At 62.5% G+C, this 53,329-nt stretch carries 43 protein-coding genes, 2 pseudogenes and 1 riboswitch (1 of these 46 running past the window's edge); of the genes and pseudogenes, 13 read left to right on the top strand and 32 right to left on the bottom strand.

Annotation, left to right across the window (positions count from 1 at the left end):
* Positions 1-117 precede the first annotated feature (117 nt).
* Positions 118-219 (bottom strand): annotated as a pseudogene (locus tag BG83_RS29430) (SDR family oxidoreductase); the annotation flags it as partial.
* A gap of 30 nt (positions 220-249) precedes the next feature.
* Positions 250-1,611, bottom strand: coding sequence for an NAD(P)/FAD-dependent oxidoreductase (locus BG83_RS0122135; protein WP_024978784.1), 1,362 nt, complete (start codon positions 1,609-1,611; stop codon positions 250-252).
* Positions 1,612-2,329: 718 nt separating this feature from the next.
* On the opposite strand from BG83_RS0122135, the gene BG83_RS0122130 reads away from it, so the two are divergent.
* Positions 2,330-3,763, top strand: a complete 1,434-nt coding sequence (locus BG83_RS0122130) for a TetR/AcrR family transcriptional regulator (RefSeq protein ID WP_024978783.1) — start codon at positions 2,330-2,332, stop codon at positions 3,761-3,763.
* Between the two features lie 178 nt (positions 3,764-3,941).
* Here the strand turns inward: BG83_RS0122130 and BG83_RS0122125 are convergent, their stop codons facing one another.
* The 10 genes from BG83_RS0122125 to BG83_RS0122080 form a co-directional block, all read right to left on the bottom strand.
* Positions 3,942-4,754 (bottom strand): phytanoyl-CoA dioxygenase family protein, encoded by an 813-nt coding sequence (locus BG83_RS0122125; RefSeq protein WP_235193237.1) that lies wholly within the window; start codon positions 4,752-4,754, stop codon positions 3,942-3,944.
* Positions 4,755-4,859: 105 nt separating this feature from the next.
* A complete protein-coding gene (locus tag BG83_RS0122120) occupies positions 4,860-5,831 on the bottom strand; it encodes a WD40/YVTN/BNR-like repeat-containing protein (protein ID WP_024978781.1) in 972 nt (323 codons plus the stop codon).
* 13 nt (positions 5,832-5,844) lie between these two features.
* Positions 5,845-8,205 carry an efflux RND transporter permease subunit gene (locus tag BG83_RS0122115; RefSeq protein ID WP_024978780.1) on the bottom strand — a complete coding sequence of 787 codons (2,361 nt, stop codon included), beginning with the start codon at positions 8,203-8,205 and terminating at the stop codon, positions 5,845-5,847.
* Between the two features lie 63 nt (positions 8,206-8,268).
* Positions 8,269-10,104 carry a DUF1302 domain-containing protein gene (locus BG83_RS0122110; RefSeq protein ID WP_024978779.1) on the bottom strand — a complete coding sequence of 612 codons (1,836 nt, stop codon included), beginning with the start codon at positions 10,102-10,104 and terminating at the stop codon, positions 8,269-8,271.
* 74 nt (positions 10,105-10,178) lie between these two features.
* Positions 10,179-11,546 (bottom strand): DUF1329 domain-containing protein, encoded by a 1,368-nt coding sequence (locus BG83_RS0122105; RefSeq protein WP_024978778.1) that lies wholly within the window; start codon positions 11,544-11,546, stop codon positions 10,179-10,181.
* Positions 11,547-11,602: 56 nt separating this feature from the next.
* Complete coding sequence (locus BG83_RS0122100; protein WP_024978777.1) at positions 11,603-12,016, bottom strand: RidA family protein; 414 nt, start codon at positions 12,014-12,016, stop codon at positions 11,603-11,605.
* Between the two features lie 680 nt (positions 12,017-12,696).
* Positions 12,697-13,674: an alpha/beta hydrolase gene (locus tag BG83_RS0122095; protein ID WP_024978776.1), complete on the bottom strand. Its 978-nt coding sequence runs from the start codon at positions 13,672-13,674 to the stop codon at positions 12,697-12,699.
* A 12-nt stretch (positions 13,675-13,686) separates the two neighbouring features.
* The gene (locus BG83_RS0122090) at positions 13,687-15,150 is read right to left on the bottom strand and encodes a flavin-containing monooxygenase (RefSeq protein WP_024978775.1); all 1,464 of its coding nucleotides are present in this window, start codon (positions 15,148-15,150) and stop codon (positions 13,687-13,689) included.
* 108 nt (positions 15,151-15,258) lie between these two features.
* A complete protein-coding gene (locus tag BG83_RS0122085) occupies positions 15,259-16,428 on the bottom strand; it encodes an iron-containing alcohol dehydrogenase (RefSeq protein ID WP_024978774.1) in 1,170 nt (389 codons plus the stop codon).
* 35 nt (positions 16,429-16,463) lie between these two features.
* Positions 16,464-17,948, bottom strand: a complete 1,485-nt coding sequence (locus BG83_RS0122080; protein WP_037032291.1) for an NAD-dependent succinate-semialdehyde dehydrogenase — start codon at positions 17,946-17,948, stop codon at positions 16,464-16,466.
* Positions 17,949-19,077: 1,129 nt separating this feature from the next.
* Between BG83_RS0122080 and BG83_RS0122075 the strand changes: the two genes are divergently transcribed.
* From BG83_RS0122075 to BG83_RS0122065, 3 genes are all read left to right on the top strand, one after another.
* Complete coding sequence (locus BG83_RS0122075) at positions 19,078-19,659, top strand: hypothetical protein (protein ID WP_024978772.1); 582 nt, start codon at positions 19,078-19,080, stop codon at positions 19,657-19,659.
* Positions 19,656-20,342 (top strand): hypothetical protein, encoded by a 687-nt coding sequence (locus BG83_RS0122070; RefSeq protein WP_024978771.1) that lies wholly within the window; start codon positions 19,656-19,658, stop codon positions 20,340-20,342. Before BG83_RS0122075 ends, BG83_RS0122070 begins: the two co-directional genes overlap by 4 nt.
* Positions 20,343-20,862: 520 nt before the next feature.
* A complete protein-coding gene (locus tag BG83_RS0122065; protein ID WP_160169398.1) occupies positions 20,863-22,743 on the top strand; it encodes a CocE/NonD family hydrolase in 1,881 nt (626 codons plus the stop codon).
* A 174-nt stretch (positions 22,744-22,917) separates the two neighbouring features.
* Here BG83_RS0122065 and BG83_RS0122060 read toward each other — a convergent pair whose 3' ends face one another.
* The 3 genes from BG83_RS0122060 to BG83_RS0122040 form a co-directional block, all read right to left on the bottom strand.
* On the bottom strand, positions 22,918-24,657 hold the full coding sequence (locus tag BG83_RS0122060) for a DUF2334 domain-containing protein (protein WP_024978769.1): 1,740 nt from the start codon (positions 24,655-24,657) through the stop codon (positions 22,918-22,920).
* A gap of 11 nt (positions 24,658-24,668) precedes the next feature.
* Positions 24,669-24,998 (bottom strand): hypothetical protein, encoded by a 330-nt coding sequence (locus BG83_RS0122055; protein ID WP_024978768.1) that lies wholly within the window; start codon positions 24,996-24,998, stop codon positions 24,669-24,671.
* A 1,129-nt stretch (positions 24,999-26,127) separates the two neighbouring features.
* Entirely contained in the window at positions 26,128-26,712 is a 585-nt protein-coding gene (locus tag BG83_RS0122040; RefSeq protein ID WP_024978765.1) for a fasciclin domain-containing protein, read from the bottom strand.
* A gap of 355 nt (positions 26,713-27,067) precedes the next feature.
* Here BG83_RS0122040 and BG83_RS27985 point away from each other — a divergent pair.
* Positions 27,068-28,104: pseudogene (locus tag BG83_RS27985) on the top strand (PEP/pyruvate-binding domain-containing protein); the annotation flags it as partial.
* 190 nt (positions 28,105-28,294) lie between these two features.
* Here the strand turns inward: BG83_RS27985 and BG83_RS0122030 are convergent.
* From BG83_RS0122030 to BG83_RS0122005, 6 genes are all read right to left on the bottom strand, one after another.
* Positions 28,295-28,498, bottom strand: a complete 204-nt coding sequence (locus BG83_RS0122030) for a YgaP family membrane protein (protein WP_024978764.1) — start codon at positions 28,496-28,498, stop codon at positions 28,295-28,297.
* Between the two features lie 184 nt (positions 28,499-28,682).
* Complete coding sequence (locus BG83_RS0122025; RefSeq protein ID WP_024978763.1) at positions 28,683-29,501, bottom strand: c-type cytochrome; 819 nt, start codon at positions 29,499-29,501, stop codon at positions 28,683-28,685.
* A 55-nt stretch (positions 29,502-29,556) separates the two neighbouring features.
* A complete protein-coding gene (locus BG83_RS0122020) occupies positions 29,557-30,375 on the bottom strand; it encodes a sulfite exporter TauE/SafE family protein (protein WP_024978762.1) in 819 nt (272 codons plus the stop codon).
* Positions 30,376-30,393: 18 nt separating this feature from the next.
* Positions 30,394-30,825: a DUF6691 family protein gene (locus BG83_RS0122015; RefSeq protein WP_024978761.1), complete on the bottom strand. Its 432-nt coding sequence runs from the start codon at positions 30,823-30,825 to the stop codon at positions 30,394-30,396.
* 1 nt (position 30,826) lies between these two features.
* Positions 30,827-31,261, bottom strand: coding sequence for a YeeE/YedE family protein (locus tag BG83_RS0122010; protein ID WP_024978760.1), 435 nt, complete (start codon positions 31,259-31,261; stop codon positions 30,827-30,829).
* Positions 31,255-31,593: an ArsR/SmtB family transcription factor gene (locus BG83_RS0122005; protein ID WP_024978759.1), complete on the bottom strand. Its 339-nt coding sequence runs from the start codon at positions 31,591-31,593 to the stop codon at positions 31,255-31,257. The genes BG83_RS0122010 and BG83_RS0122005 overlap by 7 nt, the downstream gene beginning before the upstream one ends.
* 82 nt (positions 31,594-31,675) lie before the next feature.
* On the opposite strand from BG83_RS0122005, the gene BG83_RS0122000 reads away from it, so the two are divergent.
* The 3 genes from BG83_RS0122000 to BG83_RS27980 all read left to right on the top strand — a co-directional run bounded on the left by BG83_RS0122000 (position 31,676) and on the right by BG83_RS27980 (position 33,199).
* Positions 31,676-32,536 (top strand): MBL fold metallo-hydrolase, encoded by an 861-nt coding sequence (locus BG83_RS0122000; RefSeq protein WP_024978758.1) that lies wholly within the window; start codon positions 31,676-31,678, stop codon positions 32,534-32,536.
* 28 nt (positions 32,537-32,564) lie between these two features.
* Positions 32,565-32,783: a sulfurtransferase gene (locus BG83_RS28375; RefSeq protein ID WP_051541548.1), complete on the top strand. Its 219-nt coding sequence runs from the start codon at positions 32,565-32,567 to the stop codon at positions 32,781-32,783.
* A gap of 74 nt (positions 32,784-32,857) precedes the next feature.
* On the top strand, positions 32,858-33,199 hold the full coding sequence (locus BG83_RS27980) for a hypothetical protein (protein WP_152543738.1): 342 nt from the start codon (positions 32,858-32,860) through the stop codon (positions 33,197-33,199).
* Between the two features lie 107 nt (positions 33,200-33,306).
* On the opposite strand, the gene BG83_RS0121990 is transcribed toward BG83_RS27980, so the two are convergent.
* From BG83_RS0121990 to BG83_RS0121955, 8 genes are read right to left on the bottom strand one after another with little or no spacing between them, the layout of a single operon-like run.
* The gene (locus BG83_RS0121990; protein WP_024978756.1) at positions 33,307-34,491 is read right to left on the bottom strand and encodes an acetate/propionate family kinase; all 1,185 of its coding nucleotides are present in this window, start codon (positions 34,489-34,491) and stop codon (positions 33,307-33,309) included.
* A complete protein-coding gene (locus BG83_RS0121985) occupies positions 34,488-35,933 on the bottom strand; it encodes a bifunctional enoyl-CoA hydratase/phosphate acetyltransferase (protein WP_024978755.1) in 1,446 nt (481 codons plus the stop codon). Before BG83_RS0121985 ends, BG83_RS0121990 begins: the two co-directional genes overlap by 4 nt.
* Positions 35,934-35,942: 9 nt before the next feature.
* A complete protein-coding gene (locus tag BG83_RS0121980; protein WP_024978754.1) occupies positions 35,943-36,449 on the bottom strand; it encodes a hypothetical protein in 507 nt (168 codons plus the stop codon).
* Between the two features lie 9 nt (positions 36,450-36,458).
* A complete protein-coding gene (locus BG83_RS0121975; RefSeq protein WP_051541544.1) occupies positions 36,459-37,610 on the bottom strand; it encodes an ABC transporter permease in 1,152 nt (383 codons plus the stop codon).
* A 12-nt stretch (positions 37,611-37,622) separates the two neighbouring features.
* Positions 37,623-40,439, bottom strand: a complete 2,817-nt coding sequence (gene rbbA, locus BG83_RS0121970) for a ribosome-associated ATPase/putative transporter RbbA (RefSeq protein ID WP_024978752.1) — start codon at positions 40,437-40,439, stop codon at positions 37,623-37,625.
* Positions 40,403-41,476 (bottom strand): HlyD family secretion protein, encoded by a 1,074-nt coding sequence (locus tag BG83_RS0121965; RefSeq protein WP_024978751.1) that lies wholly within the window; start codon positions 41,474-41,476, stop codon positions 40,403-40,405. The genes rbbA and BG83_RS0121965 overlap by 37 nt, the downstream gene beginning before the upstream one ends.
* Complete coding sequence (locus BG83_RS0121960) at positions 41,473-42,987, bottom strand: efflux transporter outer membrane subunit (RefSeq protein WP_024978750.1); 1,515 nt, start codon at positions 42,985-42,987, stop codon at positions 41,473-41,475. The genes BG83_RS0121965 and BG83_RS0121960 overlap by 4 nt, the downstream gene beginning before the upstream one ends.
* Positions 42,988-44,736: a PHA/PHB synthase family protein gene (locus tag BG83_RS0121955; RefSeq protein WP_024978749.1), complete on the bottom strand. Its 1,749-nt coding sequence runs from the start codon at positions 44,734-44,736 to the stop codon at positions 42,988-42,990.
* 495 nt (positions 44,737-45,231) lie between these two features.
* Between BG83_RS0121955 and BG83_RS0121950 the strand changes: the two genes are divergently transcribed.
* Positions 45,232-45,417: a hypothetical protein gene (locus tag BG83_RS0121950; RefSeq protein WP_024978748.1), complete on the top strand. Its 186-nt coding sequence runs from the start codon at positions 45,232-45,234 to the stop codon at positions 45,415-45,417.
* Positions 45,418-45,431: 14 nt separating this feature from the next.
* Complete coding sequence (gene dbpA / locus BG83_RS0121945) at positions 45,432-46,829, top strand: ATP-dependent RNA helicase DbpA (protein ID WP_024978747.1); 1,398 nt, start codon at positions 45,432-45,434, stop codon at positions 46,827-46,829.
* A gap of 50 nt (positions 46,830-46,879) precedes the next feature.
* On the opposite strand, the gene chrA is transcribed toward dbpA, so the two are convergent.
* The gene (gene chrA / locus BG83_RS0121940) at positions 46,880-48,115 is read right to left on the bottom strand and encodes a chromate efflux transporter (protein WP_024978746.1); all 1,236 of its coding nucleotides are present in this window, start codon (positions 48,113-48,115) and stop codon (positions 46,880-46,882) included.
* Between the two features lie 125 nt (positions 48,116-48,240).
* On the opposite strand from chrA, the gene BG83_RS0121935 reads away from it, so the two are divergent.
* The 3 genes from BG83_RS0121935 to BG83_RS0121925 all read left to right on the top strand — a co-directional run bounded on the left by BG83_RS0121935 (position 48,241) and on the right by BG83_RS0121925 (position 52,004).
* Positions 48,241-49,623 (top strand): ethanolamine ammonia-lyase subunit EutB, encoded by a 1,383-nt coding sequence (locus BG83_RS0121935; RefSeq protein WP_024978745.1) that lies wholly within the window; start codon positions 48,241-48,243, stop codon positions 49,621-49,623.
* A gap of 20 nt (positions 49,624-49,643) precedes the next feature.
* Positions 49,644-50,435, top strand: a complete 792-nt coding sequence (gene eutC, locus BG83_RS0121930) for an ethanolamine ammonia-lyase subunit EutC (protein WP_024978744.1) — start codon at positions 49,644-49,646, stop codon at positions 50,433-50,435.
* 64 nt (positions 50,436-50,499) lie between these two features.
* Positions 50,500-50,605, top strand: a riboswitch (glycine riboswitch).
* Positions 50,606-50,750: 145 nt separating this feature from the next.
* Positions 50,751-52,004 (top strand): D-amino acid dehydrogenase, encoded by a 1,254-nt coding sequence (locus BG83_RS0121925; protein ID WP_024978743.1) that lies wholly within the window; start codon positions 50,751-50,753, stop codon positions 52,002-52,004.
* Positions 52,005-52,062: 58 nt separating this feature from the next.
* Here the strand turns inward: BG83_RS0121925 and BG83_RS0121920 are convergent, their stop codons facing one another.
* A complete protein-coding gene (locus BG83_RS0121920; RefSeq protein ID WP_024978742.1) occupies positions 52,063-53,127 on the bottom strand; it encodes a porin in 1,065 nt (354 codons plus the stop codon).
* 121 nt (positions 53,128-53,248) lie between these two features.
* Positions 53,249-53,329, bottom strand: partial view of a bifunctional sugar phosphate isomerase/epimerase/4-hydroxyphenylpyruvate dioxygenase family protein gene (locus BG83_RS0121915; protein ID WP_024978741.1) — the 3' end only. It continues 1,806 nt past the right edge of the window; the window shows 81 of its 1,887 coding nt (coding positions 1,807-1,887); its start codon lies beyond the right edge, outside the window; it ends in the stop codon at positions 53,249-53,251.

Below are 53,329 nucleotides of genomic sequence, written 5' to 3'. Positions count from 1 at the left end.
TCAATGACGGATGCAAGTTCAGAGGGCGTTGCTGAGTTGGGGAAACGCTTGACGGACATGGTGTTACCTCACGTTGATGTTGATGGCTGAACAACTGCGAACCCGCTCTGATCGCAACTAGGTCGAGAGTTCTCCCGACACTTCGATCGCTTCTCCGTTGATAACGCTGGCCTCATCGGAGGCGAGGAACGCATAGACGTTTGCGATTTCATTTGGCCTCCGTCGCGCGGTCGCAGAAAGCGCTCGCCTTCAGGCTGCAGCGCCCCGCACCTTGCGGTTCAACCGATCGTCCAATGTGTTTGCCGCGGCCAGAGCCCCATTGACGAGACACCAGCGGAACGGCTCCGGCGGCAGCGTGGGCGTGTCGTAACGCAGCGCTGCCAGTAGCGGCGGCTCGGTACCGCGAATCTTCTGGGCAAGCATGTTTCCGAGCATGGATTGACTGGCCAGGCCATGGCCAGAACACCCGGCGGTGTAGTAAATGTTCTGGTTTGCGCCGGTTGTGCCGACCACGGGCAGCGCGTTGCCGGCGGTGCTGATGTAGCCGCTCCAGCAATGCCGTAATGCGATGTCCTTCAAGGCGGGCAAACGCTCATGGAGGTTTGCTCGCAGCGCTCGATACTGGTCGTAGGCGGGCACGTTCGGCGTCTCCGAGCCGTACGGATAGTGGATGCGCTTGACGGTGGAGATGATTGTGTTGCGTGCCGTCAGGCGGAAGCTTTCCATGCTGTAGTGGCCCGTCACGATGCCTTCGCGCCTTGGCCAATCCAGCGAGGCCAACTGCACCGCGGACAGCGGTTCGGTCTCGATTGCCGAGATCCGCAAGGGCACCACCTTGTTTGCAAGCAAACCGAGCTGCGGCGTGTAGGCGTTGGTGGCAAGCATCAGCACCGGGGCGCTGACGCTACCGCGCGGAGTCTGCACCCGAATGACCGGGCCGTCGGTGTAAGACAGGAGCGGCGTGTTCTCGTAGAGCTTCACGCCAGCCCGCAGCGCGGCACGGCGCAGCCCCATGACGTATTTGCCTGGATGAAGCGTTCCGCCGGCCGGCGTGTATTCGCCAAATAGAAACGCCGACGGAATGCCGCGCGCGCGCATCTGCGCGTGATCCAGAAATTCCGACTTGTGGCCGTGTTCGATACCGACCTGCATATCCGCGCGGATCCTCTTCTCCTGCGACGGATGGACGCCCGCCCGGATCCACCCGGACTGCACGTATTCGCAGTCGATATCGTGTTCCTTGAGCTTGCCTTCCACGAAGCCGACAGCGTCGTCGTAGTAGCGGACGATCTGCGTCGCCCGTTCCTTGCTGAGGCCCCTGAACATGAGGTCGTATTCGAGCGCCATGGCGCCGGCCAGATAGCCTGCGTTTCGTCCGCTTGCGCCGAAGCCGGCGAAATCCCGCTCAATCACAACGACGTTCGCGCCCAGCCTGGTGAGCTCCAGCGCCGCAGAAAGACCTGCAAAACCGGCACCGGCAATCACCACATCCGCGCTGACGTTGCCCTCCAGCGCGTGCTGCATGTCGTCCGGCTTTTCCACCCAGCCACCCAGCGCCCGATACTTCCCCAGGTCGGCGCGCTCTTTACCACGCTCAAGATCCATACTCATTTCGGATTTCCTCAATCCCTGCTCAAGATGTGGGCGACCAGCGCAGCTTCTTCGCAGCTTTTCATCCCTCCATGCACGACGACGGGGTGCTTTGCCATGGTTGCCTCCTACGACTTCTTCTGGTGTGGGTTGGGTAAGGTCAAACGTGGATCAATCGCCGCGGTGCGCTCCACGTCAGTTGAAGCCGGCGCCCATGCGCCGAGCGACAGAGAAGAGCCGCCGCCCTTCTTCTGTTCCACCATCAAGTTGGGAAGCCGTTCAGCCCTTCCTGGAAGGCATTGCGCACGCAACCAGCCCTGCGATGCACGAAATCCTTCACCTGATTGCGCGGCCTACATTTGCCTTACATGAGCGTATTACTGGCCCTTTATTTGCGTTACACCGGCCTAATATTAACGGCGCACCGGCCTACACTCAAGGGCAAGCAAACTAGGGAAAACACCGACCAAGGGAGACGCAAACGCTGTCGAGCCGACTCAACTTCGCACGCTGCAAGGCGCAGGATGGCTAGGCACACCAACCAAAGTGTTTTGCAGCGCAAGGTTGGCGTGGACTGTTCCTGCCAAGTATTCGAGTTAAAGACGGAGGTGTGTGACCTGCGCACTCAAGCAGACATGACTTATGCGCAAGATCAGAGGGAAAGCAGCTACGTTTCTCCCATTCCGTCGGATAGGCCTATAATTTGCGGAAGTTTTGTATAAGCCACGGGAGAGTCAACGTGCAAAACAGCGCGGTCAAGCAAGGAACCCCTGACCATTCGGAGGGAGCCAAGTCCGCCGTGCGGTCATCAACACGGCGCAATCGGGAACAGCGCATTCGCGAGATCATCGATACCGCGCGCCAGGTCTTTCAAGAAGACGGCTATGCCGGATTCGCAATACGCCGTGTAGCGGATCGCATGGGCATCACCCATGGAAATCTGCAGTATTACTTTCGAACGACAGAAGAATTGCTTCGCACGGTGCTCCCGGCCTATATGAGCCAGGTCATGGAGGACTACACAGCGATTGCGAGTCGTCCGGGCACGGGGGCGGCACAACGTTGCTCCGCGCTGATCAATCGCATCTTCCAGAACATCAACGAAACCGATCTGCCGAAATTCATGGTGGAGATCTGGGCATTCGCTTCGCATGAAGCCTTTGTCGCAGAACTGCTCGACGATATGCAGGCGCGTTTTCGAGAGATCTTTGCGAAGTTGTTGTCGGAACTCCACCCCACGTTGAGTCACGAAGAATGTCTGGTGCGTGCTGCCGTGATCGGCGCGCAGATGGACGGCATGACGCTATTCGCATCCCACGGCGATTACCCGGGAAGAGACTATGTCGAGCTCGCTCGTGTTGCGAAGCGCGCCGTCAAGATGGTCGTGAGTGCTTCAGCCGCAACGCTGCAGAGCGAGGTACCTCTTCGTCGTCCACGCACACTGCACGACGGTAGCGATGCCCGTGTCAGCGTGTTTGGATCTGACGGGTACCTGCAGCCGGCCCTACTGGAATTGCGCACGCGTCAGTCGACTCAAGACAGCTTCCATTACCGGCCGACGGCCCAGGGCAAACGCAGAGAGCTCAAGATCAACGAGATCATCTCCACCGCCGCCAACCTGCTGGCGACGGAAGGCTATGCAAATTTCACCCTGGCACGGGTGGCAAGAGAACTTGGCACCCTGCCATCGGCGCTTCAGAACTATTTCCCGACCCATGACGATTTGCTCCGTTCGACAATGGAAGCGGTTGGGCAGGCTTATCTGGACCGTTACTCGGAGATCGGCAAACCGAGCGGCAAACCGGCGCTGGAGCGCATGCTCGAAATTGCCGCAGAAAACTTCGAGGAAACCTGTGTTCCTGCGGTGCAGCAGCTGTGGTCGGAGATGTGGGCGCTGGCCCAGCATTCGGATATCACGCGTGAAAAGGTGAGAAGCGGCTATGCCGCCTACCGGGTGGTCTGGGCCGACCTCATCCGGGAAGTCGACGCGACAGCAACCGCGCGGGAATGCCTCGCTCGCGCAACGCTCATCACAGCACTGCTGGACGGCGTCACGGTGCTGAGGTTTGACGCCCAGCATCAATCGGTGAGCGAGGACCGCGCGTTCGAACTGGTCATGGTGATGACCGCGCTCATCGCGCAAGGGCGGATCGCTCCCAACGACGTTCTGTAAAGCAAGACAAAAAAAAGATGCCGTGCTGCCACGGCATCAAAAGACCCCAGAGGAGACCAAAGCTAGGATCTAGGAGACGTCACCAGCGTACGTTTTCAATCGCATCGGATTGCTGTGTTCGCTGGTTTAAAGGGGCTTGGCGATGGCCCACGCCGCCGAGACGACGCCTTTGCTTGCCTCACCGCACCTGCGTGCAGTAAGGCGCCCGGAACGGCTCGCCCGGCGTCAGCGACGGATTGTTGAGATTGCTGATGTCGTAGCCGTAGTTGCATCCCCCGGTTGGCAGGGGCCGGTAAAACAGCTTGTCGCCGTAGAACCGGTAAACCAGCGTATGGCGATCCGGGCAATCCGGGGTCACGGGCGCACCGCCGTGCAGCGAGCCCGAGTGGAACAACAGCGCATCGCCCGGCTCCAGATCCCAGGAGACAACGTCCCACGAGGCTGGGTCTTTTGCACGGTCGGCCTCAATGTTGGGCAGTAGAGGCCAATCGGTGTTGGCCCACAGCGGCTTGGTGTGATCGTTAGGGTCGTTGTAGGAGGTACCGTTGTACTGCGCTCCAAGGTGAGAGCCTCGCACGACCTCTAGCGCATTCTTGCGGGGAATCTTCTCAAAGCACGTCCAGATGTTGAGCAACTGCGGCCCGCTGAACGGATAGTACGAAGTGTCCTGGTGCCACGGTGATCGGCCGGCCCTGCCGCCCTTCTTGATGAAGAGCTCCTCGCCGATGAACCACACATGCTCGGAATCCCAGAGCGACGCTACAAATTCATCGAGCCCCAACGCTTTGACCGTCGCGACGTGTACATCACGGTTGTCAAAGTTGCCGTAGTCGTTGAAATGCTCATCCGGCGTGCCTGCAAAGGCGTAGCCGTGCTGCGGGCTGGGGTGGGCAATCCCGTAATCGAACGCCTCGCGCATCCGCTTAAGGCGCTCGGGGGAAAACAGGCCCCGGGCGACGGTGGCACCATCGCGCGCCAGCTCCAGCTTCATCTGCTCTCTCACATGCATGTGAACCCCTGCTTACCTCGTTGAATAACGAACCCGTCTCGACGATGTCGGGAGACACGGGGAGACGTGTGTGCGCATTAACTGGCCTCAGAGGCCGGCAAGCACGCCCTCTTTCGAAAACAGAATCGGCTTGCCACCCGCACCGATCACCGCAGCGGTTAGTGCTGGGCGATCTTCACGCTGTGCCACCGCCAGCGGCGCGCCGTCTTCACGCTGCTTGAGCACGAGCCCATCCAGCCCGACCGCAACGAACCCGTTACCCGACGCTACAAGACCGGTGATCGAACTCTTCGTCTCGGCCTTCAACGGTTGCCAGGTCGCCCCACCATCGCTGCTCTGGAACAGACTGCCGAGCAGACCACCCACCACAACCCGTCCATCTGGCATGGCCACACCCGACCACAGCGAACCCTTGCCCCCCGTTGCGAGATAATCCCAAGTGGCGCCGCCATCGGCCGACTTGAGCACCGTCCCCTGCTCGGCAGAGATGTAGAACGCGCCCTTGCCATCCGCAAACACGCGGTACAGGTTGCGGTCGGCCTTGCCGCCCCCGGGGGGTTTTGGCAACGTCGTTTTCATCCACGTCTTACCGCCGTCGTGGGTCTGCAGCATCAAAGACCACAGCCCAACTGCAATGCCATCCTGGTCGTTCGTAAAAAGCACGGAGAACAGCGGCTGATCGACGGCCGTGTCCATGCGCTGCTTTTGCCACGTTTCACCGCCATCGCTCGTCGCGAGAATCACGCCCCACTGACCGACTACCCAGCCGTGCTGTTCATCGGCAAAGGAGACAGCGGATAGCGTGGCGGACACTGGAACCGAGTGTGCCTGCCGATACGTCTTGCCTTCGTCGTCGGAGAGCAGAACGATGCCGTGCTCGCCCACGGCGACGATGCGTTTGCCGGCGCGCGTGGCGTCCAGCAGCATGCAGTGCGTCGGCGCGGGCCACGTATGCGCGGGCTTGACGCTCCAGGTGGCGACCGTGCCTTCGGCGGGCGTTTGTGCAAACACTGCGGCAGCCGCGCACAGCGTGATGCTGGTAAGGATCGTTTTCATCATGGCTGTCTCTCGTTCAGTGGCTCAGCAGGCCCGGCGCACGCGCAGGCTTGCGCCGGGGGAACCAGCGCTCCAGCACCGAGGCCAGCGCCGGCAGCGCGGTCATCGCCATCACCAGGTTCACGATGAACATGAAGGCCAGCAGCTTGCCCATGTCGGCCTGGAACTTCAGGGCCGAGAAGCTCCACGTCGCCACACCAACGGCCAGCGTGATGGCAGTGAAGATCGTCGCCACGCACTCGAACTCCAGCGCGCGCTCCATCGCCCGTTCAATCGGATCGCCTTCGGCCAAGTGCCGCTGCAGGCGGTTGTAGATGTACAGCGCGTAGTCCACGCCGATGCCGACAGCCAGCACCATCACCGGCAGCGTTGCCACGGTCAGGCCGATCTTGAGTTCCTTCATGAACCAGTAGCCGATGAAGGTGGCGACCGTCAGCGGCACGCAGCAGGCCAGCATCGAGCGCCAGTCGCGGTAAGCCAGGAACACGAGGATCACGATGGCGGCGTACACGTACAGCATCATCGGCAGCTCGCTGTGCTCCACCTCGTCATTTGTGGCGGCCAGCACGCCGGCATTGCCCGCCGCGAGGCGGATCTTGATACCCGGGAACGGATGCGATGCGCGGTACTGCTTGATGTCATCCAGGATCCGGTTGATCGTCATCGCCTTGTGATCGGTCAGGTAAAGATGGACAGCCGTCATGCTGCAGTCGGCTGTCATGAAGCCCTTCAGGCGTGCCACATCGACCGACACGGCCCCGTAGTTCTCGGGGTCGATCGGCACGACGTTCATCTTTGGATAGTCTTCGTTGTAGCCCGCGTTGTAGGTGCGCAGCATCCCCGAGTACGACTGGGCGGAGACCACCCCGGGCTCGGTGCGCATGGCGGCGGTGAACTCGTCCTCATACAAACCGACGGCCGGGTTGTCGCACGCCTTGCCGTTCGACTCGATCGCCACCGACAGCCAATCGAGCCCCATGTCGTAGTTGCCGGCAATCGACGTCGCATCCCGGTTGAAGCGCGCTTCCTCGCGCAACTCAGGCGCACCCGGCTGCAGCGTGCCGATCACACGGTCGCGGCTTTGCCAGACCGCCAGCCCAAACACCACCAACGTGATCAACAGCGTGACGCCGGCGTACTTTGGCTGCGCCACCTTGGACAGCGGGCGCAGGACCGCCGAGCGCCAAGCCGCACGCTTGAGTGCGCTCTGCGCGTAGGCTTGCGTGAAGTTGAAGCAAGAGGCGGCCACCGGCAGCAGGATCAGGTTCGTCACGATCTTGTAGGCCACGCCCAGCGAGGCCGTAATGGCCAGCTCCCGCACCATCGGAATCGGGATCAGCAGCAGCGTGATGAACGAGACGAAGGCCGTCACGAGGGCCAGCACGCCCGGGATCAGCAGACCGCTGAAGCTGTGGCGTGCAGCGTCGTACGAGCTATTGCCGCGGGCAATCTCGCGCACGATGAAGTTGACCTGCTGCACGCCGTGCGACACCCCGATGGCAAAGACCAGGAACGGCACCAGCACCGCGAGCGGATCCAGCCCGAAGCCCAGCAACCGCAGCGTGCCGAACTGCCAGACGAGTGAACTCAACGAGCACACAATCAGCAGCACCGTGAAGCGCACCGAATGGCAGTACCAGTACACCGAGAGGGCCGTCAGCAGCAGCGCGATCGCGCAGAAGACGAGCACGCCCTTGGCGCCATCGGCAATGTCACCGATCTGCTTGGCGAAGCCGATGATCTGAACCTCGTAGCCGGCATCTTCAAACGGCTTGCGGATCTTGTCTTCGAGCGTGTGGTTGAACGCCACGTAGTCGAGCACCTTGCCTGCACTGTCGCGCTCATTGAGCTCCGCGGTGATCATCGCGCTGTCTTCGTTGTGCGAGACGAGCGTGCCCACGTAGCCGCCGAGCGTGGTCGCGCGACGAATGTTAGAAACGACTTCAGGCGTCAGCTGATCGGGTGTGATGTTGCCCGAGATGATCGGCTCGGCGCGGAAGCCTTCTTCGGTGATCTCGTTGACGAACGCGTTGGGCGTCCACAGCGAACGCACACCGATGCGATCCACGTTCGGCAGGTAAATGACGGCCTGGGTCACGTTGTACAACCGTGTAAGCCCCTCCGGCGTCCAGATTGAGCCCTTCTTCGCGCGCACCACCACCGTGATTCGGTTGGCCCCGAGCAGATCGTTCCGGTACTTCTGGAACGTCTGGATGTACTCATGGCCGATCGGCATCTGCTTCTCGAAGCCGGCATCCATGCGCAGTTGCACGGCAAACACGGCCATGCCTGCAGTGAATAGGCCAATCACCGCCAGCACGATCGCGCGGTGACCGAAGAAGGCTTTTTCCAGCCCCGCAACAAGACGATTCAACACGACACTACCCCTTCAAGTATTCCTGGCGGCGCACCGCGTGCGCCGCCGCCCGACACGAACGCGTTAGAAGTTGCGCGTGACGAATGCGCCGATGAAGTTGCGATCCGAATACGGATTGCCCACCGTGTTGTGCCCGCCCCAGAACGCCGTGAAGTTGATGCCCGCCTGCCAGACCGTCGGGTTCTGGTTGAACAGCACGTAGAAGTTGGCGGACTTCGCCCCCTGCATGTAGTTGGCGTTGAACGTCGGCGTGTAGCCGTACAGCGCGGCGTTGAATGTCACGCCAGGCGTCACCTGCCAGCCCGGCACCAGCGTGCCGTCATACGTCCAGTTGAAGTCGACCGTCACACCGCCCGAGGCTGCCGTACCCTGCCGCATGCCGATGGGGTAACCCGTGCCCGAGTTGTTGTTCAGCCACGTCAGATAACCAGCCTGCGGCGCCTGCATGACCTGCACGCCGTTGACGGTGCGTGTCACGCTGCCACCCAGGCCTGGGTAGTAGACCATCGTCGCTTCTGCGGTCAGCGAGGCCGAATCCGCTCCGATCATCTTGAGGAACGGATATTCGCTGCGCGTGAGCGCCAGAATGCCGTTGATGCCGAATTGCAGCTTCTTACGGTCCACCCACTGCTGGCAGTCGACACCGGCCGGGTTCACGTTCAGGTCCATCGGTCCGCCCGCGCCGTAGCAGCCCGAAAGCGCCACCGCGTCGCGCGGGCGATACGACAGTTCCGTCCCCACCGCCCAGGGTCCGACGGGGAAGTTCGCGCTGATCCCAAACAGCTGACGATTCTGCTGATACGACCACTGCGCCGTGTTGTTCGCGAACGAGGCCAACACGGGCGACTTGTCGGTGTAGTTCTCGTAGTAGAACGCGAAGTTCGCGTCGATGGAGGTCGGCACGTAGTTGAACTTCACACCGAATTGCGGCTTGTACTTCGAAGGCAGCTTGTTGGAGACCGGCAGCCCGATCGAGAACGAAGGGGGGCCAGCGAAGTCGCCATTGACCAGGCCGTTGTTGATCGCCGCAATGGTGCCCGGGTCGTGGCTGTTCAAACCGTTCTGGCCTGCGACCGTGCCTGCACTCGGGCCGTTCGCATTGAAGTTCGTCGTGTTCACGGTGAAAGGCTCAGCACCACGGCCCACAACGTTGGACGCCGACCAGAAGGAGCCAACCGGCGGCATGCGGTTGCCGTTCCAGATGAACTGGTAATAAGCCTCGGTGCTGAGGCCATGCGAGAGATTCGTGGCAAAGCTCACCATCGGCGCAGGTAGCAGCGCCTGCTTGAGCTGCGAGCCCGGAATCAGGAGCTTCTGGACATCGAGCGAGTTGGTGGCGTTGATACCGCCCATGGCAAACATGCTCTCGCCCCAGTTGATGACCTGGTTGCCGATACGGACGTGGGCGTTCTGATCCGCCACGGTAAAGTCCTTCTGCGCCCATAGATCAAGCACGTGCGCGTCATAAACCACCTGCGCCCTCGCATCACTCGACAGCGGCGTGCGCTCGGTGTTCTTGGCCATGAAGTCGTACATGCCCGTGCCGCGCGCCATGAACTTCAACCCCTCGCTGGGCATCGTCAGCAGCAGCTCGCTGGTCGCGCTCAGGTACGTGCTGTAGGGCTTCCATCGGCGATAGTTCAAATCGCCGTTGTCGCCGGCACCCCACTGGTCAGTGTTGGCCGCAGCGCCGCAGCCGTTTGCGTTCGGATCGCCCGTGAGTGCACAGCTCGGGCTCTTCGTCCGCGTTGCCACGCCGGCTGTGATGTTGCTCACCAGCGAGCCTTTCACCGCCTCGTCCGTGCCCATCGTGAAGTCGTAGGCCTGCGCTGCAGACGTTGTTGCTGCCAGCACGGCGAGCGAAATCGCTGTCCGCGTGGACATCTTCTTGGTATTCATTTTTCCTCCAACCCGTTTTGATACCGGCACGCCCCTCCTCAAGCGCGTGCCGGCCCCCGCTCATGCGGCCACGTTCAGCGCTCGCTCACCGCGCGCAGTGTTTCTGCGGTAAAGAAATCCGTCTTGAAGCGCGGATCATTGATCTGCTCGTACCAATGAATGTCCTTGCCCTGGCCGAACGTCGTTTGATCCATCACGTAGCGGCCGTTGCTGAGGTCGTACATCACGAACGGCATGTTGTCGCACGTGCCGCCCAGCTCCCACACCGGAATCGGGTAGCTTTCGCGCACCTTCCACAACTTGCCCTGGGCGTCGTAGTCTTCGCCGACGAGGGCTAGCCAGCTGTCTTCATCGAGGTAGAAGACCTTCTTGGATGCAACATGGCGCGCGCTCGGCTTGAGCGTGGCCTCGACCACCCAGACGCGGTGCATTTCGTAGCGACGATTGCTCGAAGCGACGCCGTCTGGTGTAGCAACGTCGTGCAGCTTTTCCTTGAACTTGTACATCCCGAACGCGTTGTACGGCACCAGCAGTTCCTTCTTGCCGACGAGCTTCCAGTTGAACCGGTCGATGGTGCCGTAGAACATGTTGGCCTCATCGATCAGGTACTGGTTCTCCATGCCGATGACCGGCGCATCGTGCGTATAGGCCGGCATGCGGCGCACGCGACGTTGGCCCGGGAAGTAGTAGAACGTCTCCGATGGCTTGTTGAAGAACTGCCGCTGTACAAAAGCCTGTCCTGCCAGCGCCGGTGGCGATTCCATCTTGAAGAAGGCGGCACTGCTGAGCTGATCAACATCCTGTGGCGTCGTCTTGCCCGGCTTGCCCCAGGGGACGAAGGCATGCTGCGGAGAGATCACGTCGATCCATTCGTTGCTGCCCGGGCGTGGGGAAATGGAGGTGACCATCTTCGGCCATTCCAGACCTTCACCGTGGTAGCGATACATGTAGTTCAGGATCGCTTCTGCGCCGTTCTTAGGCTGCGGGAATACAACACCCGGAAGGGTTGCGGTCTGCAGTTGCTCCCCCGTCGAATCCAGCTTCGCTCCGGTCAGATTTGCCTTGGAGTTTTGCGCAACAAAGTCGGGCACCTGGCATTCGCGATGCGACGCATACACGTCCATGCGATAGCCCTTCTTCTGCTTGAGGAGCTGGATCTGGCCGGGCGTCAGCTTGTCCGCGTACTTGTCGATGTTTGACGCATCGATCGAGTACAGAGGCTTCTCGCTCTTGTGCTTCCAGAAATCACCGCGAACCTTGCCCCACTCCCATCCGGCTTCGGGGGATTGCTTGCCGGCATAAACGGGGACGCTACCGTCCTTGCTGGCAGATCGATCAGCGCCCTCAGGAGTGAGGTCTTCCGCCATGGCGGCGGTACCGATCGCAAAACATACTGCGGCCGCGATTGCGGATACGACTTCAATGCGTTGCTTCTTCATCATGGGCTCCTTCCAATATCTCTCGCCTTGCAGCCAGCATGTCCGGCCGCCTCAAGCGCTCATTCCTCTCCGGATCCGGCTACGGCCGTTGCGCGAATCTCGATCAGCAATCCAGGCAAGGCCAACTGCGTCACCCCCACCGCTGACCACGACGGATAGCGGCTCGGGAAGTACTGGTCCTTGACGGCGATAAACGCATCGATGTCGCCATGCAGGTCCGTGTGAAACGTTGTGAGCTCAACGACATCGGCCAGGCTCGCGCCCGCCTCTTCGAGAACCAGCTTCAGGCATTCGAAAGCGATCTGCGCCTGCGCTTGCATCCCTTCGGCAGGCTTCATGTCCGTGTTCACGCCAACCTGGCCGGATACCCAAACCATGTCGCCCACACGCGTTGCCGGCGAGAAGTGATACGCGTCGTAGTGCCCTTGGAAAGGGGCCGGGACGATCGATTGACGTTTATTGCTCGCAGCCATGGCCTGAGCCTCCCTGCTAGATGCGTTGATGGAAACAGGAGTGCAGAGCAGAAGAAGACGCCCACAGCGCTGTAGCCCCGGCAGCTGTTTTCTGGCTGCCATTTGCAGATCACCTCGCCGCCAAGGAAGCCAGCACGGGCCTGTGACGCTCGGTGCGGCACCGACCTGGGCGCCCCTAACCTGAGCATCGCCTTGCGAGTACGTATTTACGGCCTAAAAACAACGTTAGTACGGCCAAATATTAGCGTTGCACCGGCCTATCATCAAGGTGACAAAAGCTAGGGAAAACACCAACCAAACAAGACGCAAACGATGTCCAATCGATTTACTTACGCGTGCGGGTGGGGATTCGGCCGTTCGAGCGCAGCGGCGCGAGGCTCCCAGCACGCGCGCGTGCCGCGTTGGCATCAGACGGAGAGCTGGGAAAGGAACAACTGAGAGAGGCGCCACTCACGACGAGGCTAGTTCCATCGCCAGGCGCGTCGGGATTTCCGTGTTCAAGCGCGGGGGGCCGCGAATCACGCGGGCGGTCCTTGCAGGCCTAGCAAATTGCCGAAGTGCGAGTCAAGACCGGCAGGATGGGCGCGGCATTCCTGCCGCAGCGATCAGCACACGCGCTAGCTCGCATGCCTACACATCAGAAGAAGGCGGCCTCATCGTCGCCCATCAGAAGCAACGCTTCACGAATGCGAAGACAGTCGGCGAATGAATAAGCCTGCGCGCTCTAGCAGATTCTGCGCAGTGCTGATGCGCCCTGCCGCCGTGAAAATGCCGTGCATGTGACGAGGTAGGTGGTGATGCTCCAGCAAGCCACCTGCTCGCGCCGCCATTGCCGCGTATTCAATGCCTTCGTCACAGAGCGGGTCCAGGCCGACGGTAGCGATAAACATCGGTGGCTGGCGGCGGCCCTCTGCGTGTAGCAGCGGTGACAAGGCAGGCTGGTCAAGCGGCGTGCCCGCTGGCACGTACAGATCGCGGAACCATCGCATCGATTCTGCGACGAGCGGCAGTCCGACTCGGAAGCGGCCGTAGGAGGGCCGGCTTGCTGTCAGGTCCGTCACCGGATAGAGCAGCACCTGGCCTACGACCTGGTACGCCCCTGTAGCCGGCGCGTTGCTGATGATGGTCGCCATATTGCCGCCCGCGCTATCTCCAGCCAGCACCACGCGGCTGGCGTCAATGGACAACGCTGCCGCATTGGCGACCAAATAGCCGAGTGCCTCCTCGCAGTCCCGAAGCGGCACTGGCCATTGATGTTCCGGGGCCAGACGATATTCCACCGACGCGACGATGCAGCCGCTTTGCCGGGCCAGCAGCCGGCAAATGCCGTCATGCGTGTCGATGCTGCCGATCACCCAGCCACCGCCGTGCAGGAACACGACCAAGGGCCCCTTGCCGCCCGCGCACTCCGCCTCGTTTGGTTGGTACAGGCGCACCCGAATCTCACCGTCGGTCACAGGCACCATGATGTCGCGGTGGTCAACGCCGTCGATGTCGTTCAAGCCATTCAGGCTGCAGGCCCGGGCAAAGTTCGCGCGCGAAGGCTCCGGCGCCAGGCTGCCGTAGTGCAGGCCGCCCGCTTCGCGAAACGCCTGCACCAGGGGCTGTGCATCTTCCGCCACCTCGCTTAGCGGCTGCCAGGAGAGTTCCGAAGACACGTCCCTGCCCCGTCAAACCTGCTCGAATGCGCCGAGGTCCCAGCGCACCGCCGCGCGGTACTCGTCCACCGTGCCAGACCAGTTGTTGATGACCTTGCCCTGGGCGTTCTTGTACCAGCTTGAGCAGTCGGCGGAAAATGCCGAGCCGCCCATCGCCGTCTGCAGCGCACGGTTGTAGTCGTCGGATCGCGCCTTGCTGATCTGGCACGCACCAACGCCCGAGGCCTCGATGCCGCGAATCGCATCGATGATGTAGCGCTGCTGGATCTCCAGCATCGAGAGGATGGAGTTGTGGTTCAGGTTCGTGTTCGGGCCATAGATCATGAAGAGATTTGGGAAGCCCGGTACCGCCATGCCGAGATACGCTTGCGGTCCGTCGGCCCAGGCATCGGCCAGCGAACCGTCGAGGCCGCTGACCTGCAGGTCACCCTGGAATGCCTGGCTCTCAAAACCGGTGCCGAATACCACGACGTCGAAAGCGTGCACGCGGCCATCCTTGGTCAGGATGCCCTCTTCCACAAACGCCTCAATTCCGGCCGTCTCGAGCGTGACGTTGTCGCGCGTCAGAGCGGGATAGTAGTCGTCGGAGCGCAGAATGCGCTTGCAGGCAAATTCATAGCCTGGCGTGAGCTTGGCACGCAGGGCCGGGTCGGCCACGCTACGCTCCAAATGCTCCAGCGCCAGGCGCTTGCCTTCGCGCTGCGCATCGGTGCCGACGCGGGTGCGCTCGAAGCCTGACTCTCGGAATGCATGCAGCCGCTCGCGGCTCTTTTCGAACAGTGCCGGATCGCGCTGAAATTCATCGAGCTGTTCCGTGGTGAAGACAATCTGATTGCGCGGCATGATCCAGTTGGCGCTGCGTTGGAACACGGTCAGATGGTTCACCACCGGGGCAATCTCGGGAACGTACTGCACCGCGCTGGCCGCGTTACCAATGCTGGCGACGCGCTTGCCGCGCAGGTCCACATCATGGCGCCAGTCGGCGGAATGAAAGTATTCCCCCTTGAAGGTGTTCAGTCCCGGCACCTTGGGAATCAACGGTCGGTTGAGCTGGCCCCAGGCCGGCACGAAGAAGCGCGAGGTCAGGCGCGAGCCGTCGGCCAGTTCGAAGCGCCAGAGGCGATCAGCCTTGTCCCAAACCGCGCTGCGGATTTCGCTGTTGAAGCGCAAGTGGGCATCGAGTCCGAAGCGGTCTGCGAGCGATTCCATGTAGCCGAGCAGCTCGTCGCGGCCCGCGTACATGGCGCTCACGCGCAAATGCGGGTGGAAACTGTAGCAATAGAGGTGCGATTCGGTGTCACACGCCGCGCCAGGGTAGGAGTTGTCGCGCCAAACACCGCCCAGCGCCGGGCGCTTTTCGAGCACGACGAAATCATCGATGCCCGCCTGCTTCAACTGCGCCGCCATGCCCAACCCGCCGAATCCGGCGCCGAGGACGACAACCTTGTAGTGACCGTTGGTTTCCACGTTACTCATGATGCTTCACTTCCTGTGCTGCGGGCCCCGCCAGACGGCGGGCCCCTTTATTGCAATGGATTGGTGGATGCCGGTCTGCACCGGTCCAGCGAGCGCCCCACTCTCTCTTCAGTACGCCTGTTCGTAGAGCTGCAGGGCGTCGGCTTGCCGCACCTCCACCGGGTTGTTCTGCAATAGGCGCTGCTGTTGCATGGCGTCCGCAGCAAGCATCGCCAGGCTTTCGCGCGTGACACCTGCATCGCGCAGCCGCCGCGGCGCACCGGACCGATCCATCAGATCCTCCATGAATCCAATAAAGGCCTCGGTGCGGGCTTCGTCATCGGCATCGGCATGACCGACGCCTAGCGCACCGGCCAGCTCTGCGTACTGCGCGGCCGCTGCTGCTGCGTTGAAGCGCAACACGGGCCCAAGCATCAGCGCGTTCGACAGACCGTGCGGGATATGGAAATGCCCACCCAGCGGATACGCCAACGCATGGACGGCCGCAACCGGCGCATTGGCGAAGGCCTGGCCGGCGAGCGTCGCGCCAAGCAGCATCGCCTCGCGCGCGCTCCGGTCGTTACCGTTCTCGCATGCAGCCAGCAAATTGGCCGACAGCAGGCGTAGCGCCTCACGCGCCAGCGCGTCGGAGATGACGTTCTTCTTGTGCTTGCTGGTGTAAGCCTCGATGGCGTGAACCATGGCGTCGATCCCCGTGGCCGCAGTGTGCTGACGCGGCAGGCCGACCGTCAGCTCGGCGTCCAGGATCACCCGGTCCGCGAAAAGCTGGGGCGCGACGATTCCCATCTTGGTCGTCTCGCCGACCGACACGATGGAGATGTTGGTGACCTCCGAACCGGTACCGGCCGTGGTCGGCATCTGCACCAGCGGCACGCGTGTGCCCTTGACGTTTCCGATGCCATACATCTCGGCCAGCGGCTGTTCGGAAACAAGCAGCACGGCCGCCAGCTTCGCAACGTCCATCGACGAGCCGCCACCCAGACCAATCACGAGATCGACACCAGCCGCGCGCGCATGCTCGACGCAGCGCAGCAGCACCGCCTCAGGCGGATCGGCTACCACCTCGTCGAAAACGGTCACGCGGAAGCCGGCTGTCGCCAGCGATGCCTTGGCGTTCTCCAGCACCCCGGCTTCGTGCAGGCCACCATCAGTGACGACCAGCACACTGCGGCGCTCTGTCCATGTGGCCAGGATTTCTCCGAGGCGGCGGGCGGCGCCCCATTCCTGGAGGATGGACGGGACCGTGTCGAAGCGTACCGGCTGTTGGAATTGAGCCATTCTTTTGCTCTTTGATGCTGTCGGTTACGCCGTGCTCAGACCTGCGCGCACAGGTACTTGATTTCCAGGTATTCGTCGATGCCGTATCGCGAGCCCTCGCGGCCGAGGCCGGACTGCTTCACGCCGCCGAACGGGGCCACCTCGTTGGAAATCAGACCGGTGTTCAGGCCCACCATGCCGTACTCCAGTGCTTCACCAACGCGCCAGATGCGTGCGTTGTCGCGGGTGTAGAGATAGGCGGCCAGGCCGTACTCGGTGTCATTGGCCAGCGCAATCGCCTCGGCTTCATCGCGAAAGCGGAACACGGGAGCGACCGGACCGAACAGTTCCTCGCGCGCCACGCGCATGTCTGGCGTGGCGCCGGCAATCACGGTCGGCTCGAAGAACGTGCCGCCCAATGCATGGCCCTTGCCGCCGATGACGACCTTCGCGCCCTTGTCGACGGCATCGTCGATCATGGCTTGCAGGTGTTCGCACGCGGACTTCTGAATCAGCGGCCCCTGTTGCACGCCTGGCTCGACGCCATTGCCGACCTTGAGCTCCGCCACGCGGCGCACCAGCGCCTCGACGAAGCGGTCGTAGATGCCGTCCTGCACCAGGAAGCGGTTGGCGCATACGCAGGTCTGGCCGCTGTTGCGGTATTTCGACGCCATCGCGCCTTCGATGGCGGCATCGAGATCCGCATCGTCGAACACGATGAACGGGGCGTTGCCACCCAGCTCGAGCGACAGCCGCTTGATCGTCGGCGACGACTGGCTCATCAGCACGCGACCAACCTCGGTCGAGCCTGTAAAGGACAGTTTGCGTACGACCGGGCTGGCCGTCAGGACTGCACCGATCTCGCGCGAAGGGCCGCACACTATTTGAAGCACGCCGGCAGGAATGCCCGCACGCTCAGCCAGCACTGCCAGCGCAAGCGCGGTCAGCGGCGTCAGGTCGGCCGGCCGCACGATAATCGAGCAGCCCGCGGCAAGGGCTGGTGCCACCTTGCGGGTGATCATCGCCGCCGGGAAATTCCACGGCGTGATGGCCGCGCAAACACCGACCGGCTGGCGAATGACGAGGATCCGCTTGTCGGTCTGCGGATGCGATGCGACGTCACCGTAGATGCGCTTCGCCTCTTCCGCGAACCACTCGACAAACGACGCCGCGTAAAGGATCTCGCCGCGCGCTTCGGCCAGCGGTTTGCCCTGCTCCGAGGTCATGATCAGAGCCAGGTCGTCGGCGTTGGCAATCATCAGATCGAACCAGGCACGCAGCAGCTTGGCCCGCTCGTGGCTGCTGCGGCGCTGCCACACGGCCTGCGCTTCTGCGGAGGCCGTGATTGCCGATTCAACCTCGGCACCGCTCAGGCTGGCCACGCGGGCCAGGATCTCGCCCGTGGCAGGATTGGTCACTGCAAACGAGCGTCCGCTGGATGCCTCTTGCCATCCCGAGGCCAACCAGGCGCGCGTTTCGAGCAGTGAAGAGTCGCGCAGGCTGTCTTGGAGCACTGCAGTAGCTTGGGTGTCGAGGTTCATTACGTTGAACTGCATATGGAATGGATGACGCTTCGCAGAAAGCATTCGGGCAAGCCATGCCGAGGCTGGCGAACCAGATATCGGTACGCCATAACGACGCGCTGGTACAGGCGCAAAGGATGACAGTCAGTTGCAGCGCCACATGCAAGGAGCCAGCCCCAACGTCTCGGTCCCGACAAACCTCCTATTATTACGTTTTGTCGGCCTATAAAGCACGTTGAATCGGCCAAATATTAGCGGCTTAACGGCCTAAACTCAACGCAATAAAGGTTAGGGAAAACACCGACGGAATCAGGCGCAGATGATGTCGAATCGAGTGAGTTGGGCGTGTTGCGGGACATGCAGGCGTGACTGTTCGGGCGCGGGCCTTTGCACGTGCTTGCGCTCCGACAATCGAGGTGGACACCTCGTTGCCGTCTATGTGGGTTTGAACGACTGAAGGAGACGAGAGGCGTTGTTGACGCCCACCAAGGTGGACAGCAGTACGGAATTCGCTAGTAACGTCCCAGGTGTGCAGCGTACGAAGCGGGGGCCTCAAGTCAATCGAGGCCATCACCAGCGAGCGCGTACCTGCCGTGGCATCAGACTTGCCCAGCGCCACGCCCGGTGAAGCCCCGGTAGGTGCTTTTCACACCCCGGTGTCAAAGCGGCTTCGTGACGCCGCCAATGGGCCTACCCCTAGACTGACCGATTCCATGGTGGAACTGGGGGAGCGGCTCGTCCATCCTATTTGCGCTGATCTTCGCTTGGCCGCCCCGCCCTTATTCCTTTTGCTCACCGCTTTACTTGTTGCGCTGGCCTTAACGGGAAGAAGACGGCAATTTCCGGACAAGTAAAAGTGCGCGCTATTTCTTGCGAATGGCGCGGCATAGCCATTCCGGACTGGGACATTGCACCTAGATTTACATCGCCGCACTGCTCCAACGAAATTCCGTGCATTGATACGGTCCAGTGCGGTTCGATGCAGTCTGCGTGAGCGTGGACCATGTCCGCACATCAAAACTCTGCAGTGGCTCGATCCATCCTGCATCCGATCTCGCATGGCAGACGTATATGACATCAGCGCTGCGCCGGGCTTGAGACAAGCTGCGCAGCGCCCGATCCATACCCTGCCAAAGGAGATTGACCCATGAAGCGAGCACTGCTACTGGTTTTGACGTTGACCACCGCGACGCTGAGCGCATGCGGAGGCGGCGACGATGCGCCCATGTCGATGGCATCGACGGCGTCGACAGCACAGTTTCCGCAAAACGCCGACATGTGGGCCGGACTTGGCGGAGATGCAAGTGCACCGGCCGCCGTTTCGAAGGTGGTCGACGACGCGGTGTCCGGTCTGCTCGCAGACCCCAAAGAAGCACCGTACTTTGCCAACATCGGTCAGCCCGGACACGACACGGTGGGGCGTCTCAAGGCTTGCCTGAACCTCCAGTTCAAAGCGTTGTTTGGTGGCCCCTTCAGCTATCCAGGACAAGTCGCGGCGGACGGCACCACCGTCATGTGTGACGACATGGCCACAGCACATTCCGACGTCGGTATCCCTGGCTGTGTGTTCGATCAGTTCATCACCGATGCCGCTGCTGTCATGAAGACCGATGGCGTTCCGGATGCCTACATCTCCCGTGTAGCACCCGTGCTCACTGGCCTCAAGTCGACCATCGTGTCGTCCATGCCTCAGTATCTGGGCCCCAACACCGCCCAGAACTGCCAATGAGCCCGCGCCGCTGGCTGCAGCGCTACACAATGCCCAGTGTTGCAGCGCTGGCGGTTGCGATTGGTCTGGTCGGGGCATTGCACTCGAAGGCGGCTCGCCCTCTGCTCGCGATGCTTGGCGTCCCCTGCCCCGTCGACACCACCACGGCGGAGCAAGTCAGCGCACTGCGTGCCAGCGGCCTGGCGCACCTTCGAACAGACCAGATCGCACCGGCTCGCCCCGTCCCGGGCGGATTCGTACTGGATCGCACGACCGCCGAGGAGGCCGCTCGCTGGGCATACAAAAATGACATAGCCTGTGATGATGTCAAACACGGCTACCGCTATCTTCGCTGCCGAGGTGTGGACGCCAATAAGCTCGGTCTTTCCGGCCCGCCTGTCAGCGAGTTGTGGCTCAGCTTCGGGCCCAGTGGCCATCTCGTCGGCATAGACATCTACCGACGCGGTATGAGCGCCGGCGACACAACGGCCGCCTGGGATGGCGCGAGATATGCGCTGCGCAATGCGCTCGGTATGCCGACGTCGACAATGGGTGATCCATCACCAGAGGTATTGAGCGGATCGCCACTGCAGACGGCACGGTTGCAGTACCGATTTTCCGACTACGTGGCGATCGTCACCGCGAGCAACTTGCCTTACGCCGGGCTGGCGGTGCGCGAACAGTACCTGTCGTCCGGTTTTTGATTTCACGTGCTAAACCTTCGGCCTGATGGTCGAAGGTTTTTTTGACCGCGACGGATAACGTGTGGGCCAGTAGATTCGCCGGCCTCCATTAAAGTTACTGCTTCAACACGAACGGCTGATCAGCATCAGCCTGTCACCTGCAATCTCTGCATCGCCCCCGGGCGAATCCACAGCGCCTCACCGGCCTCCCGCAGTCGGGGTTTCCCCGCGCTTGGATGAAAGTTCTTGCTTTCGCTAATCGGGAGAACAGCCACTGTCGCTCGGGTTAACCTGCATCGCGCGCCCCTTTCGATGACAGGCTCTAAAAAACAGCGTGTCTCAAACAGAACGGCGTCAATAGAATCCTCGCAGCCTCGGCATACGTACATAGAAGACACCGATCGAGGCAGGAGGAGACCCCATGCTGCACATCCGCAACGGCTGCCTGGCAGCCAGTCTTTGTTTGCTCGTTGCCGCCTGCGGTGGCGGCGCATCTGATTCATCAACGGCGGGCGCCTCAGGATCCGCGACCTCCTCGGTCGTGGCAACGTCCCCTGTCGCGCAGTCGGCTGCCTGCGATACACCACTGGCACCGAGTGTGGTCAACAACTCGATCGTCGTGCCGGTGCCGTCGGACTTCGACCCGAGCGCGAATCCAACGCCAACCACCCGCGTTTACTTTTCGGTCATGCTGCCCTCGCGCTGTCCTGGCGATCGCTTTCCGGTGGTCCTGCACAGCCATGGCTACGGCGGCAATCGACTGAAAACCCTGGCAGCCAATGGCGATCTGCATCCGGGCGATCCGCATTTCACGTCGATCGACGAACTGGTGCAGGCGCTGCCGTATCACGGCTACGTTGTCATCAGCTACGACGAACGCGGACACGGCGACAGCGTGCCCGCCAATGGCGGCGGCAATGCCCGCATCATCGATCCGCGCGCCGAAGTTCAGGACGCTCGCGCGATCCTGGATTGGGCCTACGACAACGCCGACAGTCTGTACGTGCAGACCGAGCCGCAGACCGGGATCCCAAAAGACATCAAAGTCGGCACGATCGGTTACAGCTACGGGGGCGGTTTTCAGATGCCGCTGGCCGCGCTCGACCCACGCATCGACACCATCGTGCCCAACGGCACCTGGTATGACCTGCTGTACAGCCTGCTGCCGGGCCAAGGCATGAAGCTCTCCTACGGCGGGCTGCTTTGCCTGCTGGCCAGCACCGCCACGACCGCAAGCCCGGGCGGGCACGGCGTATCGAATACGCCGCTGGTAGCAACGCTGTGCAACACCATCGGCGTGCAGGGGCCGCTAGCCAGCACCGTCCGCACGGAGACAGACCTGTTCAACCTGGCGAGTCTGCCGACGGCGTACCCGCGCCCCGTCTCCGGCACGGAGCTGACCCAGTTCTTCTTCGATCATGGCATGGGCTATTTCGAGGCCCAGCAGCGTGCGGGCCTTCCCTGGAACTTTGGCGAAACCCAGGCAGTACTGCGCAAGGTGCCAGCGCTGTTCCTGCAGGGCAACCGCGATGTTCTGTTCAACGTGACAGAGGCCTACATGAACGCGCGGTATTTCGCGTCGACCGGCGCGGATGTGCGCGTGCTGACGACCGAAGGCGGCCATATGAATCCGCTGGCGGGCCAGTCGCAGGGCACCGCCAATTGCGGCGGCGTCGTGGGTGTCGCGTCGATCCTCAGCTGGTTCGACAGACAGTTGAAGGGCATCGACTCCGACACGTTCAACGCGATCCCCAAGGTTTGCCTCTCGGTGGCGGATACGGTTGGCGCCCCCAATACCCAGCCGGTCGGTTTGGAGATGGACCGCATCCCCGTGGGCTCGCTGTCGGGGCCGGGGGCGATTCCCACGAGTGCATCCACGCTGACCGCGTCGGTGCCGCTGGGTGCGGCCGGGCCGGTCTTCGTGCCGATCACGACCATCAGCGGTACCGGGCAGGTGCTGGCCGGCGTGCCCCGTATCACCGACCTGTCGGTAACACGCGGAGCGGGTGCGGTCCAGGCTGCGGTGGCTTACGTCGGTGTCGGCATTCAGCGTGCCGGCAAGCTGATCCTGGTGGACGACCAGGTGACGGCGTTTGCAGAAGGCGACCATCAGGATGATCCGGGGCTGAACGCAGGCGCAGTCCTGCTGCCCGCCATTGGAGAGCAGCTTCAGGACGGCGACCAGGTCGGGCTGCTGTTCTATCCGCAGCACGTTCAGTACGCGGCAATCGTCAGCGCGAGCTCGCTGCCCAATGCGACCAACGTCGTCAACTTTGCGCTCGGCACGCAGATCCCTCCGGTGACATCGGCTCTCGACCTGTCGACGGCGGCAGTGCCAAACGTCTATAACGTGTCTGCGACCGACGTGGAGCTGCCGATCCTGGTGCCGGGTGCGTACCCCGGAAGCCGGCTCAGCCAGTGACGGAGCGGCCGGTGATCGCCTGAGTGCCACTGAGCGGGCGCCGCGGGTGGGGCAGCCGGCCCAGCCCTGCCCTCACCGCTTTGACCTGATGCGGGGTGAGACAGCCGGCCGCCCACCCGAGGGACAGGCAAGGCGGTGACGTGGTGCCCACCGCCCTGCCAAATGCGTTTGGGGCTATTTGAGTGTGCTTGCATCCACCCACTGGTATCCGAGGCCAGAGATGCCTTTCACCAGGCTCTGGAAATCCTGGAATGCGTTGGACGCAGCCGTACCCGACATGTCGGAGTCCAACCAGAACGGATGGAAGAAGAACGACGCGAAACCATCGCGCACGACCCACGCATATTGGGCATTCAGGTAGATGTCCTGCCAGGTGTACGTCAGGCACGAGAACGGATCGATATTGCAGATGTTGTATTCGATGTTGCCGAGGTTCTCCGGAATGATGCGCTGGCCGTAGTAGTCGGAATAGATCGCGTACGGGAAGAACTGCCCGACCGCGAACGCGTGACTGTTGGCGGTTGAGTTGAGCGTGTACAGATCGCTATTGCTGCAGATGGTATTGGTGTTAGTGACGCTGCTCGTGGTGTTGTTGGTGCACGCGAAGTACACCACGCGCTGGTAGGTCGAGTTGAAGCGCGGCGGTACTGCGGCAATCGACAGCGGCGACGATTCGTAATGAGGGGCCTCCCAGGCGAACGGTGTGTAACCGTTGCTGGTGAACTGCTGGAGGCCCGCGTCCAGTCGCCCGCCCGCCCACTGGAGCGAGTCGTCGTCGGTCGGGGTATTGGCCGTCGCATACCAGAACTCGAAATCATTGCCGCTCACCGCATTGTCGATATTGGGCACGTTCTCGTATTGATGCGTGTAGCCATGCATCATCACCCTGCCCCCGCGCTTGAGCGCATAGTTGATCGCCGATTTCAACCCAGTCGCGTTGGCCAGCGTGATCGTCTCCGGCACGCCGTTGTTGTAATACCCGTTCGGATCGGTGTAGACCGGAATCGTCGCCATCGAGAACGGAATGTGCTTGTTGTACAGATAATCCGTCAGCTTCTTCATCGAGCTTGTACTGGTGTACGCATTCATGTCTTCGAAGCGCACCATGGCCCGGTGGGTGTAGACCGTTGACGGGCTGTCGCCAAGGATGTCGTGCAGCAGATCGCAGAACGCCAGGTAGCGGTCGCGCGGGCCGATGTACGAAAACGGCTGATCGGCGAAGTACCAGAAGTTGCCCGAGCGGACCACGTAGGGCGCCACGGCTCCGGTCTGGCTGTCCGTGATGTTGACCAGCACCTTCGCCTTCGTTGCGTCAGTGACCTGCGTGACGCCGATGTCCGGATCGGCGCTGACCACGCCCGTCGTCGCGTTGAAGTTGTAGTACTTCACCATCGACATGCCCTTGTAAGCCACGGTATCGAAGAACCCCGGGTTCGGATTGCTCGACGACGGATAGACGTTGCCGTTGAAGCCATAGACCTCGTTGAAGGCGATGCCGAATTTCTGGGTGAAGGTTGGATTGGCGTAATCGACCGTGTCCCAGGCCAGCTCCCACAGGTTGTACTTGAACCAGACCACGGTGGAGGTGGTCGACATCACGTCACTCAGGAACGCAGGGGGAATGGTGTTGTTGTAGTAGTCGCCCAGATAGAAGGTGGCCTGGCTGGCCTGCACGGAGCCCGCCGTGTAATTCTGGATCGGGACCAGACTGACTGAGGTATTCCAATGCCCCAGCAGGTTGCGCAGCATGATTGCGTAGGCAAGACCCAGGTTGGTGTAAGGGTCGTTAGGCGGCGCGTCGTACAGTACAAGCACCTTCATCGGCGCCGCAGCCTGGGCAGATGGTATGGATATGGGCCGGAATGCCAGCAGGAGACTGACTGCGAGCATGCATGCCAGGATGAGTTTTTTCATGATCGCCTCCGTCAGTCGACCCAGACAGTGCCGTTCTGGCGATGCACCGACGCCGGAGAGACGATCGTGCCGCCGGTGCTATGGCCGTGCTCTGCTTCGCGCATGAGCGAACGCGGCATGCCTGGAACGATCACGGTCGGCACAGTGGGACGAGGCGGCGGAACCACCTTGCCATTCAGCATATGCGGCGACGCGCTGATGCCGGCATTCTTGGCTGGGCCGGTCGATCCGGTTGTACCGGTCGGCGCAGCAAGGCCTGTAGCCCCCAGCAATCCGATCGTGGCGGTCAGCAGGCCCTTGCGTGCCCATGTCCACGATGGTGTGCAATGTTTGGATGTCATGATTCGTCCCCTTGACGCAACGCGCCGCCCTCACCTTGAAGAAGCGCTCGTCCCGGTTTGCCAAACACTGCTCTGACAACGAGATTCGACGGCCCCCGTGCCATTCCCTCCCGACGCCAGTTGTTGAACAGGTCTCTACCGTCACGTAAATGGCGAACGGCGTTGCGGCCTTACGCAGGCAGCACCACCGCTGGCGCCACCACATCCGTTGAAGGCACAGGATCGTTCCAGGATTGCAGCGGCGTATCGGCCATGATCGCGTGCGGCGGAACGCTGCATCACGACGCTGCGTCGATGGCACCGCCTACCTTGTCGGCCGTCGCTCGCGCGCGCATCGAAGGCGCCACCGTAATGGCGGTCGTGACGGACTGGCGGGCATTCTGGATGGTTCCGCGGCATGGCGGACGTCTCCGCAACAATGTACTTTGCACGGATGGTGAATCCGCGCAAGAACCACGCCAACGCGGCTAAAGGCGCGAACCACGGCGCATGAGCGCGTCGGGCATGACGCGTCGTCGGGAAACACGCCAGAACTGATTCACGCATGAAACAGGTGGACGTCGTGTTCGTGTCCGGCACTACTGTATCAACGCCAAGCAGACTGCCGGAGGCCACCCGCCCGAAGCGCGCCAATGCCCCCTGTTTCTGATGGCTTTGTCCTTGGCATTGCCCTGCTCCAAGACGGACTGCATCGACGCCACATGCTCCATCGGTACAACGGAATCGTGCCCTGCGTACAGACCCAGTTCTGCAGCACGTCTTCTGCTTCGCCTGAACTGCGGAGGATTGTGTAAGCCGACGAATAGAGTTTGGGAGAAGTCAGCGTACAGGGTTCTGCGAACGCCGATTTGCTTCCTTCGCCAGTCTGCTTGAGCGGCTCAATAAGCCGTTCCCGGGCGGCTTCCTGCGGCGCTGATATCGTGCCCGCGGGGCCGGGCGAAGATGCTCCGACAACGTGCATATGATTTTGCGTGCCCGGGTTACCCATGACGGGATGCGGCAAAAGCATATCTCCCGCGTCCTTCCGGCAATGAACATCTTGCGCGTAGCGAAATTGAGATGACATTGCCTTCCTCCCGTCATAGTTCGAGCGCGCAAGGGCACGCGCCCTTGCGCTGCACGGGAAGGATTACGGCATCAATACCTTGTCCACGACGTGAATCACGCCGTTCGACTGGTACACGTTGCCGATCGTTACAACGGCGACGCCACCCTTGTCGTCGGTGACGGTCAAACGGTCGCCCTTCTGCATGACGGTGAGCGGATCACCCTCGACGGTTTTGAGCATCGCCTTGCCGCCGCCATCGGCGACAGCCTTCATAAGGTCTTGTGCCGTGAGCCGGCCGGGCACCACGTGATAGGTCAACACCTTGACCAAGGTCGGCTTGCTTTCAGGCTTGAGCAACTGATCGACGGTGCCGGAGGGCAGCGCTGCAAAGGCTTCGTTGGTTGGTGCGAACACGGTGAATGGCCCCGTCCCAGACAGTGTTTCGACCAAGCCACCTGCCTTCACGGCAGCAACAAGAGTGGTGTGATCCTTCGAATTGACCGCATTTTGAATAATGTTCTTGGACGGATACATCGGAGCGCCACCCACCATGGTGGTGGCTTCGCCATCGCCCATTGCGGCCGTCGCTACGGACGCATAGCCGCCAGAAATGATTGCGAAAGAAAGCAGAACACCAAACAACTTTGCCAGTTGATACCGTTTCATCGTTGACCTCTATCGTGGCGCTTCGCAACGTGGAAGCAATCAATATACGAAGACAAGTGGCTGTCGGATGCACGGTCGGATCGCGCAACAACGCAGTAGCAACCCACAAGATTGAGTTGGCTTTGCATCAGAAAAGTCTGTACCTCCAGACCCAAGAGTTGCGATCGCTCATCCAACCGAGCCTCGCTGGTGAGATGGGAAGGTAGCTACTGTTCGCTCTTTCGTTTTGTACTGATTTTTCCTTGCGACCCGGGTGCGCGTTAATTTTGCGCACGGATTTACTTCCAAGTCATGACGGCATAGCGGAGACAGAAGTTGCTCTACAAAGAGAGTCAGCGCATTTCTTACTGAATGGCTTGCATACCATGAACTGAACCGCCGGCTGGGACAGGTCGACGTGGACGTTGCCGTGCGATCAAGCGCGACGGCCGAGGATCTGCCGGGGGCGAGCTTTGCCGGGCAGCAGGAAACCTATCTCAACATCCGGGGCGAACGTGCCCCGCTCGACGCCTGCCGCCGCCGCTACACGTCGCTGTTCACAGACCGCGCAATCAGTTACCGCCAAGCGAAGGGCATCGACCATTCCAAGGTCGCACTGTCGGTCGGCGTGCGGCGGATGGTGAGATCCGATCTGGGCGGCGCCGGTGTCATGTTCACCATCGATACCGAGACGGGCTTTGACAAGTCTGTCCTGATCAATGCGGCCTGGGGGCTTGGCGAAAACGTCGTCCAGGGCAAGGTGGCCCCCGACGAATACGAGGTCTTCAAGCCGCTGCTGTCTGAGCCGTCGTTGTTGCCGATCGTTGGAAAGAAGCTGGGCGGCAAAGGTCTCAAAATGATCTACGCAAACGACGGCGGCCACCCGACGAAGAACGTCCCGACATCAAAAACCGAGCGTGCGGCGTTCGTCCTGAGCGATAAGGAGATCCTGATCTTGTCGCGATGGGCCTGTGTGATCGAGCAGCACTATGAAGTGATGGCGCAGAACGGCATCCGGCGCGGCGAAGCCGACCTCAAAATTTATGTGATGTGCGAGATTCCATCGAACGTGATTCTGGCGAAGGCTTTCGCGCAACGCTTCGACGGCTTCTCGATTGGCAGCAACGATCTGACGCAGCTGACGCTGGGCGTTGACCGCGACTCGGCAGATCTCGCGGAGCCTTTCGATGAGCAGGACGATGCCGTCAAGTGGATGATCCAAAGCGTCATCGCGAAGGCACATGAGGCCGGCGCCCACGTCGGTTTGTGTGGCCAAGCACCCAGTGACCACCCCGAATTTTCCGCCTTCCTTGTCGAGTGCGGCATTGACTCCTATCGGTGAGCCCGGACAGCTTCATCGCGGTCAAACGCACTGTGGCGGCGGCCGAGAGCGCTGCACGGAAAACCGCGTGATACGGGCACTAAGCGGGCGCACTCACAACGCGCCTTCTCATCCGTTCCGAAGCCACCTCAAATTCCGGCGCATTCACCGGCCGATCGCACACCTGCGGTGTCCCAGCAAATAATTGGTTGATCAATAGCGCTTCCTGATGTGGCACGGTTGTGCCCAGATGGGCTTCGTCCGGGCACGGCCGGTGCATTTCTACTTTGCATCCGCCTTCGGCGCTGCGCACGTTTTCACGCCCAGAATGCTGTAGGCGGGGCATACGCGCACGATACCTGTCAGCAGTGGCACGATGCCAATCCAGCCCCAGGCGCCCACGCGCCCTGTCGCGGCCAGACCGATCAAAACCAGCCCGACAACAATTCGAATAACGCGGTCGATCGTTCCAACATTTGCTTGCATGGCGGACTCCTTGATTCGATGAGGATTGCACAGGCTTTTCACCAAGGCTGAACGTTGCTGTGCAATCCGTTCAGAGGCTGGGCGACTCATATGCGCCTTGGGAAAATTCTTAACGCAAGTCAAAAGCCGGGTCATGATGTAGCGCAACACTTTGCTAAGTGGTCCGTCGCCCGGCCGCCCGGCGCTAGCGTGCGTCCTTCGGCCTGTCACCTTTGGGCCAATCGTTGACGCGTGGCGCGTAGTCTGGGCGGGGTTGCTGGGTAAAGAACGCGGCGACATCCACAGCATCCTGCGCAGACAGCGTGCCGCCCTGACCAAGCGGCATGTTGTGCTTCACGAACGCAGCAGCGGTGTACATCCGGGCCATCCCTGCCCCCACGTTGAACGAGTCCTTGCCCCACAGTGGCGGGAATATGTAGCCGCCTTGCGGATTTGGGGTGCCCTGCCCCTCAGCACCGTGGCAGGACGCGCACTGTGCTGCGTAGACTGATTTGCCGTGCTCACGGTTTGGAACGAGCGAGGTGTCAATCTTCTCGAAACCTCGGCCAGCCACATTGGTGCCGGTGGGCACGCCTGTGGACAGCCACTTCATATAGGCCATGATGGCGTTCATCTCTGCCGAGTCGAAGGGCAGCGGTTTGCCGTTCATCGAGCGCTGGAAGCAGTCGTTGATGCGCTCCTGCAGCGAGATGATTTTGCCGCTGCGGGACCGGTATTCCGGAAAGGCTCCTGTGAGCCCGACCCAAGGCGATGCGTAGGCCGTCGTCCCGCCATTCAGATGGCAACTCGTACAGTTCAGGCCGTTGCCCACGTTTCGGGGCAACTGTTTGTGGGTATCCGTCAGCAGCTCCTTTCCGCGCTTGATGGCGTCCCCCATGGCCCCCTGCGGGATCGAAGACTCCTCAGGCACGTGCATCGGGACGGTCTGAGGTTGCGATAGCGCAGGCATGCTGGTTGCCGCCAAAAGCGCCACTACCAGGGTGTGCGACTTGACTGAGTTCAAGAGTGTCTCCTTTGTATGAGGCGTACCTTTTTCGGGTACGTTCGTGTGTTTGGCATTACGCTGCCAGTGCGACCTTCGCCACCATCCCGATGGCAATGAGACCCGCGATAAACGCGAAGCCCTGCTGCAGCCTGTGGCCGCTCAACTGACCGGCCACGACCCGCCCACCCAGCATGGCAAGCATGGCGCCTGCGGCAAAAGGCACGCCGATCTGCCAGTTCATTCGCCCCGACAAGGCAGTTGTGATGACGCCTGAGGCAGACACCAAGGTAATGACTGCCAGAGAGGTCGCCACGATGGAATGCACCGGGGCGTTGGTGGCTTTCTTGAGCGCCGGAACGATGACGAAGCCCCCACCCACCCCCAGCAGGCCCGAGAGAAAGCCAGCGCCAATGCCCGAAAGCGCGAGCGCGCGGGTGCAGGAAGCCGTCCAGACAAAGCGGCCGGTCTGGTTATCCAGTTGACACGGTTGCGAGTGCTGCTCGGTTTCCGCTCTGTGGGGCGCACTCGCGCTAGCCTGCTTGAACATGCGCAGCGCAACAAAGGCCAGCACGGCAGCGAAGAGCAGGGTCAGCGGTCCGTTCGGAAGACGGTGCGCGAGCCACAAGCCTGCGGGTGAGAAGACCGTACCGGCCAATGCCATCAGCGTGGCGGCGCGGTAGCGCACGATGCCCGCCCGCAGTCCAATGGCGGCCCCCACGGCCGCAGACAGGCCCACGGCAAGCAGGGCGACCGGCGCGGCCTCTGCAACATTGAGGCGCAGGACGAACAGCAGAAACGGAACCGCGAGGATCGCGCCACCTGCACCAGTCAACGCCAGAATGAGGCCGACCACAGCGCCAAGTGCAGCGCTGCTTACAACGATGTTTTCCATTGACTCCCCGTAGCCTGCTTATGCGTGTTGTGCGCTGGATTTCATTCGCTCAAAGACCTCGAAGACAACCATGCCAGCCACCATGGCGGCTACGAAGCCAATCGCTTTCGGATAACCCGCACCCAGGGCCACGAGCGCGGGGCCCGGGCAGAAGCCTGCCAAGCCCCAGCCGATTCCAAACGCGGCGCTGCCCAACACCAGCCGCAGTGTCACGACCGTGCTTGCCGGCAACTGCATGGACATTCCGAGGAACGAACGCTTGCGGCGTTTGGCAATGAAGAACGCGAGTGAGCCAACGGCAATCGCGCCGATCATCACGAACGCCAGAGAAGGGTCCCACCGGCCTGCCAGGTCGAGAAAGCCCTGCACCTTGGCCGGATTGGCCATCCCGGAAATCATTAAGCCCATGCCGAAAAGCAGGCCGGCGAGCAATGCGGTAATGGCAGCCATGTCAGCCTCCAATCAGATGTCGTTGCACGAAGACGGTCAGGAAGCCAGCCGCCATGAAGGTCGAGGTCGCAACCAGGGAGCGAACGGAGCCGCGCGAGATACCGCACACCCCGTGGCCGCTTGTGCAGCCGCTGGCGTAGCGCGTGCCCAGGCCCACCAGAAAGCCGGCGACCAGGATTTCGCTCCAGCCGGCCTGGATATCTGCAACGGGCGCCCTGCCGAGCACAGTCGCAATGACCGGGGCACCGACCAGACCGGCAAGAAAGGCCACGCGCCAGACCACGTCAGTGCGTGGCAGGCTCAATAACCCGCCCAGGATGCCGCTGATGCCTGCGATACGGCCGTTGAACAGCACCAGCACGGCCGCCGCCGCACCGATGATCAGTCCGCCGCCCAGCGACAGGCCAGGCGTGAAGTTTGTGATGTCAATCAGCATGTTTTTTCCCCTTTGCCGTCGGCGCAGAACTGTTCGTAAAGGACAGTCATGACTGCGAGCGCCGGCCCACTTTCGATCGAATAAAAGATGTTCTTCCCATCACGACGTGACACCACCAAGCCGTTCTCGCGCAGGATGCCCAGCTGTTGCGACAGCGTCGGCTGCCGGATGCCCAGCCGCTCCTCCAGTGCGCCCACGGACAGCTCCTCTTGCGACAACTGGCACATCAGCAGCAGTCGGTCAGGATTGGCGAGCAGCTTGAGTAAGACGCAAGCGTTCGACGCGGCGGCTTGCATGCTGACGAGGTCGATAGCAGCTTGATCGTTGTCCATATGTGCTTTCGGTTTCCATGCGTATAGTATATAAAAAAATATATTATTTTCCAGTAGATTGATGTGCGGCATAGGAGGCCCCATGCAACCGATTGTTCAGCCATTCTTTGACCCGGCAACCTGGACAGTGACCTACGTGGTTCATCAGGAAGCGCGCTCCGAGTGCGCGATCATCGACTCGGTCCTGGATTACGACCCAAAGTCGGGCCGGACGTCGACGGCCAGCGCCGACCGGGTCATCGCGTTTGTGCGCGAGCGTGCGTTGCGCGTCGAATGGATTCTTGAGACGCATGCACACGCAGACCACCTTTCCGCCGCGCCCTATCTCAAGCGTCATCTGGGTGGCCGCATCGGCATCGGTCAACACATCCGACAGGTGCAGGGCGTGTTCAAAGAACTCTTCAACCTGGAAGCGGAGTTCCGGCCAGACGGGTCACAGTTCGACCATCTGTTTGAAGACGGCGAGACGTTCGCCATCGGCGGGCTGACCGGCAAGGCGATTCACGTGCCAGGCCACACACCTGCCGATATGGCGTACCAATTCGAGGATGTGGTTTTCGTGGGCGATACGCTGTTCATGCCGGACGTTGGCACCGCGCGCTGTGACTTCCCGGGTGGCAATGCACACGAGCTGTTTCACTCCATCCGTAAGCTGCTGGACTTGCCAGGCGAGACCCGGCTTTTCATGTGTCACGACTATCCGCCAGAAGGACGGGGTCCGGCCTGGGAAACGACGGTGCGTGACGAACGCAATCGCAATATCCATGTGCACGACGGCGTGACCGAGGCACAGTTTGTCGCCATGCGGCAGGCCCGCGATGCGACGCTGGCGATGCCGACGCTGATTCTGCCTTCAGTGCAGGTCAACATCCGCGCAGGAGAGCTGCCCCCGCCCGAAGAGAACGGCGTTCGCTACCTGAAAATCCCGCTTAACGCCCTCTGAGGCCACATCGCGCACGCCCACTGGGCAGATGTTCAAGTCACCGGCAGAGATTCTTGCCGAATGCGCGACGGTCGGAATTCGCCAGGAAACCCCCGTCATTGTCTTCTGCTTCAAAGGCGCGCGCGCATCCACAACGTTCGTCGCGCTGGAGGAAGCCGGCATCAAGAACGTGCGGCTATATCTCGGTTCCTGGAACGAGTGGTCCCGGGACCCTTCCCTTCCGATCGAAGAAGGATTGCCCTACTGAGGGCTATCGCCATCGCACGCCACCTCAATCAGATTGGCCTTCATATTTCGCTTCAAGAGATACGTGAGGAAGAAATGGACAAGGCTCGCCAGACCCAGGATCCGAAAGAGCGCCAGAAACTGCTCGATGAACATTGGGCAACAACGCAGAGCACGATGGGCATGATGCGTGAGCTGTGGGGCCCGGGAATGATGGGCGGTCCTGGAATGATGGGTGGCCCTGGAATGCGCGGTGGTCACATGATGGGCGGCGGCCCGATGGTGGGGTGGCGGGGAATGGGTGGCTACTACTCGCGCCTCACACCCGAGCAGATGAAGGAACACCAATACATGTCGGACCAGTACATGGACCTCCACTATCAGATGATGGAGCAGATGATGCTGAACCATCAGATGTGGAGGCAGACGCCACGGTAATGCCAATTTCTGCAAGCTCGTGTCCACCAAGCGAGGTGGACATGGGGCAGTGCAGCACACTGTGCATAACTGCCTGCCAGCCCGATCAACGATCGTGCAAGGAAGGCTTATGGCCGTAGATTGCACTGCACCGCATGCCGAGCTGCCACCCACTCCTCATTTGTAGGCTCGACCGCCACGCGAATCCGGCTCGCTGAACTGGAAATGATCGCCGCATGCGCCTGGTTGGCCTCGTCATCTAGGTCGGCGCCCAAATAGCCAAGTGCGCCCACAACGCGTTCGCGAAGTACAGCGTTGTGTTCGCCAATACCCGCCGTGAAGACCAAGAAATCCAGGCCGCCCAGCACGGCCACCAGGGCGCCGATCTCACGGACGATCCGGCGCACGTAGAGCGCGAGCGCTGCCTGCGCGCGCGGGTTGTCGGCCTCGCACGCAATCAGCTCGCGCGGGTCGGAAGACAGCCCCGACACCCCAAGCAGACCCGATTCGTGATACAGCACGTGCCCGACTTGTGCGGGGGAAAGATGCTCCGTCTCCATCATGTAGAGCACCGCACCCGGATCGAGCGAGCCACATCGCGTCCCCATCATCAGGCCGTCGAGGGCGGAAAACCCCATCGTTGTGGCCACGCTCTTCAGGCCGTGCATCGCACACAGGCTGGCGCCGCTGCCCAAGTGCGCGACGATGCCTCGCCCCAGGGCTATATCGCCATGCCGTTCCGGCAAAGCGATCGACATGTACTCGTACGACAACCCGTGAAAGCCATAACGGCGCAGACCGCGCTCCCATGCCGTGTACGGCAGCGGCAGCATCGTCTCAACCTGCGGCAGCGTGCGGTGAAACGCGGTATCGAAGCACGCGACTTGCGGCACATCGGGCAAGTCCGACAGCAGCGCCTCGATGGCCTCCAGCGCAAACGGCTGATGCAGGGGCGCCAGCGGAATGTAGCTCCGTAGATCGGAAAGCACCTCCGAGTTCACGCGTACCGGCGCGAAATATTTGGAGCCGCCATGCACCACCCGATGCGCCACGGCCATCAGCCGGCGGCCGTCCAGCCTGTGCTCGACACGCTGGCGAATGTGCATGAGTGCGGCGTGATAGGGCTGCGAACTGTCAAGCGCTAGCGCTTGTGTTGGCGCGCCAGCCTCTGTCGCCAGAGGGTGCTCGGTGCCGATCCCCTCCACTTTCCCGCTCCACATGGGTGTGCGCTGCAATGGATCCAGGGTGGCATCGAACAATGCAAACTTGATGCTCGACGAGCCGCAATTCAGTACGACGATGCAATCGTTCATGGCGGCAGGTTGCGGTAGCGGTGAGCCAGCAAGGTGGCAACGGCACACGACGCGATGCGCGACTCGCGCGAGTCGGCACGGCTGGTCAACACAATGGGCACGCGGGCGCCAAGCACGATGCCTGCGCTGGCAGCGCCGCCCAGGTATTCCAACTGTTTGGCGAGCATGTTGCCGCTTTCCAGATCGGGCACCACCAGCACATCGGCCTGCCCTGCGACTTCCGAAATAATGCCCTTGATACGCGCCGCAGCGGCAGATACCGCATTGTCGAAAGCCAGCGGCCCGTCCAGCACACCGCCTTCGATCTGACCGCGGTCCGCCATCTTGCACAGTGCGGCCGCATCAAGCGTGGCGGGCATGCGGGGGTTCACGGTCTCGACCGCCGCAAGGATCGCCACCCGCGGCCGTTCAACGCCAATCGCATGCGCCAGATCGATGGCGTTGCGGACGATGTCCGCCTTTTGATCCAGGGTCGGCGCAATGTTGATGGCAGCATCCGTCACGATAAACGGGCGCGGATACGCTGGCGATTGCATCAGAAAGCAATGGCTGATCCGCCGTTTGGTACGCAGCCCGGCCCCCTCGCGCACCACCGCCGCCATCAACTCGTCGGTATGCAGACTGCCCTTCATCAGCGCCTCTGCCCTGCCCTGCGTCACAAGCTCCACTGCGCGGGTTGCAGCGGCACTGCTGTGCGGCACGTCTTCGATCTCTATGCCACTGAGGTCAAGGCCGGCTTCGGCGGCTACGCGCATCAGCTTGGCATACGGCGCGACGAGGCATGGCACGATCAGCCCCTCAGCGTGCGCGTCCATCACGGCAGACAGGCTCAGCGCATCGCACGGGTGGACGATGGCCATACGGATCGCACCAAGAGGCCGCACATGGTCGAGCAGCCGGTGAATGCCATCACTGCCGGTGGTGATACGCACATCCGGCAGCGTGGTACGCGGACGCTCGATCCGCTCGGTGGGCGCGATGACCTCGGCCTCGCCCGTGATGGCCACCGTGCCGCTGTCGTTTGTGCAACTGCATGCCAGCTTGATCCGCTTTCTTTCCTCCTCCTTGCTGACCACCGTCACGCGGATGGTCAAGGTGTCGCCAATGCGCACCGGCGCGAGAAACTGCAGCGTCTGCCCAAGGTAGATCGTTCCCGGCCCCGGCAAACGCGTGCCAAGCAAAGCGGAAATAAGCGCTCCGCCCAGCATGCCGTGGGCAATCACACCATGAAAACGCGTGGACGCCGCAAACTCCGGGTCCAGGTGCTGCGGGTTGACGTCCCCCGATAGCACGGCAAAGAGTTGGATGTCCTCCGCCGTGAGCGTGCGCAGGATGGCAGCCGTGTCGCCAATGGCAATTTCGTCAAAGGTGCGATTGCGCACAACACTCAGATCACCGACTGGCAGCAAGGCCGGCGGTGCAGACAAATGATCGGGGCCCATGTGTGCTCGTCAGGAAGCTTGATGGAGTTGACCGTTGCCCTTGCCGGGCGCACGGACAGGAGTTGACCGCTCGGGTCCGGAGGGGAGCAATGCGTCGCCCGGCATGCCCCACGCCGACAGCATGCCCTGCAGCGCCGTATTGACCGGCATGGCATTGCCTGCCGTGCTCAATGCCCTTACGGAAGCCTGCTGCCATTCCAGCATGACGCGCTGGTAATCCGCCACGAAGCTCGATTGGTTAGAGATGGCCGTCTGCAGCACCCCCTGCAGCACATTCATGCCGCGCTGGCTGGCCTGCCAGAATGCGTTGGGCAGCAGTGCTGCAAAGGCGTTCCAGTCTCCGACGCGTTGCAGATCCTCCAGCGCGGACTCTGTGCGGGCGACGTCTTGGGCCAGCAGCTCAGCACCCAATTCATACCACCGCTGCCGTGTTGCCTTGAGCAGACCCAACGTCTGCAGTGCGAACTTGACTTGCGCCTTTCGGAGCGCGAGAGGAACGTTGGCGGGTGTATCCATGTTGGCTCCTTAAACCATCTGGCTGATGGTTTGGCGAAAGCGCGTCAATGATGCGAGAAACAGCACGGTGCCGATTACGCAGATGGCCAGACACTGCGGCCACACGACCTCGAGCCCCGCACCCCGATAGAGAATGGCTTGCGACGCCGACACAAAATGCGTGGTCGGCGCGGCGAACATAATGTCCTGCACCACGCTGGGCATGCTCTCTCGCGGGGTGGTACCGCCCGAGAGCAACTGCAGCGGCAGCAGCACCAGAACCAATAGCATGCCGAACTGCGGCATGGACCGCGCCACCGTCGCAAGAAAAATCCCCATGGACGTCGTGGCAAACAGATGCAGCGTAGCCACCAGCATGAACAGCAGGATCGAGCCCTCGATCGGTACATGCAGCGCGCCCTGCACCACGCACACCAGTGCAACGAGCGCGGCCAGCACCACCACCAGCCCCATCGACCAGACCTTGGACACCATGATCTCGAATGGCGTGACAGGCATCACCAGCAGGTGCTCGATCGTGCCGTGCTCGCGTTCGCGGATGAGCGCGGCTCCGGTCAGGATGATCGAGAGCATGGTCACGTTGTTGATGATCTCCATCAACGAGCCGAACCACGTCTGCTCCAGGTTCGGGTTGAAGCGGGTGCGCAGCACCAGGTCGACCGGCGTGGCGGGCGCGGCGCGGTGGCGCTGCAGGAAGGTATTCACCTCGCCCGAGACGATCTGCTGGATGTAGCCGTTGCCGGTAAAGGCCTGGCTCATGCGCGTGGCGTCGATGTTGAGCTGAATGGACGGTGCGCGGCCCGCCAGCACATCGCGCTGGAAGTTGGGCGGGATGTCGAGCACAAACGTGTAACGGCCGCTGTCCATGCCTGGGTCCACCTCCGTGAGCGGAATCAGCGCCGGCGTTCGGAAATGCGGTGGATAGAAGCTCGAGACAATGCGCGCCGACAGCGGTGAGCTGTCTTCATCGACGATGGCGATCGAGGCATTGTGCAGGCTTGCCGGCATGGCAGTAGCCGCCACGTAGATCGACACTGTGAAGGTATAGACGATCAGCACCAGCATCATCGGGTCGCGCACCAGGCTTCGCAATTCCTTGATGCCAAGACGGAAGATGTTGTTCAGGCGAGCGGTGCGGCGATCGATCGGAAGGCTCGGCATGATGTGGCTCTCCTATCGATCCTGCTTGCGCAGCATCAGCAAGGTGGCGCCCAGGATGAACGGCACCGCCGCCAGGAGCGGCCAGAATGCGCTGCCCAACGCACCCATATCCAGCGCCTTGCTGAACACGCCCCGGCTGATGGTCAGGAAATGCGTGGCCGGATACACGCGCCCGATCAAGGCCCCCGCCCCTTCCAGCGACGACACCGGATTGAGCAATCCGGAAAATTGCACGCACGGAATGATTGTGCCGATCATGGTGACGAACATGGCCGCGATCTGGCTTTGCGTGAAGGTGGACGCAAACAGCCCGAAACCCGTCGAACACGTCACGAAGATCAGCGCCCCCAGCGCTAGCGTCGCAAAGCTGCCTTTAATCGGGACCCCGAACACCGTCACCGCCAGCACCGCCAGCAACAGGAAGTTCAGCATGGCCAGTACGATATACGGCGCCTGCTTGCCGAGCACAAATTCCGCGCGTGTGACCGGTGTCACGTAGAAATTGATGATGGAGCCCAGCTCCTTTTCACGCACCACCGACAGCGCCGCCAGCATGGCGGGAATCATCATCAGCAGCATCGGAATCACGGCAGGCACCATGGCAGGCAGGCTTTTCACGTCGGGGTTGTAGCGATAGCGCGTCTCAACGCTGCTGGGCGCCGCCAGACGCACCCCCAGCCGGTGCACGACCGTATCGGCCAGCCAGAGTTGGTGGATGGCCTGTACGTAACCGCGCACGGTTTCCGCGCGGGTGGGCATGGCACCGTCCACCCAGGCACCGATCTGCACGGCCGCGCCGCGTTCCAAGTCGCGTGCAAAGCCAGGCGGGATTTCAATCGCCAGCGACAACTCGCCGTTGCGCATGCGGCGGTCCAACTCAGCGTAGTCGCGAATTGGGGGTTTTTCGATGAAATAACGCGAGCCCGCCAGGTTGAGCGTGTAGTCGTGCGAGAGCACGGTCTGGTCGCGGTCCAGCACGGCGTAGGTCAGGTTCTCCACATCCAGGCTGATGCCGTATCCGATGATGAACATGAGGATGGCCGTGCCCAGCAGGGCCAGCGTGGCGCGCACGCGGTCGCGGCGCAGCTCCAACGCCTCGCGCTGCGAATAGCTCAATGCGCGCGCAAGACTGAAGCCGCGGCGGGCGAGCATGCCGGTAGGCGCAGTGGTTGCCGCCGTGCGCACCGGCAGCGGCGCGGCAACCTCGTCGGTGTCCGCAGACGCTTCGGCAGCTTCCCGTAGATAGCCAATGAACGCCTGCTCGAGCGTCTGCGTGCCACGGGCACGCACCAGCGCCGCGGGCGCATCGCTCACCAGCACACGGCCGGCATGCATGAGCGAGATGCGGTCGCATCGCTCGGCCTCGTTCATGAAGTGCGTGGAGATGAAGATGGTCACGCGATCCCGCCGGGCGAGGTCGATCATCAGGCGCCAGAACATATCGCGCGCGACCGGGTCCACGCCGGAGGTCGGTTCGTCCAGGATCAGCAGCTCAGGCTTGTGCACCATCGCCACGGCCAGCGACAGCCGCTGCCGCATGCCCAGCGGCAAGCTCTGGGGCAGGCTGTCGGACACGTCCTGCAGTCCGAAGCGGGTCAGCATCTCAGCCGCACGCGACTGCACCTCGGGTTTGGGCACCTGGAACAGGCGCGCGTGCAGCACAAGGTTCTGACGTACGGTCAGCTCGCCATACAGCGAGAACGCTTGCGACATGTAGCCCACACGCCGGCGTGTGTCGATGTCCTTCGGGTCAACAGGATGCCCAAACAACCACGCTTGGCCCTCGCTGGCAGGCAGCAGGCCCGTGAGCATCTTCATGGTGGTCGATTTGCCGCAGCCGTTCGAGCCGAGAAAGCCGAAGATCTCTCCACGACGGATACGGAAGTCGACGTGGTCGACTGCGACAAAGTCGCCAAAGCGCATGGTCAGGCCGTTTGCCTGCACGGCCACATCGTCTTCTGCGCCGGCCACCAGCGGTGGCACCACCACGGCCTGATGACCCTGCCGGCGCGTGAGCGGCAGCAGCGCAATGAAAGCGGCCTCAAGGGAATCGGTACCCGCGCGGCTGCGCAGGGCGGCCGGTGTGCCGGTGGCGAGCACCTGCCCCGCATCCATGGCGATCAGCCAATCAAAGCGCTCGGCCTCTTCCATGTACGCGGTGGCCACGATCACGCTCATGCCCGGGCGCGCGGCGCGAATACTGGCAATCAAGTCCCAGAACTGCCTGCGCGAGAGCGGGTCGACGCCCGTGGTCGGCTCGTCCAGAATCAGCAGATCGGGATCGTGGATCAGCGCGCAGCACAAGGCCAGCTTCTGTTTCATGCCGCCCGACAGCTTGCCGGCTGGTCGTGAGAGAAACGCGCGCAGGCCGGTGCTGGACGTGAGCGCATCAATGCGGCGTCGGCGCTCCGCTGCATCGTGGCCGAACAGCCGCCCGAAGAACTGCAGGTTCTCCTCGATCGACAGCGTGGGGTACAGGTTGCGTCCCAACCCTTGCGGCATGTAAGCAATGCGAGGACCGACCGCGGCGCGCGCACGGCGGTCGGCCATGTCGCTGCCCAGCACATGCACTGCGCCGTCCTGCAGGGCACGCGCGCCGGCCACCAATGACAGCAGGCTGGACTTGCCCACGCCGTCCGGACCGATCAGTCCGACCATGCAGCCGGCGGGCAGATCGAGCGTGACGCCATCCAGCGCCAGCGTCTTGCGATAGCGCAGGCTCACGCCGGCCAGGCTTGCCACCGGCGCCACGGGGCGCCCGTCATGTAACGCAGATGGGTCGACAGAGGTGGTCACTGCGGAACCTTGATCGCCAGGCTGGCCGGCCATTCGGCTTGCCCGTCGAGTCTGAGCCACGCCACGCCGGGCAGACCGGTCTTCACGAGCTTCAGGTGTTTGCGCAGCAGATCGCGATCGATCTGCGCCTTGACGCGAAACATCAGCTTCTGGCGCTCGCTGGCCGTCTCCACCGTCTTGGGGGTGAATTGCGCGGTGCTGGCCACAAAGGACACGCGCGCCGGAATCACGAATTGCGGCGCGGCGTCGAGCACGATACGCACCTCGCTGCCCATGGCGATGCGGCCTGCGTCCGTCTCCGGCACAAAGAAGGTCATGTAGACGTCGGAAAGATCCACGAGATTGAGCAGGCGCCCGCCGCCGGCCAGAACCTCACCGGGCTGGGCGATGCGGTATTGCACGCGGGCGTCGCGCGGGGCCGTCAAGGCGCTGTCATCGATATCGGCCTTGATGCGCAGTACGGTTGCGTCGGCCGCCTTGACGGTGGCACCGGCACCGGCCACCTGCGTACGGGCGGCCAAGACGGCGGCCTGCGCCGCCTCGGCTTGCGCGCGGGCCGCCACCAGCGCGGCCTTGGCGCTGCGCACACGGGCGCGGTCGTCGTCCAGTTCCTGCATGGACGATGCCCCTTCGTTCGACAGCGTTTCGGAACGCGCCAACCGCCGCTGCGCGGCATCCAGGTCGCTCTCACGCAGGGCGATCTGCGCCAGTGCAGCCTGCCGATCGGCCTCTCGTACAGCCACCTGGGCCTGCGCACTCGCCACGGCAGAAACGGATTGCTGCTGCCGCGCCTGGGCCTCGTCGCGCTGCGCTTCCAGCGTCTGCACTTGCATGTGCGCAAGCGGCTGGCCGCCCCTCACGAAGTCGCCCTCGTCCACCAGGATGTCTTGCACGCGGCCGGGAAGCTTGGTGGCCACGTCGATTTCGGTGGCCTCGATACGGCCGTTGCCGCTCACAAAACCCTTGCCGGGCCCCTCTTGCCGCAAGGACTTCCATGCGAACGCCCCACCGGCGACCACCAAGGCGGCAGCGAGCAGCGCAATCCATCGTTGTCGGGGAGTCGTGGTCATGGTGTAGGTTTGCCCGATACGCGCGGTGATGGCGTCGGGCTCAGATGGGGTTGCGGATCGGATGCGGATTCGACGGCCTGCGTGCCGCCACCCAGTGCCGCATACAGGCCAACGCGGCTAGAGAGAAGCGCACGGCGCACCTGCACCAGTTGCTGCTGCGCGGCCAGTAGGTCGCGCTGGGCGTCAAGAACCTCCAGGAACGTCGATGCTCCGGCATCAAAGCGAAGTTGCGACAACCGTGCGCGTTCGGTCTGCGCTGCCAGTGCGGCCTGCGCAATGTCGAGCTGTTCGGCTACCCACTTGCGTGCGGAAAGCGCGTCGGACACGTCGCGGAAAGCGCTCTGCACGGTCTTCTCGTAGGCAGCCACGGCAAGGTCTCGGCGGGTTTCTGCCAGGTCGAGGTTGCTGCGCAGCTTGCCGCCTTCAAACAGCGGGAGGCTGATGCTTGGTGCAAAAACCCAGGCGCGCGTGCCGGGTGCAAACAGATTGCCCAGTTCCGGGCTGATCGTGCCGTAAGCGCCTGTCAGGGCCACGCGGGGGAAAAACGCCGCCCGTGCCGCGCCGATGCTGGCGTGCGCGGCACGCAGCCGGTGCTCCGCGGCAACAATGTCCGGGCGCTGCGTCAGTAGGTCGGAAGGCAGGCCTGCGCGCAAGTCGGCCAGCATGCGGTGCTCGTCAAGTGGCTCAGAAACCGATGGCAGGTCGATCGGCTTGCCGACAAGCAAGGCCAAGCCATGCGCCTGTGCGTCGCGCGCCTGCTGCAATTGCGTCAACAGCGCCTGCGCCTGGGTCAGCAGGGTCTCGACCTGCGTTTGGTTCAATCGTGAAGTCGCCCCCACCGCTACACGGCGCGAGAAGATGCGCAGGGTCTCGGTTCGGCTGTCTACGGTCTGCTGCGCCAGTGCAATGCGCTCGTCCAGTTCACGCAATACCAGGTAGCTGTCGGCCACCTGCGCGATCAGCCCAAGCGCTACCGCACGGCGCGCGGCGTCGGAAGCCACATAGCTCTCCAGTGCGGCGTCGTTGAGGTTGCGTACGCGCCCCCAGAAATCGATCTCCCAACTGGAAACACCGGCGCCCACCTGGTACTGAGTGACACGCATCGGCATGCCGAATGGGCTCAGGTCCGCCGGAATGCTCAGGCGGCTGATGCCGGCCTGCGCGTCGAGGTGCGGAAATATCTCCGCCCGCTGGATGCCAAACGCGGCACGCGCCTCCTCCACCCGCAGCACGGCGGTGCGCAGATCGCGGTTGTTCTCCAGCGCCTGAGCGATCAATGCCTGCAGGCGCTTGTCCGTAAAATACGCCTGCCAGCCAGTGGCGGAGGCTGAGAGGCCATCGCGGCCATCGTCGGCGTCATAGTGCTGGGCCACGGGCAGGGCGGGTGCCTCGTAAGGCGGCGCCATCGAGATGCAAGCTGACAGGGCCAGCGCAGTGGCGGAGGCCACCATGGCGGACATACGCGTGCCGGCGTACCTGCCGCATGCGCGGCGTTGTTTCTCAACACGCATCTATTTCTCCAGCACGTAGGTGCCGGGCGCATCAGCCAGTGGCGGCAATCCGGGTACGCCCATCTTCGGCGGTTTGACCACTGTGGCGCCCGATGCATGCGCGACCAGCCATGCATGCCATGCCGGCCACCATGAACCGTCGGTGGCGGGGGCCGATGCCAGCCAGTCATCCGGCGCCGCCGATGTCTCACCGATGTGGCGCGTCTGCATCTGGAACCGCCGATGCGAGTTGGCCGGCGGGCTGACAATGCCGGCGTTATGACCGCCGCTTGTCAACACGAACGTCAGCTCCGCCTCGGTCAAGTGATGCAGTTTGTAGACCGAACGCCATGGCGCCACGTGGTCGGTCAGCGTGCCCACCACGAAGATGGGCAGGTCGATGTCGTTGAGTGCCACCGGCTTGCCGTTGACGGGGTAGCGGCCCTCGCTCAGGTCGTCGTTCAGGAACAGGTGCCTCAGATACTGGCTGTGCATCCGCGCGGGCATGCGCGTGGCATCGGCGTTCCAGGCCATCAGATCGTTCATGGGTGCGCGATCGCCCAGCAAGTATTCCCCCACCAACCTGGACCACAGCAAGTCGTACGAGCGCAGCATCTGGAAGGCTCCGGCCATCTGGCTGGCGCGCAGATAGCCGGTCTGCTCCATCTGCGCTTCCAGCAGACTGACCTGTGCCTCGTCGATGAACAGACCGAGTTCGCCCGGCTCACAGAAGTCTGTCTGCGCGGCAAAGAGTGTCATCGACGCCAGCCGCGCATCGCCATCGCGTGCCATGGCAGCCGCGGCAATGGCCAATAACGTGCCCCCGAGGCAGTAGCCGGCGGCGTGTACGTGCCGGCCCGGCACGATGGCATTGACGGCATCGAGCGCGGCAAAGACACCGAGCTTGAGGTAGTCATCCATGTCGAGGTCGCGATCAGCCTCGTCGGGGTTTTTCCAGGAGATGCAGAACACGGTATGGCCCTGCTCTACCAGATAGCGGATCAGCGAGTTCTGCGGCGACAGATCCAGGATGTAGTACTTCATGATCCATGCCGGCACGATCAGGATGGGCTCGGCCTGGACCTTGCTCGTGGTCGGTGTGTACTGGATCAACTCGATCAGGCGGTTGCGCAGCACGACCTTGCCGGGCGTTATGGCAACGTCACGGCCTGCTATGAAGCGTTCCGTACCGGCCGCCGGCGCGCCGCTCATGGAACGCTCGAGATCATCGAGCGCATTGAACGCACCGCGCACGAGATTGGTGCCGTGCTGCTCGAACGTCCGACGCAGGACAATCGGGTTGGTTGCCAGTTGGTTGCCCGGCGACATCATGTCGAGCCATTGACGCGCAGCAAAGGCAACGACGTCCTCATGATGCTTGGCGACACCCCAGACGCCGCGCGTGGCCGCCTCCCACCATTGTTCAGTCAACAGGAAAGACTGGTGCAGCACGTTGAACGGCCACAAGCGCCACTCGTCAGCCAAGAAACGACGATCATGGGCCGGCGGCTGGACGCAAAGACACACGTCCTGCGGGCCGGACGCCAAGCAGTTTCGGATATAACGCTCGAGTTGTTCGGCCTGCGTCAGCGCCAGGCGGCACAGATCCAGCCGCTTGCCCGGCGAGACGGCCAGATGCAGCGCCCAATCGAGCAACGCCAGTTGCATTGATGCAAGCGACAGCGAATTCGATGTGCGGGCAAGAGCCGCGTGAAACGGCAGATCGATCTGGTCTGCAGTCGGTGAAGACGGCACGGGGGCGGTGCGCATGGTTGGGGCGTCAAACGATTGCCAATATGCGATCCATTAGATGCCAGCGGCTACCGACCGGACTTGACGCACCTCAAACCGGGACAAGAGCGTGGACTCTAGGCCGTGTCAAAGAAATGACATCTGCGGTTTCCTGCCAGTCGCCACAGAGGCTTAGCCCGCGCCTTACGGGCCTAAATGGGTGTGTTAGAGTCCGGCGGGGAAAACGTGACGATCTGCAGGATCGGCCCCATATCTCCATCGCTCTCAACGTTGTAGCCGCGAATCTGTTGCACCAACAGGATGCATTGGGCGCATGGCGTGGGCGTCGCGAGACGAGATGACTTTCCCATCTGTCAGGCCAACATAGCCAAAGGGCAGCGCAATCTCCTACGAACGGCTTGGCAAAGCCATTTGTGGTTGAGGTAATGATCCAGATTGACATCGGCGCGCTCGCGGCCCCGGTCCACCTGCCTCGTCATCGAGGCGCAACGAACAATCCATTTAGAGAAAACCGTGTTCACTTGCATCAACCAGAGCTGCGGCACGCAGTGGGAGCTGTCCGACGTCGTCATCAAGGATGAGGGCCAAGGACCGCTGTTCCGCTGTGCGCTATGCGGCGCGCGCAACTATCTCAAACGCGTCGAAACCAAAGACGGCCGGGTCATCTACAAGCAAATCGAAGGCAAGCCGCTCAAGTGATCCAACGCAACGACATGACCATCGAACCAACCGCCACGCCCTTCACCACCCTAGCGCTCGCCCCGGCCGTGCTCGCGAACCTTGCGCAGCTCGGCTACACCGACATGACGCCGATCCAGGCTGCAAGCCTGCCCATCGCGCTTGCGGGGCACGACCTGATCGCGCAGGCCAAGACCGGCAGCGGCAAAACTGCAGCGTTTGCGCTGGCCCTGCTCGCACGGCTCGACGCGCGCAGCTTCGACGTGCAGGCGATGGTGCTCTGCCCCACGCGCGAGCTTGCCGATCAGGTGGCACAGGAGGTCCGCCGTCTGGCACGCGCCGAAGAAAACGTAAAGGTACTGACGCTCTGCGGCGGCACACCGATGCGTCCGCAGGCGGCGAGCCTCGAGCATGGCGCACATGTCATCGTCGGCACACCGGGGCGCATCATGGACCATCTGGAGCGCGGCAATCTCGCGCTCGGCGCATTGAAGACGCTCGTGCTGGACGAAGCCGACCGCATGCTCGACATGGGCTTCTTCGATGACATCGCGACAGTCGTGCGCCAATGCCCGCCTGATCGGCAGACGCTGCTGTTCTCAGCAACCTACCCGGAAGGTATTGCGAAGCTGAGCCAGCGCATTCTGCGCAATCCAAAAGAGGTAAAGCTCGAAGAGCGCCACGACGACAGCAAGATTCGCCAGCGCTTCTACGAGGTGCCCGACAACAAGCGGTTGCATGCGGTCGGGCTGCTGCTCAAGCACTATCGGCCGGTGAGCACGCTCGCGTTCTGCAACACGAAGCAGCAATGCCGCGACCTGCTTGACGTGTTGCGCGCGCAGGGCATCCACGCGCTGGCGTTGCATGGCGAACTCGAGCAGCGCGAGCGCGATCAGGTATTGATCCAGTTCGCGAACCGCAGTTGCTCGGTGCTCGTCGCGACCGACGTTGCCGCGCGCGGGCTCGACATCGCACAGCTCGAAGCGGTGATCAACGTTGACGTGACGCCTGACCCCGAAGTGCACGTGCATCGCATTGGCCGCACGGGCCGTGCCGATGAGAACGGCTGGGCGCTGAGCCTCGCGAGCATGGACGAGATGGGGCGAGTCGGCAACATCGAGCAGGCCCTCGGGCGCGAGGTCGAATGGCACAAGCTCGACGAGCTGGATACCGGCAATGACGCCCCGCTGCTGCCGCCAATGGAAACGCTGCAGATTCTCGGCGGACGCAAGGAGAAGATCCGCCCTGGCGATGTGCTCGGCGCGTTGACGGGCGATGCCGGCTTTCGCGGCGACCAGATCGGCAAGATCAACGTGACCGAATTCTCGACCTACGTCGCGGTCGAGCGCGGCATCGCGCGCGATGCGCTGCGCAAGCTCAACGCCGGCACGCTGAAGGGCAAGAAGGTCAGGGTTCGGCTCATGGACGAATGACCCGCTGCCTTTGCGCAGCTACCGGTTGCCGCTCGTAGGGAGAGCGCGATTCAACCCAGCACGGCTGCGGCAACGCCCGCCGCCGCACAAAACGCCACCACAATCAGCGGTGGCGTTTTCCATCGCGTCAGCAGCAGAAACGCAATCGCCGCGACAGCGAAATCAAGCCATGACCGCACGGCGCTCGTCCAGACCGGCGAGTAAAGCGCAAACGCCAGCAACCCGACCACCGCGGCATTCACACCTGCCAGCAACGCTGCCATGGAGGGGCGAGCGCGCAACGCCTGCCAGTAAGGCAGCGCGGCAATGACCAGCAGCAGGCCCGGCAGAAAAATGCCCACCGTGGCAAGCGCAGCCCCGGCCCAGTGATTCAGCCCCGGGCCGATCGTCCAGCCGAGGAAAGCGGCGAAGGTAAATAGCGGCCCCGGCACGGCTTGCGCGGCACCATAGCCAGCCAGAAAATCGTTCGACGCGACCCAGCCAGTCGCAACAGTCTGCTGCTCCAGCAGGGGCAGCACGACGTGCCCGCCCCCAAATACCAACGCGCCCGAACGATAGAAAGCGTCGAACACCTTGGCGGGCATCCACGGATGGAGATCCGTCGCGACAGGAAGCCCGAACAGCAGCGCGCAGAACAGGACCATGCAGACGATGCTCGCCACGTGGGACACGCGGAATGCAGCCCCCTGCTCCGCCCTCGGACCACCACTCGCCTGACGGGACGATCTGCACAACGCCAGCCCGAGCATGGCGCCGAGCACGATCACGACCAGTTGCGCGTATACGGTTGTCAACGCGCTGAGCACGGCGATGCTGATCAGCGCGATACCTGCGCGCTGCCAGTCAGGACAGAGCTTGCGTGCCATGTCCCACACGGCCTGTGCCACTACCGCAACGGCAACCAGCTTCAAACCGTGGATCAGGCCCGCGCCAATCGGGCCGCCCAAGCTCGGCGCGAGCATCGCAAAGGCCAGCAGCAACAAGACGGAAGGCAGCGTAAAGCCACACCATGCCGCCAACCCGCCGCGCCATCCGGCCCGAAGCAGCCCGACGGAGAATCCCACCTGGCTGCTGGCAGGCCCGGGAAGAAACTGGCACAGGCCCACGAGGTCCGTGAACGTTGCGTCGTCCAGCCAGCGGCGGCGCTCCACGAACTCGCGCCGGAAGTAGCCGATATGTGCCACCGGCCCACCGAAACTGGTGAGACCCAGCTTGAGAAAGACCGCCAGCACTTCCATGGCAGAGCCCGCTTGATGTGTGCGGGACGGTGTGGCGGATGCGGTCATTGGCGGGGAGAGATCGATGTTTGGGAAACGCGTATTAGAACATTGCCGTCGTGGCATGTAAGGCAACTAAAGTGGCAGGATAGACACCGCCGTCACCGTCATTGGACTCTTCCGCGTATCCCATCATGCACTTCGCTCAGACCATTGGCGCGCAGCGCTATGTGTTCAACGATCTCAAGACGCTCCTGGCCAAAGCCAGCCCGGCGCGTTCCGGCGACTATCTGGCGGGCCTGGCCGCTGCCAGCGAAGGCGAACGCATGGCCGCGCGCATGGCGCTGGCAGACGTGCCGCTGTCGGCGTTCCTTAACGAAGCGCTGGTGCCCTATGAGAAAGACGAGGTCACGCGCCTGATTCTTGATCGGCACGACGTGCAGGCCTTTCAGCCGATTGCCTCGCTGACGGTGGGCGAATTTCGTAACTGGCTGCTCCTGCATGAGACGGACAGCCAGACACTGGCAAACGTCGCGCCCGGTATCACGCCCGAAATGGCTGCCGCGGTCAGCAAGCTGATGCGCAATCAGGATCTGATCGCCGTCGCCCGCAAGTGCCGCGTGGTCACGCGCTTTCGCAACACCATCGGGCTGCCCGGCCGGTTGTCGGTCCGGCTCCAACCCAACCACCCGACGGACGACCCCAAAGGTATTGCCGCGTCGATCATCGATGGCCTGCTCTATGGCTGCGGCGATGCGACCATCGGCATCAACCCTGCGGGCGATAATCTCGGCGCGATCGTCTCGCTGCTGCAATTGGTCGATGAACTGCGCAATCGTTACGCCATTCCCACGCAGTCGTGCGTGCTGACCCACGTGACGAACACACTGCGCGCCATTGACCAGGGCGCGCCGGTGGACTTGGTATTTCAGTCGGTGGCGGGCAGCGAACAGGCCAACGCGGGATTCGGCATCAGTCTTGCCTTGCTGGCCGAGGCGCATGACGCCGCGCAGGCCCTTGAGCGCGGTACGGTCGGCAATAACGTGATGTATTTCGAGACCGGCCAGGGCAGCGCGTTGTCGGCCAATGCGCATCACGGCGTCGATCAGCAAACCATGGAGGCGCGTGCTTATGCGGTGGCGCGGGCGTTCTCGCCGTTGCTGGTCAACACGGTGGTCGGTTTTATCGGGCCGGAGTATCTCTACGACGGCAAGCAGATCATCCGCGCCGGGCTGGAAGACCACTTCTGCGGCAAGCTGATGGGCCTGCCCATGGGCTGCGACGTCTGCTACACCAACCACGCCGAAGCCGATCAGGACGACATGGATACGCTGCTCACCCTGTTTGGCGTGGCCGGCATCCACTTCATCATGGGCGTGCCGGGCGCCGACGACATCATGCTGAACTACCAGAGCACGTCGTTTCATGACGCACTCTATCTGCGCGACACGCTGGGCCTGCGGCCGGCGCCGGAGTTTGAGGCGTGGCTGCAAAGCATGGGTATTGTCGACACCGCTGGGCGCCTGCAAGACGCCACGGCGCGGCAGCCGCTGCTGCAGTTGGCCCACGCGCTGTGAACCCCTTTGGATATCCGCACATGCCGAAACACACGCTCGTTCAGCCGAATCCGTGGACACACCTGCGCGCCTTCACCGACGCACGTATTGCGTTGGGCCGCGCCGGCAACAGCCAGACGACCGACGCCGTGCTCGCGTTTGGCGTGGCGCATGCCCAGGCGCGCGATGCCGTGCACTTGCCGCTCGATATCGCTGCAGTGGCGGCCGCGCTTGAACAGGCGGGCTTCACGGCGTTGACCGTGCACAGCGCGGCAGCCGATCGCGCCCAGTATCTGCGCCGTCCCGATCTTGGCCGCCGGCTTGACGATGCCAGCCGCGCAAAACTCGGCGCGTTGCGGCCAGCGCAACCCTTCGACGTTGTCTTTGTGATTGCTGACGGGCTTTCCGCATTGGCGGCGCAAAGCCACGGCGTGCCGCTCCTGTGCTGCGTGCGCGAGCGTCTGCCGCGCGACTGGTCGATCGGCCCCGTGGTCATCGCCGCGCAGTCTCGTGTGGCGCTGGGCGATGAGATCGGTTCGCTGCTTGGCGCGCGGCAGGTGGTGATGCTGATCGGTGAGCGGCCCGGGTTGAGTTCGCCAGACAGCCTAGGCATTTACCTGACCTACGCGCCGCGCGTTGGGTGCTCCGATGCGCAGCGTAACTGCATCTCGAATGTTCGGCCGGCCGGCCTGACCTATGACCAGGCAGCGACCCGGCTGGTGTTCCTGCTCAAAGGCGCGCTGGCGCTCGGCCGCAGTGGCGTGGACCTGAAGGACGACACGCCATCCGTTGCCCCCGGGACAGCCCGACTTGCCGAACGTCACAACCCGTGACACACTCCGTCCCGCTGCCCACACCGGCAGCACGCAGGCGCGGCTGACGCACCAACGACAGCTGCAACACGCCGCAGGAGAGACCGGGCTCAACGCACACACGCACAACGCCCGGCGCCGATGGAGCAACCACCCCGGAAACTCTCAGGCAAAAGGACTGTGGCGTCGACTGCGAATCTGGAGAGAGGCGTGCACGCGTGCGCCCACCGAAGGGGAAGGCGCCACCGCTGCTGGCGCCCAAGCTCTCAGGTCCCAAGACAGATGGGGTGAGCCGACCGGATCGTCCGGTCATGACATCACTCCATAGGGACCGCCATGACGCACATCGTCATCGTCGGCGCCGGTATATCCGGCGTCACCACTGCTTACACGCTCTCGCAACTCGGCTATCAGGTCACGGTGCTCGACCGCCACTTGTATCCGGCCATGGAAACCTCGTTCGCCAACGGCGGGCAGCTTTCCGCCAGCAACGCTGAAGTCTGGAACAGCACCGGCACGCTGCTCAAGGGCATCAAATGGATGCTGCGCAACGACGCCCCGCTCCTGCTCAATCCCAAGCCGTCCTGGCATAAGTATTCGTGGATCGGCGAGTTCGTGGCCAGCATCGCGCACTACCGCCGCAACACTATCGAAACCACGCGCATGGCCATCGAGGCCCGCAAGCATCTGTTTGCGATGGCCGAACGGGAGCAGATCGATTTCGACCTGCAGAAGCGCGGCATTCTGCACGTCTATCACGACAAGGCGAGCTTTGCGGCCGCAGGCAAGGCCAACGCCCTGCTCATCGCCGGGGGGCTTGAGCGCCACGCCGTGAGCCCGGAAGACATTGCCGCCATCGAGCCCACACTGCGGGGCAACTACTACGGCGGTTATTTCACCGAGTCCGACGCCACCGGCGACATCCACAAGTTCACGCGCGGCCTCGCGCAGGCCTGCGAAAAGCGCGGCGTGCGCTTCCTGCAAGGTGTGGACGTGCGCGATGTGCAAACCACAGAGCACGGCGTTCGTCTCCTGCTGCAAACCACGCTGGATGACCGCCTTTCCACCAGAGAGGCGAACGTCGTGCAGGACCTTGCCGCCGACGCGATGGTCGTGTGCGCGGGCGTGGGCAGCCGGCATATCGCACAAATGGTTGGCGATCGCATCAACGTGTATCCGGTCAAGGGGTATTCCATCACGGTGCACCTGGACGATGAAGCCAGCATGCAAGGCGCGCCGTGGGTCAGCCTGCTCGATGAGAGCGCGAAGATCGTGACCAGCCGACTTGGCACCGGCCGCTTCCGCGTGGCCGGCACGGCCGAGTTCAACGGTTACAACCGCGATATCCGCGCGGATCGCATCGAACCCCTGGTGGCCTGGACGCGCCGCAACTTTGCGATTGGCACGTCGCGCGTGGTGCCGTGGGCGGGCTTGCGCCCGATGATGCCGGACATGATGCCGCGCGTCGGCCGTGGGCGGCATGGGCGCGTGTTCTACAACACAGGCCACGGACATCTCGGCTGGACGCTATCCGGCGCCACCGCCGCAATGGTGGGTGACGTGATCGCGCGCGACTGCCCGGTGCATTGATCGCAACAAAGGAAAAAGCCCGCCGAGGCTCTGGCGGGCTTTTTCATGATCAAAGCGATCAGAACTTGTGCCGCACGCCCAGCATGACGCCCAGGCGCGAGTTGTTGCCATACGTGTTGCCCGAGTTGTTGAACGTGGCCGCGCTGTTCAGTGCAATCCAGGCGCCTTGCAGGCGGGTGTAATCAACTTCGGCGTAGACGTCAGTGCGCTTGCTGAGAGCGTAGTCGAGCATACCGGCGGTGGTCAGGCGCTTGCCGCTGGCATCGAGGTGCTTCATCCAGTCGTACTGCACGGTGCCGATGAAACTCAGTGCGCCGGAGATCGGTACTTTCGCGCCCACATAGGCGGCCTGGTTCTTGTAGTCGGCCACGTCGAGGCGGCTGTTCGTATAGCCCAGGTACCACGTGGCAATCGAGGTATCGAGCTTGCCGCCAAAACCCCAGACCGTCTGCTTGCTGGCGAGCGCCGCCGGCACCGCGCCGAAGAACGCCGATGACACATCGCGCGTGACCTGGTACACCGCGCCCACTTCAGCCGACCCCATGCTGTAGACGATCGAGCCGGCGCCAGCCGAACTCTTGCTGAAGCTGCCCGCAGCCTCGCCAAAGGTCCAGGCGCCCGCAAGCTGCAGCCCGCCGAACGACTTGATGTATTTGACCGTGTTGTCGTAGCGCAGGCCGGTGTAGTTGCCGCCCTGATAGCCAACGATGGAGTTGTTGGCAAACGCCATCGCCTCGTACGAAGACAAGACCTCGTGCGCCAGCGTGTATTGCCGACCGAGGTAAAGCTTGCCGTAGTCGCCTTCGAGGCCGACCACCGCGGTGCGTCCGAACAGGCGCCCGCCCTGCTGGCTGCCGCCGGTATCGGGGAAGAAGCCCGATTCCAGGATGAACATGGCCTTGGTGCCGCCGCCCAGGTCTTCCGTGCCGCGCAAGCCCCAGCGGCTACCGGTCAGCACGCCGTCCATCATCTGCAGATTGCTGCTGCCCGCCGCATTTTCGTGCGTGCTGTAGCGGATGGTGGTGTCGATCAGCCCGTAGAGCGTGACACCGCCTGCGGTTTGCGCTGCCGCTGGCAGGCTCGTGGCTCCGAGCACCAGTGCGGCAATCATTGTCTTGTTCATGGCTCCCTTGTCTCCTCTTTGGTGTGATGGGTATGGATGTGCGACGGCCGCACGCGCAGCCGTGGTGTTGCGTGGATAGCACCCACGGCCGCACAACCGTGAGCGCAAAAATTCTCGTGTCTCAGTGGTCAGCCGAAGTGGTGGTGCCGCGGCTCAGTTGTGCCTGCACAGCCATGCGCACGGCAGCGTTTGCTGCGCCGTA

It is taken from the genome of Ralstonia pickettii (assembly GCF_000607165.1).
GTDB classification, from domain to species: domain Bacteria; phylum Pseudomonadota; class Gammaproteobacteria; order Burkholderiales; family Burkholderiaceae; genus Ralstonia; species Ralstonia holmesii.
This window is presented reverse-complemented; position numbering and strand designations above follow the sequence as displayed.

Bases quoted from the DNA above. Each gene is read 5' to 3' on its own strand.
- BG83_RS0122075 (WP_024978772.1), top strand. From the start codon at position 19,078: ATGAAGCGAGCACTGCTACTGGTTTTGACGTTGACCACCGCGACGCTG.
- BG83_RS0122000 (WP_024978758.1), top strand. From the start codon at position 31,676: ATGCAACCGATTGTTCAGCCATTCTTTGACCCGGCAACCTGGACAGTG.
- BG83_RS0122090 (WP_024978775.1), bottom strand. From the start codon at position 15,150: ATGAGTAACGTGGAAACCAACGGTCACTACAAGGTTGTCGTCCTCGGC.
- BG83_RS0122070 (WP_024978771.1), top strand. From the start codon at position 19,656: ATGAGCCCGCGCCGCTGGCTGCAGCGCTACACAATGCCCAGTGTTGCA.
- BG83_RS28375 (WP_051541548.1), top strand. From the start codon at position 32,565: ATGTTCAAGTCACCGGCAGAGATTCTTGCCGAATGCGCGACGGTCGGA.
- BG83_RS0122080 (WP_037032291.1), bottom strand. From the start codon at position 17,948: ATGAACCTCGACACCCAAGCTACTGCAGTGCTCCAAGACAGCCTGCGC.
- BG83_RS0121965 (WP_024978751.1), bottom strand. From the start codon at position 41,476: ATGACCACGACTCCCCGACAACGATGGATTGCGCTGCTCGCTGCCGCC.
- BG83_RS0121960 (WP_024978750.1), bottom strand. From the start codon at position 42,987: ATGCGTGTTGAGAAACAACGCCGCGCATGCGGCAGGTACGCCGGCACG.
- BG83_RS0122105 (WP_024978778.1), bottom strand. From the start codon at position 11,546: ATGATGAAGAAGCAACGCATTGAAGTCGTATCCGCAATCGCGGCCGCA.
- BG83_RS27980 (WP_152543738.1), top strand. From the start codon at position 32,858: ATGGACAAGGCTCGCCAGACCCAGGATCCGAAAGAGCGCCAGAAACTG.
- BG83_RS0122135 (WP_024978784.1), bottom strand. From the start codon at position 1,611: ATGAGTATGGATCTTGAGCGTGGTAAAGAGCGCGCCGACCTGGGGAAG.
- BG83_RS0122100 (WP_024978777.1), bottom strand. From the start codon at position 12,016: ATGGCTGCGAGCAATAAACGTCAATCGATCGTCCCGGCCCCTTTCCAA.
- eutC (WP_024978744.1), top strand. From the start codon at position 49,644: ATGCCGAAACACACGCTCGTTCAGCCGAATCCGTGGACACACCTGCGC.
- BG83_RS0121985 (WP_024978755.1), bottom strand. From the start codon at position 35,933: ATGGGCCCCGATCATTTGTCTGCACCGCCGGCCTTGCTGCCAGTCGGT.
- BG83_RS0122030 (WP_024978764.1), bottom strand. From the start codon at position 28,498: ATGCAAGCAAATGTTGGAACGATCGACCGCGTTATTCGAATTGTTGTC.
- BG83_RS0121925 (WP_024978743.1), top strand. From the start codon at position 50,751: ATGACGCACATCGTCATCGTCGGCGCCGGTATATCCGGCGTCACCACT.
- BG83_RS0121975 (WP_051541544.1), bottom strand. From the start codon at position 37,610: ATGCCGAGCCTTCCGATCGATCGCCGCACCGCTCGCCTGAACAACATC.
- dbpA (WP_024978747.1), top strand. From the start codon at position 45,432: ATGACCATCGAACCAACCGCCACGCCCTTCACCACCCTAGCGCTCGCC.
- chrA (WP_024978746.1), bottom strand. From the start codon at position 48,115: ATGACCGCATCCGCCACACCGTCCCGCACACATCAAGCGGGCTCTGCC.
- rbbA (WP_024978752.1), bottom strand. From the start codon at position 40,439: ATGGCCGGCCAGCCTGGCGATCAAGGTTCCGCAGTGACCACCTCTGTC.
- BG83_RS0122010 (WP_024978760.1), bottom strand. From the start codon at position 31,261: ATGCTGATTGACATCACAAACTTCACGCCTGGCCTGTCGCTGGGCGGC.
- BG83_RS0122005 (WP_024978759.1), bottom strand. From the start codon at position 31,593: ATGGACAACGATCAAGCTGCTATCGACCTCGTCAGCATGCAAGCCGCC.
- BG83_RS0121955 (WP_024978749.1), bottom strand. From the start codon at position 44,736: ATGCGCACCGCCCCCGTGCCGTCTTCACCGACTGCAGACCAGATCGAT.
- BG83_RS0122055 (WP_024978768.1), bottom strand. From the start codon at position 24,998: ATGACATCCAAACATTGCACACCATCGTGGACATGGGCACGCAAGGGC.
- BG83_RS0121920 (WP_024978742.1), bottom strand. From the start codon at position 53,127: ATGAACAAGACAATGATTGCCGCACTGGTGCTCGGAGCCACGAGCCTG.
- BG83_RS0122085 (WP_024978774.1), bottom strand. From the start codon at position 16,428: ATGGCTCAATTCCAACAGCCGGTACGCTTCGACACGGTCCCGTCCATC.
- BG83_RS0121935 (WP_024978745.1), top strand. From the start codon at position 48,241: ATGCACTTCGCTCAGACCATTGGCGCGCAGCGCTATGTGTTCAACGAT.
- BG83_RS0122125 (WP_235193237.1), bottom strand. From the start codon at position 4,754: ATGAAGCTGGAGCTGGCGCGCGATGGTGCCACCGTCGCCCGGGGCCTG.
- BG83_RS0122015 (WP_024978761.1), bottom strand. From the start codon at position 30,825: ATGGCTGCCATTACCGCATTGCTCGCCGGCCTGCTTTTCGGCATGGGC.
- BG83_RS0122110 (WP_024978779.1), bottom strand. From the start codon at position 10,104: ATGAATACCAAGAAGATGTCCACGCGGACAGCGATTTCGCTCGCCGTG.
- BG83_RS0122040 (WP_024978765.1), bottom strand. From the start codon at position 26,712: ATGAAACGGTATCAACTGGCAAAGTTGTTTGGTGTTCTGCTTTCTTTC.
- BG83_RS0121980 (WP_024978754.1), bottom strand. From the start codon at position 36,449: ATGGATACACCCGCCAACGTTCCTCTCGCGCTCCGAAAGGCGCAAGTC.
- BG83_RS0122020 (WP_024978762.1), bottom strand. From the start codon at position 30,375: ATGGAAAACATCGTTGTAAGCAGCGCTGCACTTGGCGCTGTGGTCGGC.
- BG83_RS0121990 (WP_024978756.1), bottom strand. From the start codon at position 34,491: ATGAACGATTGCATCGTCGTACTGAATTGCGGCTCGTCGAGCATCAAG.
- BG83_RS0122060 (WP_024978769.1), bottom strand. From the start codon at position 24,657: ATGAAAAAACTCATCCTGGCATGCATGCTCGCAGTCAGTCTCCTGCTG.
- BG83_RS0122120 (WP_024978781.1), bottom strand. From the start codon at position 5,831: ATGATGAAAACGATCCTTACCAGCATCACGCTGTGCGCGGCTGCCGCA.